The organism is Thermostichus sp. MS-CIW-37 (assembly GCF_054060065.1).
The window spans coordinates 1-57671 of record NZ_JBSSCV010000006.1 but is presented as its reverse complement, the minus strand read 5'-3'; the positions used below and the strand labels follow the sequence as shown (position 1 = coordinate 57671).

At 58.7% G+C, this 57671-nt stretch carries 49 protein-coding genes; 25 read left to right on the top strand and 24 right to left on the bottom strand.

Going from position 1 to position 57671, the window contains the following annotated elements:
* The first annotated feature begins 546 nt into the window (after positions 1-546).
* Positions 547-3330, top strand: a complete 2784-nt coding sequence (gene ileS, locus ACVWYZ_RS04385; protein WP_457466328.1) for an isoleucine--tRNA ligase — start codon at positions 547-549, stop codon at positions 3328-3330.
* 88 nt (positions 3331-3418) lie between these two features.
* Here the strand turns inward: ileS and ACVWYZ_RS04380 are convergent, their stop codons facing one another.
* A complete protein-coding gene (locus ACVWYZ_RS04380; protein ID WP_457466266.1) occupies positions 3419-4789 on the bottom strand; it encodes a dihydroorotase in 1371 nt (456 codons plus the stop codon).
* 2 nt (positions 4790-4791) lie between these two features.
* On the bottom strand, positions 4792-6183 hold the full coding sequence (locus ACVWYZ_RS04375; RefSeq protein ID WP_457466326.1) for a histidine phosphatase family protein: 1392 nt from the start codon (positions 6181-6183) through the stop codon (positions 4792-4794).
* 377 nt (positions 6184-6560) lie between these two features.
* Here ACVWYZ_RS04375 and murQ point away from each other — a divergent pair, with 377 nt between their 5' ends.
* The 5 genes from murQ to ACVWYZ_RS04350 all read left to right on the top strand — a co-directional run bounded on the left by murQ (position 6561) and on the right by ACVWYZ_RS04350 (position 12584).
* Entirely contained in the window at positions 6561-7490 is a 930-nt protein-coding gene (gene murQ / locus ACVWYZ_RS04370) for an N-acetylmuramic acid 6-phosphate etherase (protein WP_457466264.1), read from the top strand.
* Positions 7491-7511: 21 nt separating this feature from the next.
* Positions 7512-8798, top strand: a complete 1287-nt coding sequence (locus tag ACVWYZ_RS04365) for a recombinase family protein (protein ID WP_457466262.1) — start codon at positions 7512-7514, stop codon at positions 8796-8798.
* Between the two features lie 371 nt (positions 8799-9169).
* On the top strand, positions 9170-10006 hold the full coding sequence (gene bchL / locus ACVWYZ_RS04360) for a ferredoxin:protochlorophyllide reductase (ATP-dependent) iron-sulfur ATP-binding protein (RefSeq protein ID WP_041437180.1): 837 nt from the start codon (positions 9170-9172) through the stop codon (positions 10004-10006).
* A 158-nt stretch (positions 10007-10164) separates the two neighbouring features.
* Positions 10165-11142: a protochlorophyllide reductase gene (locus ACVWYZ_RS04355; protein ID WP_457384748.1), complete on the top strand. Its 978-nt coding sequence runs from the start codon at positions 10165-10167 to the stop codon at positions 11140-11142.
* A 41-nt stretch (positions 11143-11183) separates the two neighbouring features.
* On the top strand, positions 11184-12584 hold the full coding sequence (locus ACVWYZ_RS04350; protein ID WP_457466259.1) for a ferredoxin:protochlorophyllide reductase (ATP-dependent) subunit N: 1401 nt from the start codon (positions 11184-11186) through the stop codon (positions 12582-12584).
* Here the strand turns inward: ACVWYZ_RS04350 and ACVWYZ_RS04345 are convergent.
* The 3 genes from ACVWYZ_RS04345 to ACVWYZ_RS04335 all read right to left on the bottom strand — a co-directional run bounded on the left by ACVWYZ_RS04345 (position 12581) and on the right by ACVWYZ_RS04335 (position 14525).
* Entirely contained in the window at positions 12581-12859 is a 279-nt protein-coding gene (locus tag ACVWYZ_RS04345; RefSeq protein WP_457466257.1) for a hypothetical protein, read from the bottom strand. The two genes, ACVWYZ_RS04350 and ACVWYZ_RS04345, sit on opposite strands and share 4 nt — an antisense overlap.
* 1 nt (position 12860) lies before the next feature.
* Positions 12861-14171 carry a glutamate-1-semialdehyde 2,1-aminomutase gene (hemL, locus tag ACVWYZ_RS04340; protein ID WP_457466255.1) on the bottom strand — a complete coding sequence of 437 codons (1311 nt, stop codon included), beginning with the start codon at positions 14169-14171 and terminating at the stop codon, positions 12861-12863.
* A gap of 78 nt (positions 14172-14249) precedes the next feature.
* Positions 14250-14525 (bottom strand): DUF4404 family protein, encoded by a 276-nt coding sequence (locus tag ACVWYZ_RS04335; RefSeq protein WP_011432644.1) that lies wholly within the window; start codon positions 14523-14525, stop codon positions 14250-14252.
* Between the two features lie 251 nt (positions 14526-14776).
* Between ACVWYZ_RS04335 and ACVWYZ_RS04330 the strand changes: the two genes are divergently transcribed.
* From ACVWYZ_RS04330 to ACVWYZ_RS04310, 5 genes are all read left to right on the top strand, one after another.
* Positions 14777-15034 (top strand): hypothetical protein, encoded by a 258-nt coding sequence (locus ACVWYZ_RS04330; RefSeq protein ID WP_457466253.1) that lies wholly within the window; start codon positions 14777-14779, stop codon positions 15032-15034.
* A gap of 30 nt (positions 15035-15064) precedes the next feature.
* The gene (locus ACVWYZ_RS04325) at positions 15065-15811 is read left to right on the top strand and encodes an SIMPL domain-containing protein (RefSeq protein ID WP_457466251.1); all 747 of its coding nucleotides are present in this window, start codon (positions 15065-15067) and stop codon (positions 15809-15811) included.
* A gap of 434 nt (positions 15812-16245) precedes the next feature.
* Positions 16246-17424: a response regulator gene (locus ACVWYZ_RS04320; protein WP_457466249.1), complete on the top strand. Its 1179-nt coding sequence runs from the start codon at positions 16246-16248 to the stop codon at positions 17422-17424.
* Between the two features lie 47 nt (positions 17425-17471).
* Complete coding sequence (locus ACVWYZ_RS04315; RefSeq protein ID WP_457466247.1) at positions 17472-17975, top strand: hypothetical protein; 504 nt, start codon at positions 17472-17474, stop codon at positions 17973-17975.
* 62 nt (positions 17976-18037) lie between these two features.
* A complete protein-coding gene (locus ACVWYZ_RS04310; protein ID WP_457466324.1) occupies positions 18038-18904 on the top strand; it encodes a shikimate dehydrogenase in 867 nt (288 codons plus the stop codon).
* A gap of 63 nt (positions 18905-18967) precedes the next feature.
* On the opposite strand, the gene glnT is transcribed toward ACVWYZ_RS04310, so the two are convergent.
* Positions 18968-20266: a type III glutamate--ammonia ligase gene (gene glnT, locus ACVWYZ_RS04305; RefSeq protein WP_457466245.1), complete on the bottom strand. Its 1299-nt coding sequence runs from the start codon at positions 20264-20266 to the stop codon at positions 18968-18970.
* Between the two features lie 275 nt (positions 20267-20541).
* Between glnT and ribH the strand changes: the two genes are divergently transcribed.
* Positions 20542-21126, top strand: a complete 585-nt coding sequence (ribH, locus tag ACVWYZ_RS04300) for a 6,7-dimethyl-8-ribityllumazine synthase (protein ID WP_414330323.1) — start codon at positions 20542-20544, stop codon at positions 21124-21126.
* On the opposite strand, the gene htpG is transcribed toward ribH, so the two are convergent.
* Complete coding sequence (htpG, locus tag ACVWYZ_RS04295; RefSeq protein ID WP_457466243.1) at positions 21120-22979, bottom strand: molecular chaperone HtpG; 1860 nt, start codon at positions 22977-22979, stop codon at positions 21120-21122. The two genes, ribH and htpG, sit on opposite strands and share 7 nt — an antisense overlap.
* 107 nt (positions 22980-23086) lie before the next feature.
* Positions 23087-24556 carry an LCP family protein gene (locus tag ACVWYZ_RS04290; RefSeq protein WP_457466241.1) on the bottom strand — a complete coding sequence of 490 codons (1470 nt, stop codon included), beginning with the start codon at positions 24554-24556 and terminating at the stop codon, positions 23087-23089.
* A 121-nt stretch (positions 24557-24677) separates the two neighbouring features.
* On the opposite strand from ACVWYZ_RS04290, the gene ACVWYZ_RS04285 reads away from it, so the two are divergent.
* The 4 genes from ACVWYZ_RS04285 to ACVWYZ_RS04270 all read left to right on the top strand — a co-directional run bounded on the left by ACVWYZ_RS04285 (position 24678) and on the right by ACVWYZ_RS04270 (position 29815).
* Entirely contained in the window at positions 24678-25286 is a 609-nt protein-coding gene (locus ACVWYZ_RS04285; RefSeq protein ID WP_457466239.1) for a 4'-phosphopantetheinyl transferase family protein, read from the top strand.
* 105 nt (positions 25287-25391) lie between these two features.
* A complete protein-coding gene (locus ACVWYZ_RS04280; RefSeq protein ID WP_457466237.1) occupies positions 25392-25841 on the top strand; it encodes a plastocyanin/azurin family copper-binding protein in 450 nt (149 codons plus the stop codon).
* A 66-nt stretch (positions 25842-25907) separates the two neighbouring features.
* The gene (locus ACVWYZ_RS04275; protein ID WP_457466235.1) at positions 25908-28394 is read left to right on the top strand and encodes an HD family phosphohydrolase; all 2487 of its coding nucleotides are present in this window, start codon (positions 25908-25910) and stop codon (positions 28392-28394) included.
* Positions 28395-28591: 197 nt separating this feature from the next.
* The gene (locus ACVWYZ_RS04270; RefSeq protein ID WP_457466232.1) at positions 28592-29815 is read left to right on the top strand and encodes a glycosyltransferase; all 1224 of its coding nucleotides are present in this window, start codon (positions 28592-28594) and stop codon (positions 29813-29815) included.
* Positions 29816-29926: 111 nt separating this feature from the next.
* On the opposite strand, the gene ACVWYZ_RS04265 is transcribed toward ACVWYZ_RS04270, so the two are convergent.
* Together ACVWYZ_RS04265 and ACVWYZ_RS04260 are read right to left on the bottom strand one after the other, a co-directional pair.
* Positions 29927-31672: a peptidoglycan D,D-transpeptidase FtsI family protein gene (locus ACVWYZ_RS04265; protein ID WP_414409085.1), complete on the bottom strand. Its 1746-nt coding sequence runs from the start codon at positions 31670-31672 to the stop codon at positions 29927-29929.
* Entirely contained in the window at positions 31621-31767 is a 147-nt protein-coding gene (locus ACVWYZ_RS04260; protein ID WP_457466230.1) for a hypothetical protein, read from the bottom strand. The genes ACVWYZ_RS04265 and ACVWYZ_RS04260 overlap by 52 nt, the downstream gene beginning before the upstream one ends.
* Before the next feature lie 564 nt (positions 31768-32331).
* On the opposite strand from ACVWYZ_RS04260, the gene ACVWYZ_RS04255 reads away from it, so the two are divergent.
* Positions 32332-33918: an ArnT family glycosyltransferase gene (locus ACVWYZ_RS04255; RefSeq protein WP_457466228.1), complete on the top strand. Its 1587-nt coding sequence runs from the start codon at positions 32332-32334 to the stop codon at positions 33916-33918.
* A gap of 316 nt (positions 33919-34234) precedes the next feature.
* Here ACVWYZ_RS04255 and ACVWYZ_RS04250 read toward each other — a convergent pair whose 3' ends face one another.
* From ACVWYZ_RS04250 to ACVWYZ_RS04230, 5 genes are all read right to left on the bottom strand, one after another.
* Positions 34235-35599, bottom strand: a complete 1365-nt coding sequence (locus tag ACVWYZ_RS04250; RefSeq protein ID WP_457466226.1) for a gluconeogenesis factor YvcK family protein — start codon at positions 35597-35599, stop codon at positions 34235-34237.
* On the bottom strand, positions 35592-36575 hold the full coding sequence (rapZ, locus tag ACVWYZ_RS04245) for an RNase adapter RapZ (RefSeq protein WP_457466224.1): 984 nt from the start codon (positions 36573-36575) through the stop codon (positions 35592-35594). Before rapZ ends, ACVWYZ_RS04250 begins: the two co-directional genes overlap by 8 nt.
* 102 nt (positions 36576-36677) lie before the next feature.
* Positions 36678-37382 carry an endonuclease III gene (gene nth, locus ACVWYZ_RS04240; protein ID WP_414421270.1) on the bottom strand — a complete coding sequence of 235 codons (705 nt, stop codon included), beginning with the start codon at positions 37380-37382 and terminating at the stop codon, positions 36678-36680.
* Between the two features lie 6 nt (positions 37383-37388).
* Positions 37389-38486, bottom strand: a complete 1098-nt coding sequence (gene rseP, locus ACVWYZ_RS04235; RefSeq protein ID WP_457466221.1) for an RIP metalloprotease RseP — start codon at positions 38484-38486, stop codon at positions 37389-37391.
* A gap of 145 nt (positions 38487-38631) precedes the next feature.
* The gene (locus tag ACVWYZ_RS04230; RefSeq protein WP_011432622.1) at positions 38632-38874 is read right to left on the bottom strand and encodes a NifU family protein; all 243 of its coding nucleotides are present in this window, start codon (positions 38872-38874) and stop codon (positions 38632-38634) included.
* Positions 38875-39363: 489 nt separating this feature from the next.
* Here ACVWYZ_RS04230 and ACVWYZ_RS04225 point away from each other — a divergent pair, with 489 nt between their 5' ends.
* From ACVWYZ_RS04225 to sppA, 5 genes are all read left to right on the top strand, one after another.
* A complete protein-coding gene (locus ACVWYZ_RS04225) occupies positions 39364-40497 on the top strand; it encodes a PIN domain-containing protein (protein ID WP_457402205.1) in 1134 nt (377 codons plus the stop codon).
* A 44-nt stretch (positions 40498-40541) separates the two neighbouring features.
* Positions 40542-42287 carry a sensor histidine kinase gene (locus ACVWYZ_RS04220; RefSeq protein WP_457466219.1) on the top strand — a complete coding sequence of 582 codons (1746 nt, stop codon included), beginning with the start codon at positions 40542-40544 and terminating at the stop codon, positions 42285-42287.
* A gap of 75 nt (positions 42288-42362) precedes the next feature.
* A complete protein-coding gene (rsmA, locus tag ACVWYZ_RS04215; protein ID WP_457466217.1) occupies positions 42363-43211 on the top strand; it encodes a 16S rRNA (adenine(1518)-N(6)/adenine(1519)-N(6))-dimethyltransferase RsmA in 849 nt (282 codons plus the stop codon).
* 105 nt (positions 43212-43316) lie between these two features.
* Positions 43317-44021 carry a 3-oxoacyl-ACP reductase FabG gene (gene fabG / locus ACVWYZ_RS04210; protein ID WP_414373529.1) on the top strand — a complete coding sequence of 235 codons (705 nt, stop codon included), beginning with the start codon at positions 43317-43319 and terminating at the stop codon, positions 44019-44021.
* A gap of 74 nt (positions 44022-44095) precedes the next feature.
* Entirely contained in the window at positions 44096-44908 is an 813-nt protein-coding gene (sppA, locus tag ACVWYZ_RS04205; RefSeq protein WP_414355892.1) for a signal peptide peptidase SppA, read from the top strand.
* Between the two features lie 121 nt (positions 44909-45029).
* Here the strand turns inward: sppA and ACVWYZ_RS04200 are convergent, their stop codons facing one another.
* A complete protein-coding gene (locus ACVWYZ_RS04200; protein WP_457466215.1) occupies positions 45030-45293 on the bottom strand; it encodes a hypothetical protein in 264 nt (87 codons plus the stop codon).
* A 268-nt stretch (positions 45294-45561) separates the two neighbouring features.
* Complete coding sequence (locus ACVWYZ_RS04195) at positions 45562-46017, bottom strand: hypothetical protein (RefSeq protein ID WP_457444818.1); 456 nt, start codon at positions 46015-46017, stop codon at positions 45562-45564.
* Between the two features lie 321 nt (positions 46018-46338).
* On the opposite strand from ACVWYZ_RS04195, the gene ACVWYZ_RS04190 reads away from it, so the two are divergent.
* From ACVWYZ_RS04190 to ACVWYZ_RS04180, 3 genes are all read left to right on the top strand, one after another.
* A complete protein-coding gene (locus ACVWYZ_RS04190) occupies positions 46339-47475 on the top strand; it encodes a citrate synthase (RefSeq protein ID WP_011433503.1) in 1137 nt (378 codons plus the stop codon).
* Positions 47476-47554: 79 nt separating this feature from the next.
* A complete protein-coding gene (locus tag ACVWYZ_RS04185) occupies positions 47555-48610 on the top strand; it encodes a permease (RefSeq protein ID WP_457466322.1) in 1056 nt (351 codons plus the stop codon).
* A 168-nt stretch (positions 48611-48778) separates the two neighbouring features.
* Positions 48779-49246 carry a DUF29 domain-containing protein gene (locus tag ACVWYZ_RS04180; protein ID WP_099813135.1) on the top strand — a complete coding sequence of 156 codons (468 nt, stop codon included), beginning with the start codon at positions 48779-48781 and terminating at the stop codon, positions 49244-49246.
* Between the two features lie 22 nt (positions 49247-49268).
* Here the strand turns inward: ACVWYZ_RS04180 and ACVWYZ_RS04175 are convergent, their stop codons facing one another.
* The 7 genes from ACVWYZ_RS04175 to purB all read right to left on the bottom strand — a co-directional run bounded on the left by ACVWYZ_RS04175 (position 49269) and on the right by purB (position 57535).
* Positions 49269-50636 carry an FAD-binding oxidoreductase gene (locus ACVWYZ_RS04175; protein WP_414508827.1) on the bottom strand — a complete coding sequence of 456 codons (1368 nt, stop codon included), beginning with the start codon at positions 50634-50636 and terminating at the stop codon, positions 49269-49271.
* Between the two features lie 112 nt (positions 50637-50748).
* Entirely contained in the window at positions 50749-51546 is a 798-nt protein-coding gene (pstB, locus tag ACVWYZ_RS04170) for a phosphate ABC transporter ATP-binding protein PstB (RefSeq protein ID WP_457466212.1), read from the bottom strand.
* Positions 51547-51615: 69 nt separating this feature from the next.
* Complete coding sequence (pstA, locus tag ACVWYZ_RS04165; RefSeq protein ID WP_414515402.1) at positions 51616-52509, bottom strand: phosphate ABC transporter permease PstA; 894 nt, start codon at positions 52507-52509, stop codon at positions 51616-51618.
* A 38-nt stretch (positions 52510-52547) separates the two neighbouring features.
* Positions 52548-53531: a phosphate ABC transporter permease subunit PstC gene (gene pstC, locus ACVWYZ_RS04160; protein ID WP_457466210.1), complete on the bottom strand. Its 984-nt coding sequence runs from the start codon at positions 53529-53531 to the stop codon at positions 52548-52550.
* A 148-nt stretch (positions 53532-53679) separates the two neighbouring features.
* Positions 53680-54741, bottom strand: a complete 1062-nt coding sequence (pstS, locus tag ACVWYZ_RS04155) for a phosphate ABC transporter substrate-binding protein PstS (RefSeq protein ID WP_457466208.1) — start codon at positions 54739-54741, stop codon at positions 53680-53682.
* Positions 54742-55249: 508 nt separating this feature from the next.
* Positions 55250-56230: an aspartate carbamoyltransferase catalytic subunit gene (locus ACVWYZ_RS04150; RefSeq protein ID WP_457466206.1), complete on the bottom strand. Its 981-nt coding sequence runs from the start codon at positions 56228-56230 to the stop codon at positions 55250-55252.
* A gap of 9 nt (positions 56231-56239) precedes the next feature.
* A complete protein-coding gene (gene purB, locus ACVWYZ_RS04145; RefSeq protein ID WP_457466204.1) occupies positions 56240-57535 on the bottom strand; it encodes an adenylosuccinate lyase in 1296 nt (431 codons plus the stop codon).
* Positions 57536-57671: the final 136 nt, after the last annotated feature.

The window sequence follows — 57671 nt, the reverse complement described above, 5'->3', positions numbered from 1 at the left end:
GTCCATTCCAAGCCCCGCTACAGCTATCTGCAAAACTATCCGCTCTCTCCCACCCCCAAGGCAACAACAGGCGGTCAGGGAAAGAGCGGTCTAGCGGGCCTTCAACTGGAACCTGACTGCCGGGAGGAACTCCAAGCGAGCCAGAACGCGAAGACTCTTCAGCAGACTGAAGGATCTAAGTTCAGACCGTTAGAGAACAGCCCCGGCGCACAGCCGGCTGAACCCAACTTGACGACCCTTACAACTACTACTATCTGGCATCCGCAGGAACCTCCCTTACTCAACGACACCCTGAGACTAGCACAAATCTTTTCTTGTTTTCTCGTTTTCTCGATCAGGGAGTTCATGCGGTGGTTTGTTGGAGCCGTTTGAGAGCTCCAGGCGCTCTGGGTGACCGTGGGCTTCGGATCCCCTGTCCCACAAGAGGGGTGAGGGATGGACTGCTGAGGATGAGGCGACAGCGTAGGATAGAGAGACGCCCTTTAGGTTGCTCGAGTTGCCGTGGACTACAAAAGTACCCTCAACCTGCCCCAAACTCAGTTTCCCATGCGGGCAGAGGCCGCCAAGAGAGAACCCGCCATTCAAGCCTTTTGGCAGGAAGAGCAAATCTACCAGCGCCTTGCCGACCACAATCCTGGGGATCCCTTTGTCCTGCACGATGGACCGCCCTACGCCAATGGCGATATCCACATGGGCACCACCCTCAACAAGATCCTCAAGGATATCGTCAACAAGTACCACATCCTGCAGGGGCGCAAGGTGCGCTACGTGCCCGGCTGGGATTGCCACGGCCTGCCCATCGAACTGAAAGTGTTGCAAAGCCTCACTCCGCAGGAGCGGGAAAACCTCACCCCTCTGCAGCTGCGACAAAAAGCCAAGGAGTACGCCCTGCACTACGTTGATGTGCAGCGGGCCAGTTTTCAGCGCCTGGGGGTATGGGGATCCTGGGATCGGCCCTACCTGACGCTGTCGCCGGAGTACGAAGCCGCACAGATTGAGGTGTTTGGACAAATGGCCCTCAAGGGCTACATCTACCGCGGCCTCAAACCCGTCCACTGGAGCCCCAGCTCCCAGACGGCTCTGGCGGAAGCGGAGCTGGAGTACCCTGACAACCACATCTCCCCCAGCATCTACGTGGCCTTTCCGCTACAGAGCCTCAGCCCGGCGGCGCAGCCGGTTTTGGAGCCTTTCATGCCGGGCCTGCGGGCAGCCATCTGGACCACCACCCCTTGGACGATCCCGGCCAACCTGGCCCTCTGCTTTAACCCCAAGCTCACCTATGCAGTGGTGGAGTCTCCCCGCTTCGGCCTGCTGTTGATCGCCGCCGATCTGCGGGAGCGGCTGGAGAAGGTTCTGGAGACGCCTCTGGAGATCAAGGCCACCCTGCCGGGATCCGCCCTGGAATACAGTCAAGGACGGCACCCCCTCTTTGACCGCGCCAGCCTCTGCGTGCTGGGGGACTATGTCACCACCGAGTCCGGCACCGGCATTGTGCACACGGCTCCGGGGCATGGGGAAGATGACTTCAAAACCGGCCAAAAGTATGGTCTGCCCATTCTCAGCCCTGTGGACGATCAGGGGAGATTTACCGCCGAGGCCGGATCCCAGTTCGTCGGGTTGGATGTGCTCTCCAAGAAGCCGGAGACCAGCGGCAATGCTGCTGTCATCCAGGCTCTGCAGGCTGCGGGGGCTTTGCTCAAGGAAGAGCCCTACAACCACAAATATCCCTACGACTGGCGCACGAAAGAGCCAACGATTTTCCGGGCCACCGAGCAGTGGTTTGCGTCTGTAGCTGGCTTCCGGGAGCTGGCCCTGCAGGCCATTAAAACCGTGAAATGGATCCCGGCCATCGGGGAAAACCGCATCACCGCTATGGTGTCGGAGCGTTCGGATTGGTGTATTTCCCGCCAGCGGGCTTGGGGTGTGCCCATCCCCGTCTTTTACGACGAAGAAACCGGCGAGCCCTTGCTCACCGCCGAGACCCTCGACCACATCAAGGCCATCTTCGCCCAAGAGGGATCCGACGCCTGGTGGAAGCGCCCGGTGGAGGAGTTGCTGCCGGAGAAGTACCGCCACAATGGCCGCACCTACCGCAAAGGGATGGACACCATGGACGTGTGGTTTGACTCCGGCTCTTCCTGGGCGGCAGTGGCCAAGGCGCAGGGGTTGGGCTACCCGGTGGATCTGTATTTGGAGGGCTCCGACCAACACCGGGGCTGGTTCCAATCCAGTTTGCTTACCTCCGTGGCCGTCAACGGCCATGCCCCCTACAAGGCGGTGCTCACCCATGGGTTTGTGCTGGACGAGAAAGGCCAGAAAATGAGCAAGTCCCTGGGCAATGTCATCGATCCGCTGGTGTTAATTAACGGCGGCAAAGATCCCCAGACGGATCCCGCCTACGGGGCGGATGTGCTGCGCCTGTGGGTCTCCAGTGTGGACTACTCCGGGGATGTGCCGCTGGGTAAGACCATTCTTGGGCAAATGGCGGATGTATATCGCAAAATCCGCAACACAGCTCGCTTTTTGCTGAGCAACCTCTACGACTTCAATCCAACTCAGGATGCCGTTCCTTTTGAAGCCTTGACGGAGCTAGACCGCTACATTTTGCACCGCCTGCACGAGGTGGGATCCGAGATCGGCGAATCTTTTGCCAGCTATCAGTTCTACCGCTTTTTCCAGGCGATTCAGAACTTCTGTGTGGTGGATCTCTCCAACTTTTACCTGGATATTGCCAAGGATCGCCTCTACATTAGCCATGCCCAAAGTCTACGGCGGCGCCAATGTCAAACGGTGCTCTCCCTGTTGCTGGAGAACTTGGCCAAGGCCATCGCCCCCGTTCTCTCCCACCTGGCCGAAGAGATTTGGAGCCATCTGCCCTATCCCAAGCCCACCCGTTCGGTGTTTGAGGGGGGGTGGATGAAGCTGCCGGAGCACTGGCGGGATCCCCAGTTGGCGGCCATTTGGGAGCAGCTGCGAGAGGTGCGCCAAGAGGTGAACAAGGCTCTGGAGCAAGCCCGTACCGGTCGCGTTAGCGGGACGGAGTCCTTTAAGCCCATCGGCGCTTCCACCGAGGCCAAGGTAATCCTGAAGGTAGCGGATCCCAGCCTATACGCTCTTTTGCAGGAGCGGGCTGCCGAGTTGCGCTACTTGTTCATCACCTCACAGGTGGAACTGGAGAAAACCTCAGGTCAAGGCTTGGAGGTCTCTGTTTTTCCGGCTGACGGCCAAAAGTGCGTGCGCTGCTGGAACTATTCCACCCGTGTGGGGGAATTTGCCGAACATCCAGAGCTGTGTGAGCGTTGTGTAGCCGCTCTGGCCGGGGAGTTTTGAATTCGGGACCCCGTCCTGCTGGCGGGAAGGGATCCCCCTCTTTGAATTGGCTCTTTCTCCGGACAGGTCTTGTCGGCCTTCTTCGGGATCAAGGGGCAGAGCTGCGGGATGGGATACCCTCGACATGGGTGTGCAACACCTTGCCGCACAGGGTTTTCTCCAGCCAGGGAGTCGCTGGCGATCGGGAGTGGAGGGTGGCCGCAGAAACCGTCCAGGGGTGGGTGGGATCAAACAGCACCCAGTCGCTGTGGGGGGTGAGGGTGGGCGGATCTAGGTTTAGGCAGCGGGCCGGGTACAGGCTGAGGGCAGACCACAGTTGCAGCGCCGTCAGGGATCCCGTTTCTACCAAATGGTGCCACAGCAGCGGCAGAGCCAGCTCCAGGCCCATCGCCCCCGGCGGAGCATCGGCAAAGGGCAGGGTTTTCTCTTCGTAGGTGTAGGGGTGGTGATCCGTAGCGATCCCCAAGTTGCCGGAACGGATCCCGGCGATCAGAGCCTCCCGGTTGCCAGCGCTGGGAAGAGGGGGCAGGAGACGAAGGTGGGGATCGTAGCGATGCTCAAGGACGGCCTCTTCGGACAAGATCAGGTGCATCCAAGTGGTGCTGGCGGTAACCGGCAGTCCTTCTGCTTGGGCCTGTTGGATCAGCTCCAGGCTGCGGGCTTGGCTCAGGCGCATGATGTGCACGGGCGGGGGGGAAGGAACGCTCCTGATCATCTCCAGAAGGCGGGCCAGAGCGGCAGTTTCAGCACTGGCAGGGATCCCTTTCAGCCCCAGGCGCAGCGCCCAGATCCCTTCGTAGAGGCTACCTTGCCCGGCCAAGGTGGGATCCCAGGCCCAGAGCAGCAGGGGTTTATTCTCCAGCCGCAAATACTCCAGAGCCCGCCGCACCAAAGCCAAGGAGCGCAGTGGCTGAACCTCTGCAAAGCCAACTGCTCCCGCTTGCGCCAGTTCTCCCCAGGGGGTTGGAGTTTCTCCCTGGCCACCCACGCTCAGGGCAGCCCAGGGCAGCCAGCGGGGATCCCCCAATTGGCGGGGGTAGCGGTTCAAGTGCTCCGGGCGATCCAGCACCGGAAATAGGCCGGTTCCAGGAAGGGGGGTGGGCAGAAGCCCCACCTGGGTAAAGCCTCCCGCCAAAGCCGCTGCAGCCAAAGAGGTCAGGGTTTCCCGACTGTGGGCCAGAAAGTGCTCCGCACCGCTTACGCGACCGTTGCCAACCATCTCGCCGCTGTGGGCATACAGATCCAGCAAACCCGGCCCCACTACCCAGCCTGAGCCATCGATGGTGGGGATGTCGGCAGGGATCCCTGCCGGCTCGGTGGCCCGCAGACGACCCTCCTGCAACCACACATCGGTTACTTCATCCCGCTGACGCCAAGGATCCAACAGGCGCACTCCCTGGAGATGCACATTTTGTCCTGTTAGTCGTCCTGTTAGCTCGCGGAGAGGAGAGGATCCCATCTTCACAAAGCTCCGGCAGTGGTGCAGTCCAGGATCTGGCCGGACAGATGGGTGGTGAGGTTCAACACCTTCAAAACCGGGGCACCCTCCTTGCCTTCTGGATAGTCGATCACCGTAATGGCGCCATTCCCCTGCTTGAAGATCCAAAAGGCTTGGGGGGAAAGGTCGAACAACTGACAGATGATCGCCTTGTTGATGGCATCGTGGGCAACAACAACCGCCGTGCCCTGAGGAAACTGGGCTGCGGTGATGGCCAAAAGCTCCTGCCAAGCGGAGCGAGTGCGCTCCCACACCTGGTGAAGGTTTTCCCCATTGGGCATCTGCACACTGGCGGGATCCCGTTGCCAGCGCTCCAGCTCGCCGGGGTATTCGGCTTCGACTTCGCTTTGCAGCTTGCCCTCCCAGTCGCCGTGGCAGATCTCTTGCAAGTCGGGCATTGGGCGCAAAATGAGGTTGCTGTGGTTGCTGCAGATGGCATCGGCTGTGGCCCAAGGGCGCTTCAGGGGGCTGGAGAAGGCCAGTTGCAGAGGTTGAGTGGCCAAAAATTCTGCCACCTTGGCTGCCTGTTCCTCCCCGGTGGCATTGAGGGGGATATCCCGCTGCCCTTGAAAACGGCGCTCTCGGTTCCATTGGGTTTCCCCATGCCGCACCAGCAAGATGCGCATCCCCTGCTTGCGCTTGGGCAGGGCTTGGCCGAGGTGAGCGGTGATGTTCAGAGATTCCAGTTGTGGCGGCCCCTGCAGGCCCTCGGGAAAATTGAGAACGCTGATGGCGCAGTTATCCTGCCCAAGGCGGTGATAGTGGTGTGGCCCCAGGCCGATGGCGGTGCTGACCAGGGCGCGATTGATGCCGCTGTGGCCCACGATGAGGATATTGAGGGTCTGTCTCTGGGAGGGATCCGCTCCATGGTTCCAGGGGCCCGAAGCCGATTGCAGATGGAAAGCCAGCATTTCCCAAAACCCCTGCGCCTGCTGCCAGAGATCCCGCACCGGAAAGCGGCCCTCTAGCTCCAGGGTGTCGGGATGGTGCCGCCACAGGTGGTAATCCTCGGGGTATTTCTCCTGCACCTCGGCAAAGGTCAGCCCTTCCCAGGCCGTCAGGTCGATCTCCCGCAGTTGATCGGTAACGTGCAGAGGGATCCCTTCTCGGTCTTTCAAAATGACGCGAGCGGTATCGAGGGCGCGAGACAGGGGGCTGCAATAGGCGCAATCCAACGGGATCCCGGCCAGGGCCTCGGCTACACGCTGCGCCTGCACTTCTCCAGTGGGGGTGAGCCGGGAGAGATCGGAGCGGCCTTGGATGCGATTTTCCAGGTTAAAGGTGCTCTCACCATGGCGCACGATCAAGATGCGCAGGGCAGGCTGGTCGCGGTAGCGGGACGGAGTCCTTGCCATCGCTTGCATGGACTTACTCATCGCAGTAGCGGGACGGAGTCCTTAGAACACCTTCTAGAGTACCGCCACTGGGCGGCGCTCGCCTTCGTCAATTCACCGGTTGGGCTGCCGACTGAGGCGTATTTGGGCTGGTCGCCGCTTGTGATGGGGGCATCTTTGGAGAATGGCCGCGCTGCGTTTCCGCTGGCAGAGGTTTTGGTTGAATGGACGTTGGCGAAGGGGGCCGGCTTGGTGCTCCTTGCCCTTGTTGTGGTGCTGTTGGCGCAGTTTTTCCCTCCACTGCTCCCTCAGGAGAGCCCCCTGCCACCGATAGAATCCGAGAAGACAAAGTGTAGGATCCCTGAAGGCGGATCCCTCTCCCCTAAGCAAGCACTGCTATGGATTCTCCACAATTGGCTTGGGATCCCGGATCCCTGACCGAAAGCCCCAACCCGGCTACAGCCGAGATCGACCGTCTCAGCACCTGGGAACTGGTGAAACGGATCAACGCTGAGGATCGGCGGGTGCCGGAAGCGGTGGCTGCTCAGGCGGAGCCGATTGCCCAAGCCATCGATGCCATTGCCCAGCGGATGAGTCGCGGCGGGCGGCTGATCTATATCGGGGCAGGAACCTCAGGTCGCCTGGGGGTACTGGATGCGGCTGAGTGCCCACCCACTTTTGGCACTTCCCCCGCACAGGTGGTGGCTTTGATCGCCGGGGGGGAAAAAGCCCTGACCCAGGCGGTAGAGGGTGCAGAGGACGACGCAGAAGCGGCTGCCCGCGCGCTGGAGGGTCTTCACCTCCAAGCTCAAGATAGTGTTGTGGGAATTGCCGCCAGCGGTCGTACCCCCTATGTGCTGGGTGGGATCCAAGCCGCTAGGAGCATGGGGGCGCTCACGATTGGCCTGGCCTGCAATCACCCTTCCCCGCTAACCGAGCAGGTGGACATTGCCATTGCCCCTTTGGTGGGGCCGGAGGTGATCCTCGGATCCACCCGCATGAAAGCCGGCACAGCCCAAAAGCTGGTGTTGAACACGATCTCCACTGGAGTGATGATCCGCTTGGGCAAGACCTATGGCAACCTAATGGTGGATCTCCAGGCCAGCAATGCCAAGCTCAAGCAACGGGCGGAGCGAATAGTGGCTTTGGCCTGCGATCTGGATCCCGCCGCGGCTGCCCAATTGCTGCAGGCTTGTGATGGAGAGGTGAAAACCGCGATCCTTGTGGCCTTGATGGGGTGCTCTGCTCAAGAGGCCCGTCAGCACTTGCAACAGGCCCAGGGCAACATTCGCCAGGTGCTTGATTCCGTTCTGGCGCAGCGGCGGTGACAATAGTTGAATGGCTTGTCCATGAGCGTTTGCGGCTACCTCTACACGCCTTCCCATGCTCCTTTGCCGGAACAGGAGTTGGCCTGGCTCAAGTTGCGAGGGGCCGATCCCATCCTGCACGATTGGGGATCCCGAACTCATTTGGAGGAGCTGTTCCGACGCATCACAGCCGGCTGGGTGCAGGAAGTGCTGCTCTTGCGCCTGGCGGATCTGGGGGATCGGGCGGATGAAATCCACGAGCGGCTGCTGCAACTCCAACACTCCGGGATCCGCCTCAGCTTGGTCACCGAATCCGGTCTGCAAACCCCCACCGAGGCTGCCGATTGGATCCCGCTGCTGGCCGAGATCCCCCATCAGTTGCAAAGCCGCCGCCTCTGCTGCAGCCAAGCCCAAAACCGCCTGGCGGGCAAACCCCCCCCTGGCCCTGCCCCCTTTGGCTACCGCCGCGAAGGGGAACGCTACGTGCTGGATCGCCGGCAGGCCAGCATCGTTCAGGATTTTTTCCAGCACTTTCTCCTCTACGGATCCCTGCGGCAGGCGGTGCGCTTCTTGGAGGAAAAACACCACAAGCGGATTTCTGTGGCTACCGGACGCAACTGGCTGCTCAACCCGGTATACCGCGGGGATCTGGCCTATGCCGACGGCACCACCCTGCGGGACACTCACCCGGCCCTTCTCAGCCGCACGGAAGCCGCCCAGATCGATCGCTGGCTCAAACGCAACCAAGGGATCCCGCGTCGCAGCGCCAGCGCCCCCCGCGCTTTGGCCGGCCTGGTTCATTGCTGTTCTTGCGGCAGCCTTCTGCGCATTGTGCAAACCACCCCTCGCAAGGCGAAAAAGAACGGATCCCTCTACCTCTATCTGCGCTGCCAAACCTGTCGCTACAGCCTCCCCTACACCGAAGTCCTGCAAGAGGTGATCCGGCAGGTGTGCGAACAACTGCCCCAACGCGCCCAGCAACTGGATCGACAAGCCCTCACTCAAGCCCGCCAAGAGCTGCAAGCCCAAATCCAGGCCAATACCGAGCGGCTGCGGCAATTGGAAGAGCTACAGCAATCTGGACTGATGGACGAAGCCTCTCTGGCCCAGCGTCGCTACCAGTTGCGAGCAGAGACGGCCCGCTTGGCCCAAAAGCTGGAGCAACTCCCCCCCGCCAACCTCACCCAGACCATCCAAACCCTCTCCATCCCGCCCTTCTGGCAAGACCTCAGCGAGACCGAACGGCGTGCCTACCTGCGGGAATTCCTGCGCAGGATCGAGGTGGATTCTGCAGGAGCGGTGCGAGTTACGTTTGCCTTCGATCCCTGAGAGCGAAGGGTTCCCCCCACCTTCCCCCCAGAATTGAGACCATTCTTGATTCTTTCTCAGCCCAGACCTGCCTCAGCGCCAAGCCAAGAGGACGGGATCAGCGCCATGGCATAGCTGAATCCTTCCCGATTTGGGTGAATTGTCATCTGGAATTGTTTTCTTTTGATCACTGATGAAAGTATATCTAAAACTAAAATCGGGAAAAACATCAAAAATCGACTTGAGAAGCCCTGGGAACTTTCTTAGGAGCATTTGCAAGATCTGGGAACTTCTAGCTTTTTGAGGGATCCACCTTTATCCTTCGCAACAGTTCTCAGGGGGCGGGTTGGCTGCCGATAATGTCCCTTGTCTGCCCCATGGAGGAACGCGCTGTGAAATTGGCGGTTTACGGAAAAGGTGGGATCGGCAAATCCACCACCAGTTGCAACATCTCGGTGGCCTTGGCCAGGCGGGGCAAAAAGGTCTTGCAGATTGGCTGTGATCCCAAGCACGACAGCACCTTCACCCTGACCGGCTTTCTCATCCCCACCATCATCGACACCCTGGAAGCCAAGGGCTATCACCACGAAGACATCTACCCAGAAGATGTGATCTACCGCGGCTACGGCGGCGTGGACTGCGTGGAAGCGGGTGGGCCCCCGGCAGGGGCCGGCTGTGGCGGCTATGTGGTGGGGGAAACCGTCAAACTCCTGAAGGAGCTGAACGCCTTCGATGAGTACGATGTCATCCTCTTCGATGTGCTGGGGGATGTGGTGTGCGGCGGTTTTGCGGCTCCCCTCAACTACGCCGACTACTGCCTGATCGTAACCGACAACGGCTTTGATGCCCTGTTTGCCGCCAATCGGATTGCTGCCTCGGTGCGAGAAAAGGCCAAAACCCGCAAGCTGCGGTTGGCCGGGCTGATCGGCAATCGCACCAGTAAGCGGGATCTGATTGACAAATACGTCTCGGCAGTTCCCATGCCCGTTATCGAGGTGCTTCCCCTCATTGAAGATATTCGCGTCTCGCGGGTCAAGGGCAAAACCCTCTTCGAGATGGCGGAAACCGATCCCAGCCTGGAGCCTGTCTGCCAGTACTACCTGAACATCGCCGATGAGCTGCTGGCCCGTCCGGAAGGGATCGTGCCCCAACCTGCCGAGGATCGGGAGCTGTTTGCTTTGCTCTCCGACTTTTACAACACTCCAGCCCGCCAACTGGCCTTGGTGTAAGGGATCCCCTGCCAGCGGGGGCAGTGTGTCCAAAAATGAAGCCACTGTTTCGGAAGACTGTCGCAAACCTTATCAATTTGTTGTCCGATCCGCTTTCCCCCCCAAGATGGATCCTGTAGGGATCCCGCTTTGGGAAGGAAATGGCACAGGAGTTGGATATGCAAGGACAAGAGCAACCCACCGTCGTGATTACCGGAGCTTCCTCGGGTGTTGGCCTATACTCAGCTTTGGCCTTGGCCAAGCGCGGCTGGCACGTGGTGATGGCCTGTCGGGATCTGGACAAAGCCTACCGGGTGGCCCAACAAGTGGGGATCCCCCAGGGCAGCTATACCCTGATGCAGATCGATCTGGCCAGCTTGGCCAGCGTGCGGCGGTTTGTCGAGCAGTTCCGCAACTGGGGCCGTTCCTTGGATGCCTTGGTCTGCAATGCCGCCATCTACATGCCCCTGCTCAAGCAGCCCCTGCGCAGCCCGGAAGGATATGAGCTGACCATGGCCACCAACCATCTGGGGCATTTCTTGCTCTGCCACTTGATGTTGGAGGATCTGAAACGCTCTACCTATCCGGATCGGCGGCTGGTGATCTTGGGCACGGTTACCCACAATCCCAAGGAGCTGGGGGGTAAGATCCCACCCCAACCCCACCTGGGGGATCTGCGGGGGTTTGCCCAGGGCTTTAAGGATCCCATCAGCATGGCCGATGGCGGCAAATTCGATCCGGTGAAAGCCTACAAAGACAGCAAAGTCTGCAATATCCTCACCATGCGCGAGCTGCACCGCCGCTTCCATGAGAGCACTGGCATCACGTTCCTCTCTCTCTATCCGGGGTGTGTAGCCACCACGGCTCTGTTCCGCCATCACTATCCCCTGTTTCAAAAACTTTTCCCCTGGTTTCAAAAAAACATCACGGGCGGATTTGTTTCTCAGGAATTGGCCGGAGAGCGGGTGGCCCAAGTGGTGGCCGATCCCGAGTTTCGTCGGTCGGGATTCTACTGGAGCTGGGGCAACCGGCAACGCAAGAATGCCAAGCCCTTTAACCAAGAAGTCTCTGACGAGGCGGCGGACGATGCCAAGGCCAAACTGCTTTGGGATCTCAGCGAAAAATTGGTGGGTGTGCCCCAGTTGGCGGCCCTTTAGCCCGAAATGTTCCCCTCTTTATATGTTGTTAGGAGACGAGCATGAATGCTGCTTTGGATAGTGCCAATGCCCTTAACTTTCAGTGCGAAACCGGCAACTACCATACCTTTTGCCCGATTAGTTGTGTAGCTTGGCTTTATCAAAAAATTGAAGACAGCTTCTTTTTGGTCATCGGCACCAAAACCTGTGGCTACTTTCTGCAAAACGCCATGGGGGTGATGATCTTTGCCGAGCCCCGCTATGCCATGGCGGAGCTGGAAGAGGGGGATATTAGCGCCAAGCTCAACGACTATGAGGAGCTGAAGCGGCTGTGCCTGCAAATTCAACGAGATCGCAATCCCAGCGTGATTGTTTGGATCGGCACCTGCACCACCGAGATCATCAAAATGGATCTGGAGGGCCTAGCCCAGAAGCTGGAAGGGGAGATCGGGATCCCGATTGTGGTGGCACGGGCCAATGGCCTCGACTACGCCTTTACCCAAGGGGAAGATACGGTTTTGGCCTCGATGGCTCAGCGCTGCCCAGAGCAGGTGCGGGCAGAGGAGCAGGAAACCCGCGGGGGTCTCCAGGCTCTTTTCTACGGGCTCCGCTCCGGAAAAAAGAAAGAGGAGGAAGGCTTCCACAAGCATCCTCCCTTGGTGATCTTCGGCTCGGTGCCCGATCCGGTGGTGACCCAACTCACCCTGGAGCTGAAAAAACACGGGATCCGCGTCTCCGGCTGGTTGCCGGCCAAACGCTATGGAGAGCTGCCGGCCATCGAGCCGGGCACCTACGTGGTGGGGGTGAATCCTTTCCTCAGCCGCACGGCCACCACGCTGGTACGCCGCAAAAAGGCTAAGCTCATCACCGCTCCTTTTCCCATCGGGCCGGATGGCACCCGCGCCTGGATAGAAGCCATTGCCCGCGAGCTGGGGATCCCAACTCAAGGCTTGGCAGAGCGGGAAGCGGAAGTGTGGAGCCATCCCCAAGTTCGGGATTATCTGGAGCTGGTGCGGGGCAAAAGCGTTTTCTTCATGGGCGATAACCTGCTGGAGATCTCGCTGGCCCGTTTCTTGGTGCGCTGCGGCATGATGGTGCAGGAAATCGGGATCCCTTACATGGACAAACGCTACCAAGCGGCTGAGCTGGCCCTCTTGGAGCGCACCTGCGAAGAGATGGGAGTGCCCAAGCCCACCATCGTAGAAAAGCCGGATAACTACAACCAAATCCAGCGCATCAAGGCCCTGCAGCCGGATCTGGTGATCACAGGTATGGCCCACGCCAACCCCCTAGAGGCGCGCGGGATAGCCACCAAGTGGTCGGTGGAGTTTACCTTCGCCCAGATCCACGGCTTCGGCAACGCCCAAGCTCTGCTGGAGCTGGTGACCCGACCGCTGCGGCGCAATGCAGCCCTCAAAGGCTTGGGTTGGGAGCGGCTGGTGCGAGAAGAAGCCCCTATCTAACCTTCCGGCTCCTCATTGTCGAACAGTAGGCCGTCCAGGTGATCTGGCAGTTGCTGCCGGTCGATCCAGACCATGCCCGCCAGAATAGCCTCGGCCTCGTTTTGAAAGTAGCCGTAGGCTTTGGTGCCAATCTCCGACTCGCAAGAGCCATCTTGCTGGAGCAGCCGGCAGCGAAAGATAAACCCCTTCTCTGTAGCTTGGGTGGTGATGCTCCAGTTGCGATGGATATGCTCGGCCATAGCAGGGATCCCGGCTCGCGAGGGGGTAATTGTCAACTCAGAGGGTGCTCAACACCTCTCGCGCTGCGGCCAAGGTTTTCTCCACATCGGCCTCTGTGTGGGCCAGGGAGGTGAAGCCGGCCTCAAATTGCGAGGGCGCCAGATAGACTCCCCGCTCCAACATGCCGCGATGGAAGCGGGCAAATTTCTGCAGATCGGAAGTCTTGGCCTCTTCGTAGTTGCGCACTGGGCCGGCAGTAAAAAAGAAGCCAAACATGCCGGGCAGATAGCCCCCGCACATCTCATGCCCCGTTTCCCGCGCGATCTGCAATAGCCCCGTCGCCAACTTCTCGGTAATCCGCTCCAGATACTCGTAGGTGCCCGGGCGGCGCAAAATGTCCAGTGTCTGGATCCCTGCTGTCATGGCCAGGGGGTTGCCGGAAAGGGTGCCCGCCTGATACATCGGCCCCGCTGGAGCCACCATTTCCATAATTTCTCGCCGACCGCCGTAGGCCCCCACCGGCAGGCCGCCGCCGATGACCTTGCCCAGGGTCGTTAAATCGGGGATGACCCCAAACTTGGCCTGTACACCGCCATAGCTGATGCGAAAGCCGGTCATCACCTCGTCAAATACCAGCAGGGCCCCGTACTTTTGGGTGAGATCTCGCAAGCCTTCCAAGAAGCCCGGCTGGGGGGGAATAAAGCCGGCATTGCCCACCACCGGCTCTAGGATGACTCCGGCAATGGAGTCGGGGTGCTGTTCAAACAGGGCCTTGACTGCTTCTAGGTCGTTGTAGGGGGCAGTGAGAGTGGCGCTGGTAGCTGCCTTGGGCACCCCTGGGGAGTCCGGCAAGCCCAGCGTGGTCACCCCCGAACCGGCCTTCACCAAGAACATGTCCGCATGGCCGTGGTAGCAGCCCTCGAACTTGATCACCTTTTCCCGACCCGTGTAGGCCCGCATCAGGCGCAGCGCCGCCATGCAAGCTTCAGTGCCGGAATTGACAAAGCGCACCATCTCCACACTGGGCACCGCCTCAATGACCCGCTCCGCCAGTTCATTTTCCAGAACGCATGGGGCGCCGAAGCTGGTGCCTTTCTCCAAAGCTCGGCGCAGAGCCTCAATGACCTCGGGGTGAGCGTGGCCAACAATCGCCGGCCCCCAACTGCCGATGTAGTCGATGTATTGGTTGCCGTCCACATCCCAGGCGTAGGCCCCTGAGACACGGTCGAACACGACGGGATCCCCGCCCACCGACTTGAAGGCCCGTACCGGAGAACTAACCCCCCCCGGCATGAGGCTTTGTGCCCGGGCAAAAATCTGTTTGGAGCGGGCGGTGTTAAACGAAGTGGAGTGGAGAGTGCTGGTCATAGAGCAGGAGCTTTCAACGCATTACCAAGGCTAGCAAGCAAGGGAGCTTTCTGGTGAGCCCTTTTATGGACCCTGAACCTACAAACCCATCCCTGCCAGTGTGTCGATCACCTGCTCCAGGATCAGGGTAAGGTTGGGATGCGAGGTCTCGAACAGGCCCAGCGCCTCTCCGATGCGATCTCTATGCCCTTGGCTCTGTTTGCTCTCGGTTCGGGATCCCAGCTCGGCCAGCACCGCTTCCACTTCCTGGCGAATGGTGGCAATGTGCTGCCGCTGCTTTTCGTCCAGGCCAGGGGTTTTTTGCAGCTCAACATCCAGATCGCGCAGCAGTTGTCGCAGTTTCGATTCGGCCATTCTTAAAGAGACCTTAACAAATTGAGAACAAATTAAGTTTTGACCACCCTGCCTCGATCATACGGCCTGATGGGTTGAAGCAGGGATCTCTTTGTCCAAGGTCTGAGGGCGGGTGAGGCGACGAAGGTGAACTTTGACCGCCGGGGATCCCAGCATTGGAGCAACTCCCATAGGATGGGCAGTAGAGTCTATCCCCATGTCTGAGCTGGCATTGGCCCTAGTAGGGGCGGCGGTTGCTGTTGCCCTTTATCATGGGAATTTTTGTCTGGGAACAAAGACGCAGCCAAGAGCTGCTGCAGCGGTGGGCGGCAAAGCATGGCTACTCCATTTTGAGCCAGGAGGCACAGTACTGGCGGCTGGGGCCTTTTTCCGGGAGCACTTCCAAGTATCAACGGGTATTCCGTGTGCGGATACGGGATCCGTGGGGGCAAGAACGCACCGGCTGGGTGAGGTTAGGGAACTGGTGGCTGGGGCTTTTGTCGGATCAGGCTGAGGAGCGGTGGGAGTAGGCTGGGATTGAACCACAGAAGGGGAAAGCGATGAACGGGATCAGGGGTTGGAAAGGGCTGAAGGGGGTAGCGTGGCTGGGCCTGGTACTGGCGGTGGCACTGTTGGGTTGGAACATAATCGCCGGAGGTGGAGCGATGGCCAGTCCCGCTGAGGGATCCCGAATGTTGACGGTTACAGGACAGGGATCGGTCTCCGTAGAGAACTCCATTGCCCTCATTCGCTTGGGGGTGGTGATCCAGGGGGAGACGGCGCAATCGGTACAACAACAGGTGGCAGAACGCTCAGAGCGGCTGGTCAATCGCCTCAAGGAGCTGCAAGTAAGCGCTCTACAAACCACCGGCATTTCCCTCTACCCGCAATACGACTATCGGGATGGCCAGCCTCGCCTAACGGGTGTGCAGGGGCAAAACAGTCTGCAATTCGAGGTGCCCGTGGCCAGAGCCGGGCAAGTGCTGGATGAAGCCGTGGCCGCCGGAGCCACCCAGGTGGAATCGGTCAGTTTCCGGGCCGACGATGCCACCCTGTTGGAAGCGCGCAGCCGCGCCCTAACCCAAGCCGTGAAAGATGCCCAACGTCAAGCCCAGGATGTGCTGGGGGCCTTGAACCTGAGCATCCGTTCCGTCGAGCGCATCCAGATTCAGAGCGATGGCTACATGATCCCGCCGCCGATCCCCTTTGCCCGCGCCGACTATGCCCGTCTAGAAACAGCATCCACACCGGTGGAGGGGGGACAGCAAACCGTGCGCGCCCAAGTCACCCTCGAGATCCGTTACTGAGCCTCTGCTTTGCTGCCTCGAATAATTCACAAATGTTCACCACATAGATTTCAGCTCTCCCGCCAAAGGGCTTCTGGTCAGAGCAAGCCTTGGGCAGCAACAGACAGCGGCTCTGGACGAGCGAAGTCTCAGTGATTCAAGAGTGATTCAATCCATCTAACCAACTCGGCAAAGTGGAAGCGGCTGCTGTTCGCTACCGCATCAGAATAACGATGGAGATACCACATTCACTAGAATAGCGATGGAAAGTTGCGGGTAGTTTGCTTTCCCGGATTTTCTCGCCATCCTGCCTCAGTTTGTCTATGGATCCCAGACCGGAGAGCGCTAGTGCAGCTCCTGCGCCTGAGAAGGCGAAACTCGTCTCTGGCAGAAGACAAGACGGCAGTCTGCAAGCCCGTGTACTGATTGTGGATGATAGCTACATGGTGGCAGAGATGCTGTCCAACTTTTTGGGCAAGCAGGGCTGCAGTATTTCTTATGCTTTGGATGGCCTCTCCGCGCTGGAGCAAATTCGCCGCCAACCCCCAGATCTGATCATTGCCGATTGGGTCATGCCCTCCCTGAACGGCCTAGACCTGTGCCGTCAACTGCGGCAACTGCCGGAATATGCTTGGGTGTACTACATCATTATGACTGCCCGCGAGGGCAACGATAGCATGGAGCGGGCTTTGGAGGCAGGCGCCGATGAGTTTCTTTCCAAACCCTTTCAGGCTGCAGAGCTGCTGACGCGGGTGCGGGCAGGGCTGCGCATTGTAGAAAGTCGCCGCCAGCAATATCTGCTCAAAACTGGGCAAAAATCTCCTCCCTCTCCCCCCAAGTCGATTGGTTTGGAGGTGGGTAACCGTCAGGATTTGGTGGCTCGTTTGCCGCTGCGGGTGGCCCAGGCCCGTGCTCAATCGGAACCCCTCAGCTTGTTTGTGCTGCGCTTGGCCAACCTCGGTTCTCTGGCACAAGGGCTGGATGCTGACGGTCGGGCTGATCTGCTCAAACTGTTTAGGGAGCGTTTGGCCAATAACCTGCGCGATGGAGACGACCTGTTTTGCTACGACGAGGGGCAGTTTATCATTCTGCTGCCGGGGAGCACCTTGGCTGCTGCGCAAATGGCTGCCGAACGCTGCTGCCAGCGAATGATTCAGGATCCCTTTGTGGTGAATGGACGGGCGCTGCCGGTACAGCTCCAGTTTGGAGCGGCCAGCCTCATGGACAGCGATGATCCCAAGGGGGTGGCTCTGTTGCGTCGGGCTGCCCAGGCTATGCGAGATAGCAGGAATGTGCACAGCTCGGTGGTGACTGCTCCCCATCCCATCCCAGTTTCCGACCGCGTCAGCGGAACGGAGTCCTCAGAGCTGCTGAAACGCCTGCAGCGTCTGGAAAAAGAAAACGCCGAACTGCGCCGAGAGCTGGAAACTCGCCTCAAGCAGATTGAGGATCTCCGCCAACACCATCAAGAGCTCAGCCAAAAAATGCAGGCTTCTGCACCGGAACTGTCCACAGCGGGATCCCTGGCCCATAGACCCTTCCGCTTGCGGCGGCGAAAACTCCGGCAGCTTTGTCTGAAGCGTCAACTGAGCCGTAGAAGACCGCGCCTGGCCTTGGGGCGGCTGAGCAGGTAGTGATGGGCTGAGCGAACGGGAGAGACGGAAGGGAGGTGCAAAAGGCTATGATGGGCATTCTTCAGGGTCAAGTGGCCGGATCTGGGATCTGGAGACCAGCAGGAAGATGGTTCCTAAACAACATTGAGCTCATCTTGACGGCGGTAGGAATAGGGGTGATTCTGCTAAGTGGTTTTGTGGCCAGCCGCAGCGCTTTTTCGCTAGAAACGGCAACGGCGGTCAGCGCCACTTTGGTAGGGGTCGTCCACGGGATCCTCTTTTGGCTGTTGCGACGGCGGCAGAGACAGGTGAGGCGGGAGGCAATCGGGCAAATTCGGGAAATGATAGAAGATTTGGGCAAAAACCGCCTGCAAACCATCAAGATGAGCTTGTACATGGTGCAGGCGCGTCAACCGGAACAGGAAGAGCGAACCCGACAAAGCTTTGACCGCGTTTATCAGATCCTGGCGGAGATGAGCACCTTGATCGACCACATTTCGGAAGAATCGTTGGCCGACTGGCGCCATCGCTACCGGCAGACTCTGCAGCGGGTTGAGTCGGAGTCTCAGTAGTTTTTAAATCGTCTTTAAATCTTGAGTGGCTTAAGGGATCCCTTGAGGAGTTGGCTGAGCCGGTGGACGGTCGGATTTCGGGAAGCACCCAATTGCTCGGTCTAATCGGGGATCCGGTGGCCCACAGCTTATCCCCGGCCATGCACAATGCTGCTTTGGCAGCTATGGGGGAAAACTATTGCTATGTGCCGTTTCCGGTGGCTCCAAAACACTTGGCGGCGGCGGTGGCAGGGCTGGCGGCCATTGGGGTGCGGGGGTTTAATGTGACGATTCCTCACAAACAGGCCATTCTCCCTTTGCTCGATCAGATTGAATCGCGGGCAGCAGCGGTGGGGGCGGTGAATACGGTTTACCCCTTGCCAGAGGGCGGGTGGGCGGGCACCAATACCGATATCGATGGCTTTGTGCAGCCTTTGCTGGGTCTGGAAAAAGGGATCCCTACTCTCATTCTGGGATCCGGGGGGGCAGCGCGGGCGGCCATCCAAGGCTGTTTGGAGTTGGGGCTGGGGCCGGTGCGGGTGGCGGGGCGATCCCCCAACCCATTGCTGGCCTTGCAACAGACCTGGCCTCAGGTGGAGACGGTGAACTGGGCGGAGTTGAATTGCTACCTGTCTCAGACGCGGCTTTTGGTCAACACCACCCCCGTGGGCATGCACAAGCCGGGATCCCCTGGCGGTCAGGAGCTCTCTCCCCTGAGCCGGGAGCAACTGTGCCTGCTGTCTCCAGGTGCCATCGTCTACGACCTGATCTATGTGCCGGATCCCACTCCTCTGCTGCGCATGGCCGCCGAGTTGGGCTATACCCCCATCAGTGGGCTGGAGATGCTGGTTCACCAGGGGGCCAAGGCTCTATCGCTTTGGCTGGGAGGCAAGCCTGTGCCAGTAGAGGTGATGCGGCAGGCAGCTCAACACCAGTTGGCCCAGGTTTAGGGTCACTCCAGGCCAGTTGGAAGCCCTCTCTCAAGGTGTAATGAGATAACAACAACTACCGGGCTAGCAATCCAAGGTTGTTTCCCGCTCCCAGGGCGTGATCTGACGGTTGTATTCCTGCCACTGTTGGCGTTTGAGCTTGAGGTAGGCATTCACAAAGGGATCCCCAAGCCTGCTGCGGAACAGGGTGTTTTGGTCTAAATGGTTGAGGGCTTCGACCAAAGAGCCGGGCAACGTTTGGGCATTGGGGAGGGGATCCGTATAGGTGTTGTTGTCGCAGCGGGGGCCAGGATCCCGTTGGTGTTGGATCCCGTCCAGGCCGGCGGCAATGAGACCGGCAGCCAAAAGGTAGGGATTGGCAGCAGCATCGGCCAAACGCAGTTCAAACCGCCCGGCATCCGGGATCCGAATGGCGTGGGTGCGATTATTGCCGCTGTAGCTGATCGTATTGGGAGACCAGGTGGCCCCAGAGAGCGTGACGGGGGCATTGAGGCGGCGATAAGAATTGACCGTCGGGTTGGTGAGGGCACACAAAGCAGGTGCATGGTGTAGCACCCCGCCGATGAAGTGATAGGCCAGTTGAGAAAGCCCCAATTCCCCTTGGGGATCGGCAAACAGGTTTTGTTCGCCTTGCCAAAGAGAAATATGGGTGTGGCAGCCGTTGCCCGTCAGATGAGCAAAGGGTTTGGGCATGAAGGTAGCTCGATAGCCATGCTTTTCGGCAATGCTTTTCACCATGTATTTGAAAAAGGCGTGGCGATCAGCCGTAACTAGGGCATCGTCAAACCGCCAGTTCATTTCAAATTGGCCGTTGGCATCTTCGTGATCGTTTTGATAGGGATCCCAGCCCAGCTTCTGCATGCCATCGCAGATGTCTCGGATCACCGAGAAACGCCGCATCAAACTTTGCTGGTCATAGCAGGGCTTGGCCTGCCGATCCCGCTCATCGGAAATGGCCCACTCTTCTGGCGACAGAAGCATGAACTCGCATTCGATCCCCGTCTTGACTTGAAAGCCCATAGCTTCTGCTTGGGATAATACCTGCTTCAACACCCAGCGGGGGGTTTGTGGCAAGGGATCCCCGTTGACCTGGACTAGATCGGCAGGCATCCAGGCCACTTCCGGCTGCCAGGGCAGTTGAAACAAGCGCTCGCGCTCCGGCTGGGCAAACACATCGGGGTCTGCAGGCGTCAAGTCCAACCAGGCAGCAAACCCGGCAAATCCAGCCTGACCCTCTGCCATGAAGTCGATAGCTGAGGCAGGCACCAGCTTGGCCCGTTGGATCCCAAACAGGTCGGTAAAAGAGAGCAGAAAGTAGCCGATCCCTTGGGCGCGGGCAATTTCAGAAAGCGGCTGTGTCATGCACCCAAGCTAGGTCTTGGCCTCAGGTAGAGATGTGTCTTTCCGCACAAAAATGAATCTTTATCAGAAGAGATGGCTAGGGAGACAAGCACCGCTTTTGAGTACCGAGGAGTGAGAAGGGAGGAGTGAGAAGTGAGGAGGAGGAGTCTCTTCTCTTCGCTCTTTCCTCTCTCCTCTCTTCTCAATAGGCATGAAGGCCGCTCCCTCAGTGAATTAGGATGGGAGAGCGTGGTTTTCCGCTTGTTCTTCTCTTGGGTAGGTCTGGAGCAGCGCAGATGGCAGTTTACGAGGGCAATTTTGTTCAGACGGAAGATCTGCGTCTGGCCATTGTCATCGGTCGGTTTAACGACCTGATCACCGGCAAATTGTTAGAAGGGTGCCAGGACGCGCTGAAGCGGCATGGTGTGGATGTCGGCCCGGAGAGCAAGCAGGTGGACTACTACTGGGTGCCGGGCAGTTTTGAGGTGCCTTTGCTGGCCCACCAACTGGCCCAATCTCGCCGTTATGACGCCATCATCTGCCTGGGGGCAGTGATTCGCGGGCAAACTCCCCACTTCGACTATGTGGCGGCGGAGGTCTCCAAAGGCATTGCGGCGGCAGGATTTCGTACCGGCGTGCCGGTCATTTTCGGGATCATCACCGCCGATACCCTGCAGCAGGCTCTGGAGCGGGCCGGGGTCAAGAGCAACAAAGGTTGGGAATACGCCATGAGTGCCCTGGAGATGGCTACTCTGATGCGCCAAGTTGCCCCCGTGCTCCAAGGCAGCTACGGCCACAGCGGCAACGGGGCCGGATCCCGTCCGTCTCTGCCCGGTGGAGCGGAAGCCCTGCAGTCTACCCTGGACAGCGCTGCCTATTGAGGGCGGGTGAGCCGAGTCAGCACTTCGTTGGAGCGCTGCACAAAGGCCCGCGCGGCTGCTGGATCAAAGCTTTTCTGGGTAATCAAAGCCAAATCGTAGATGTGATTGCAGATGAGGTGAACCAAGTCGGGATCCCGCCCCCGATCGGCAAGAGATTGCAGGTTTTGGATGAGGGGATGGGCAGTGTTCAGAACCAGGGTGTGCTCTTCCAGAAACTCCAGCGGCTTTTGCTGGATGACGGCGTTGAGCTCCTGCAGGCGCCGCAGCGTCTCCGGCAGCAAGATCATGGCCGGAACCGACTCTGATTTAAGAGCTTCTGCTGTGATCTGCAACTTGTCTTTGCCCAGGGCCTGCCGAAAGAGATCGACCAACTTTTGGCTGCGGGTTTTTTGCGTGACCGGGTCAACAATTTCGGCGGCTTTGTCTTTATCCACCAGCGTTTCATCCAGCTCAGAATCTACCCGCTTAAATTGGATCCCTTCTTCTTTGTATTCCCGCTCCAAAAAGCTGCTGAAGTGGCTGTCGATCCAGCTATCCAACATGATCACTTCCAGTCCTTGAGAGCGGTGGAGATCGATGTAGGCGCTCTGGGCAGCCTCATCGGTGGCGTAGTAAACTCGCTTGTTTTGCCTATCGCGGGTGCGCTCTAGGTATGCTTTCAGGGTCACATATTCGGGTTTATCGGCAGGGGATCCGGCCACTCGGAAAATGAGAATATCCTTAATCTGGGCAAAGAACTTGTCGTTGTTCATCGCCCCAAACTTCATAAAGAGGCTGATGTCGGGCCAGACCTTGACGTATTTTTCGTAATCTTCCCTGTACAGTTCATTGAGACGATCCGCCACCTTTTTGGCAACGTGATCCCCAATGCGTCTTACGGTGCGGTCATTTTGCAAGAAGCTGCGAGAGACGTTGAGGGGAATATCCGGACTGTCGATGGCCCCCCGCAGAGGTAGGAGGAACTTGGGGATAACTTCCTCACAGTTATCTTGGACAAAGACTTGATTGCAGAACAGCTTGACTTGACCCTTGGTGGGATCAATATCCGGGCGCAACTTGGGAAAATAGAGGATCCCTTGCACGATGAAGGGATAGTCGGTGTTGATGTGCACCCAGAAATGGGGATCCTCTTGAAAGGGATAGAGGTAGCGATAAAACTCTAGGTAATCCTCATCTTTAAGTTCGGAAGGTGAGGTTCTCCACAGGGGCTTTTGCTTGTTGATCACTTCCCCGTTTAACTTGATGGGAACGGGGATGAAATCGCAGTATTTACGAACCAATTCCCGAATGCGGCTTGGCTCCAGGTATTCTTCGTTTTCGGGGGTGATGTAAAGGGTAACGGTGGTGCCGATGCTGGAGCGCTCAGAATCGGAGAGGGTAAAAGTAGTGGTGCCGTCACAAGCCCACTTCACCGGCGTGCTGCCGGGCCGATAGGAGAGGGTGTCGATCTCCACCCGCTGCGACACCATAAAAGAGGAGTAGAATCCTAGACCAAAGTGGCCAATGATTGCTTGCTCTGCGTCTTTGCCCTTGTACTTTTGAATGAACTCTTCAGCGCTGGAAAAAGCCACCTGGTTGATGTATTTTTTCACTTCCTCGGCAGTCATGCCAATGCCGTTATCGGCCACCGCTAAGGTCTTGGCCTCCTTGTTGAGGGCAATCGTAATCTCCGGCTCTGGGAGATCTGCCACTTCGCCGGCAAGGCTGGCCATCTTCAGCTTGGTGATGGCATCAGCAGCATTGGAGATCAGCTCCCGCAAGAAGATCTCTCGATCCGAGTAGAGAGACTGCTTGATGATGGGAAAGATGTTCTCGGTGTGGATGGTGATGGATCCCTGTTCCAGCACGGTCATAGGTGGCTCAGCACTCAAACAAGCTCAGTGCTAATCTACAGAGACCGAAAAGTCCCCGACAAGCAGGCTCTTTTTCGGAAATCCGCACTCGCAACCGAACCGGCTCTCTAGAGCTGAGCTGCTCCGGGCGGAGCTTGGGTTTGGCCGTTGGCGTCAGCGGCGCGGAGTGCTTCATCCAAAGCCAACTGTTGAGCCCAATCCTGGCCGATCCGAATGGTGACATCGGAGTTGAGAACGCCAGTAGATTCTACCCGCACTTCTCCCAGGCCAATGGCGGCGCGGATCTGTTTAGCCCCCTCCCGATCCCCGCTCTGGGCGAGGATCTCCGTTTGCTGCAGCACCTGAGTGCTGTCTTCCACGGCAAAAGCATGGGCGTATCCTTGTCTCACCAATTCTTGCACCATACGGCGGGCCATCCCCGGCTCTCCGGTCGCGTTTTGCACGGCTATGCGCAGGCGGTGTGGAGGAATGCGGGCTACCTCTGCCTCCAGGCCAAAGTGGGAGACGGCCACCCGTCGGATCCCGGCTGGATCCGGCAGCCAGTAGCTGGTGGAGAATTCTCCCGGCTGACTGAAGCGGCCCGGCAGCAGCACCAGGTCGATGCGATCGCCCCCAGAGGTGAGGACAAACTTGGCCAAGCTCAGAACCTCTTCCCAGGTGAGGTTGGTATCGAGGTTGGTGCGGATAACCTGCAAAATCTTTGGGATCCGCGGCCAGACAGCAGGGGAGAGCAGTTCCCGGCTCAGGGCCCGCAGCAATTCCTGTTGCCGTTGCACCCGACCGATATCCCCCAATCCCAGGTGATCGCGGCGAAAGCGGGCAAAGTGGTGGGCTTGTTTTCCATTGAGGCGTTGCCAGCCGGGCTCCAGGTGGATGAACAACTGCTGGGTGTGATCTGCGTATTGCATCGGTTCCGGCACGTAGATTTCCACGCCGCCCACCGCGTCGATCAGCTCTTCCAGAGCATCGGTATTGAGGCGAATGTAGCGGTCAATCGGGATCCCACCCATCAAGTGGCTGACCACCTGAGCCGTCAGCGCCGGGCCCCCTGCCAAGTTGGCAGCATTGATCTTGGCCACACCAAAGCCAGGCAAGCGCACACGAGTGTCGCGGGGGATGGACAAAACGGTAATCCGCCGCGCCTGGGGATCAAAGCGGGCCAAGAGAATGGTGTCGCTGCGGGTGTGGAAGCGATCTCGCTCTGTGGGCAAGGGCAGGGTGGGATCCGGGTTGTCCGTGCCGAGAATGAGGATATGCAACGAGCGATCCAGAGCCGCAGCCCGTAAGGCATCGGGACGGAAGGCTTCTTGTTCTGCAGGAGTGAGGGAAGTTGGGATCACCTGACGGGGCAACATCACGGCCAGGAGGGCACCGGCAGAACCCGCCAACACAGCCGTGAACCCCAACAACAGCCAGAGGATCCCCTGACGAATAGCCTGCTGACGAGCTGCGCGGACACGGTCAGGACGGGGGGGATAGTGGAAGGAGGGCATCAGGTCAGACCAGGTCTCGCGAGCGCGTACAGGAAAGGGTGTACTGTCTGGGTGGTGTTGCCAACCCCACCAATTCAAGGCCATGTTATCCCATCCTTATTCCTTAGAGTTGTCTAGACCCAACTTCACAGTGGGATCCCTGCAGCCGTTGTTGGGGAAGTCGGAGGCGCACCTTTGGCTGCAGACAGTCCCCCCGTTGGAGAAGTTGCTCCCCCAGCTCGACTTTCTTTCTCCTGAGGAACGTCGGCGGGCAGAGCGTTTACAACTGCCGGCGGATCGGTGCCGCTTTCTGGCCGGTCGTCTTGGGTTGCGGAGCTTGCTCAGCCGCTACAGCGGCATTCCACCCCAGGGGATCCCCCTCGACCACAGTTCTACCGGCAAACCCTACTGGCGGGATCCACCCCTACCGCTGCAGTTCAACCTCAGCCACTCCCACGAGCGCGTCCTGATCGGCCTGAGGTTGCAATACCGCATTGGAGTGGATCTGGAATGGGTTCGACCTGTGCCCCGCTGGCAGCGCATCGCCCAGCGCTACTTTTCGGCTGCCGAGCAAGTCCGTTTGGCCAACTGTCCAGCTCCAGAGCGAGATGCCCTCTTCTTCCAAATGTGGACACAAAAAGAGGCACTCCTGAAGGGAACGGGCAGAGGTCTGGCCGGCTCTGCAGCTTTGGGCGAGGACTCCCGCTGGGTGACCCTACCCCTTCGGGTTGCCGGTGGCTACGCCGCTGCGGTAGCCCTTGAAATGAGGGGCGAAATACCCGAAGACGGAGGGGAAGCCCTAACTGTGCGGCTCTACACGGATGTAGAGGGCTAGACAGCCGCAGCGGCAAAATCTCTCCACCCACCGCTCGAGCTGCTATCTTGAGTTTCCAAGCTACTCCCCTCAGCGGGAGAGAGTTTTTGATTCCATGGTGTTGCCATGTTAAGCAGGTTCTGTCGTTTCCTGGTGTTGGGAATTTGGCTATCGGTTCTCATGATTGGGATCCCTGGCCTGGCGCAGGCGCGGGATCTCTCCAGACAAACGCCGCAGGAGAAGGTGGTTGAGTTGGGCACTGCCGACAATCAGTTGGTGTTTGCGCCCAAGGAACTGTCTTTTCACAACGGCAGCCTCTACCGTCTTCGCCTGAGCAACCCCAGCCAATTGAAACATTATTTCAGCGCCAAAGATTTTGCCGATGCCGTTTGGACCCGTAAGTTGGAAGTGGCCGGTGTGGAAATCAAGGGCCAGATCCGAGAATTGGAACTGAAGCCAGGCGCTTCGGTGGAGTGGCAATTTATTCCCCTGAAATCTGGAGTCTACGCTTTGGTTTGCACCATTCCCGGCCATGCAGAAGCAGGTATGGTGGGGCAGATTACCATCGGCGATTGAGATCCTCTTCCTGGGCTACCCGGCCAAAAGGGGATAGAAAAGAGAAAGACGCTGCCAGGCCAATCCATGAAAAACCCGCTCACGACCAAAGCCCTTCGCGCCACCGACGCGAACGCGGAACACTGGACTCGGCGACGCCAGGCAGCTTCCCCTCGAAAGAGCAGGCCCCCCCTTTCGGAGCGGATTGCCGGCTATGCCCTCGCGCTTCTCTCCCTCACTGCCGTCCACGGGATCCGCTACTACAACGAACCACAACTGACCGTCGGCAGCCGTTCTCCGCAGACGTTTCTTGCCCCTGCTGCGGCGGAGATTGAAGATGTGGAGGCTACCCAGGCCCGACAAGCTGAGGCGCGACGGCGGGTGGTTCAGGCCCTCAAAATCAACAGCACCGCCAACGACAGCATGCGGCAAAACCTGGAGGGTCTCCTGGCTGAGGTGGAAGCCATCCGACAAGAGGCAGGGCCTCTGCCCTATGTTTCTGTCCAGTTGCTGTCTCTGCCAACGCAGATCTACCTGCGCCAGCTTTCCCCGGAGGAGTGGGAACCCTTCCAGGCTCGCGTCCGAAAAGAGGCCATCCGCGGAGCCACCCCATCTCCTTCAGAAGAGCCCTCTTCTGGGCGACCGGAGCAGCTGGAGCAGCGGGCCAAGCAGGAGCTTGTTGAGGTTTGGCAGCGGGCTTGGTTGGATGGATCGGCCACCCAGATGGCGGGGACGGATCCCTATACTCAGCTAATTGCCCAGGTGGAAGCGGCGCAACGGCGCTATCAAGCGGCTTTGCCGGCTCTGGAGCAGCTCACCCCCCCTGTCCCGGCCACCGTTCTCAATTTGGCAGATGCGGATTGGCAGCATTTGCAAACCTTGAGTCGGCGGGTCTTGGAGCGTCTGCAGAAGATAGGGATCGTGGATGGCCTGCCCCGCGAAGTTCGCGCCGAAGGGATCCAAGCCCAACTGGACGATTTGATGTTTCCGGGCAATGCTGCCCAACGACAGGAGTTGCAAGGGCTGGTCTATCAGTGGCTGCAGCAGGTGCTCATTCCCAATGTGGAGGTGGATCCCCAGCGCACCGAGCAGCGCATTCGCGCCGAGCTGGAAAAAGTAGAGCCGGTTCTGATCTCGGTTGCCGAGAACCAGGTGATCGTGCGAGCAGATCAGGTCATCACTCCCGAAATTTTTCTCATCTTGGATCACTTTGGGCTTACCCAGCGCGGGATCAACATCTGGGGCTTGGTGGGAGTGGCCGGAGTGATGGGCATGGGCCTGGCTGTCTTTGTGCCTCTGCAACAACGCTTGAGGCCGGGATTGCGCCGCCGGGATCGAGTGTTGATCCTCATGGTTTCCCTGACCGCTCCCCTGTTGGCGGCCTTGTTCAAGCTGGAGTTCAGCTCCTTGCCGGCGGTGGGGCTGTTGCTGGGCAGTTTTTACGGGGCAGGGCTGGGCCTGGTGGTGGTGGTGGGCCAGGCGTTGTTTTTGCCCTTGGTCTCCTCTGCCAACCTGCTCACCGTCGTGCCCTTGTTGTCCGGCAGTGTGGTGGCCTCTGCCTTGGCCGGGCGTTCCCGCTCCCGAGAAGAGCTGGCCTTGCTGGGGGGAGGAGCGGCAGCGGTGCAGATGCTGGCCTACGGGGCGGTTAGCTTGGCCGCCACCGGCGGCATCGACCTGTTGGCTATGGCTTTGGCGGGGGGAACCAGCCTGGGGTGGAGCATTGTTGCCCTGGGAGCCAGCCCCTACCTGGAGCGCCTGTTTGACTTGGCCACCCCCATTCGTCTGATCGAGTTGAGCAATCCCAATCGCACCCTGTTGCGGCGACTGGCTGCAGAGGCCCCCGGCACCTTTCAGCACACTCTGTTTGTGGCCACTTTGGCAGAACGGGCTGCCCAAAAGCTGAACCTCAACGTGGAGCTGGTGCGCACCGGCACCCTCTACCATGACATCGGCAAGATGTTGCAGGCCCGCTACTTCATCGAGAACCAGATGGGCAGCCTCAACCCCCACGCCCAACTGGACGATCCCTATCGCAGCGCTCAGATTATCAAGGCCCACGTCAGCGATGGCTTGCGCCTGGCCAAGCAATATAATCTGCCTACCGCCGTCCAGGCGTTTATCCCTGAGCACCAGGGGACGATCCTGATTGCCTATTTCTACCATCAAGCCCAGATGAAAGCCGGGGGTCAGCCCGTACCCGAAGAGCCGTTCCGCTACGATGGCCCGATCCCCCAGAGCAAGGAGACGGGGGTGGTGATGATGGCCGATGCCTGTGAAGCCGCCCTGCGCAGCATGACTCTGAGCGATGGCTTCGGCCCCGATGTGGTCGAGCGGGCAAAAGCTGTTGTCCGCAAAATTGCCCAGGCCCGTTGGCAAGATGGCCAGTTGGTTGATAGTGGGCTGACGCTGGAGGATTTGGAGGTGGTGGCAGACGCTTTCGTGGAGGTCTGGCGGGAATCCAACCACGAGCGCATCCCCTACCCCAGTTTCACCCCTGCCCCCTCGCTGCCTGAGACTGCCTCTGCTCAGGCCCAGATCCCGGTGGCGATGAGCCACTCCACGGGATCCCCTTAGCCAGGTGACCTCTCCCGTTCGCGTCAGTGAGACGGAGTCCTCAGAAGCTAAGTAGGTAGAGAAAGGTCTAGCCCTGCGGCTCATCGATCAGTACGATAGGGGATCGTTCTGTGGACCCAGTATGAACCAAGGCAGTCCTAGGATTTGCAGCCCTAGGCGGAGGATTTTTGTTTTATTGTTTTTGGATGGCCTGCTGAATGCTTCATGGAGCTCCTACTTCCTCTGCCGATCCCAAAGCTTCTGCAGCTCCTTTTCAGATTCCACCTCTGTCTCAGTCCAGCCCTGTCCAACTGTCGCTGGTCATTCCCACCTACAACGAAGCCTCCAGTATCTGCAGCCTGATCCGGCAGTTGTGTGCCCACCTAGACACGATTCTACCGGGGGCCTATGAGCTGATTGTGGTGGATGACAACAGCCCGGATCACACCGCCAAGTTGGCCCAGGAGCTGCAGGAGGAGTTTCCCCAACTCAGCGTTATCTGCCGGCAGCGGGAACGGGGCCTGGCTACAGCAGTGGTGCGAGGATGGCAGGCTGCCCGCGGAGAGGTGCTGGGGGTTATGGATGGGGATTTGCAGCATCCGCCGGAGATCATCCTCAAATTGTGGCTGCTCATCCAGAAGGGGGCAGATCTGGCGGTGGGCAGCCGCTATGCGGAGTCGGGGGGGGTGAGCCACTGGAGCTTGGGCCGACGCATCGTCTCCCGTGGGGCCCAATGGATCGGGTTGGCTCTGCTGCCAGGGATCTTCAGCCGTGTTTCCGATCCGTTGAGCGGACTGTTCCTGGTCAGACGCCAGTCTATTGCCGGGATCCCGCTCAACCCCAAGGGTTACAAGCTGCTGATCGAGGTGCTGGCGCGGGGCCGGGTGAAAACCATTGCTGAAGTCGGCTACATCTTTCAGGAGCGCCAGAACGGCGAGAGCAAAATCCAACTGCAAACTTGTCTCCAATATCTCCACCACCTGATGGTGCTGCGCTTTTCGCTAGGGCAGGTGGGATCCTTTTTGCGCTTCAGCACGGTTGGCCTATCCGGCACCTTGGTGGACATGGCTTTGCTCTATGTTTTGCACGATCCCGCCAACTTGGGATGGGATCTCATAACGAGTAAGCTGGTTGCTTCGGAGGTGGCCATTCTCAATAACTTCCTTTGGAACGACCTGTGGACTTTTCGCCATGTGACCCGCTTGCAGCCGGGGCCCTGGAATCGCCTGCAGCGGTTGGCGAAGTTTAACGTTATCTGCTTAATTGGCTTGGTTCTCAACGCTTCACTGGTGATCTTGCTGAGCGAGCGCTTGGGCGTTCATTATCTACTGGCCAACTTAATTGCCATCGGTGTTGTCGTATTCTGGAACTTCTACCTCAACTCCAAACTGAGCTGGAGGAGTGCGGAGGTTAAACCCGACTCTATGGGTGGCAAGTCTTGAGTAGGGCTTTTTCCAGGAAGAGCCAATAGGAAAGTACGGGCATTTCGCTCATTTCTTTACGGTCTGGGCCCTCTTTGGCATCCGCCTTCGCCCCTTGTTCCTGTAGCTGCGCTAAGTAGAGTTGGGGCGGATCCCTTCCAGGGCGATGATCTCCTGGATGACCGAGCGAACAACGGGAGCAGCCGTCGTCGAGCCGAAAGCATCTTCCCCCTGCGGCTCGTCGATCACCGCCAAGATCACGTAATTCGGGCGAATGGCCGGGAAGTAGCCCACAAAACTGGTGATGCGCTTGCCGGGCAAATAGCCCCCCCGCGGCCCAACTTTCTGGGCAGTGCCGGTTTTGCCGCCGATCTCATACCCCTCGATCTTGGCCGATTGCCCGGTGCCAAAGTCCACCACATCCCGCATTTGGATACGCACCGCCAGGGTGGCTTGCTCGGACAACACCCGCACCGGCTGGGGCTGCGGGGATCCCCAAACCAGAGTATCCGTATCCTTTTCCACCAAGCCTCGCACCACATGGGGCTGTACTTTCAGTCCGCCATTGGCAATGATGCAGTGCATGGCAGCCAACTGTAGAGGAGTGAGGGCCAGCCCCTGGCCGAAAGCGACAGTGGCCCGCTCCACCGGCACCGTAACAAACTGTCGCAGCGGTTTCAAACGGCTGGCCGGCTCAAAGGGCAAATCCACGCCACTGCGCTCGTTGAACCCCAGCCGCACCAAGGCATTGTAGTACTGGCGGGGATCCAGCTTGCGCATTAGATGTACCATGCCCACATTGCTGGATTGCCGCAGGATATCCGTGACGCTCATCCAGCCATGGGCCCCTCGCTGGTGGTAGTCGTAATTTTGAATGGGCCACTGACCGATGAGAATCCGACCCTCGTCATAGACCCGCTCATCTGCCCTGAAGGCTCCAGCATCCAACCCAATGGCAATGTTGATGGGCTTGAAGGTGGATCCCGGCTCATACAAATCCGTTACGGCCCAGTTGCGAAAAAGACCGGGGTCATACTCAAAGTAGCGGTTGGGGTCATAGGTGGGCTCGCTCACCAGAGCCAAAATCTCCCCCGTGTGGGGCTGCAAGATGATCACCGTACCCCGCAGCGCTCGAAACCGTTGCAGTTGGGCTTTCAGGGCAGCGCGGGCAGCTCTTTGCAGACGCATGTCTAGGGTAAGTTGCAGCACCGTCTCGCGGGATTGCAGCAGCCCTTCCGGTACCTCTGCAGCCAACAGTCGTCCGTAGCCATCGCGAGGAATAGTAACAGGCTGAACAGTACGCTCCAGCAGCTCTTGCCGGGAATATTCCACTCCCGCTTGGCCCTGATGATCCAGATCCACATAGCCCACCACCTCGGCGGCCATCTCTTTTTGGGGGTAAATGCGTTGCCGCTCGCTCACCAGCTCCAGGCCATCCAGATGCAGAGCCTGAATTTGATCCGCCACCTCCTGGGATACCCAGCGCTCCACCCGCACCGCATGATTAACCGACAGCCGCTGCGTCAGTTGCTCCACCGGACGCCGCAACAGGGGAGCAAGGGCAGTGGCCATTTCCTCCGGGGTGCGTTTGCCGAAGAGACGGGGATGGGCCCAGAGGGTGTAGACAGGGCGATCTACGGCCAGCAATTCTGCCTGTTGCTTGGCAATGGAGTGACGATCCAGAATCGAGCGACGAGGAATGAAGGGTCTTAGCTGGGCTCTCTGCTGGGCCTCGGCTCGCTGCTGCAACAGGGGTGCCTGTTGATGTTGCAAATAAACCAGGCGTGCCCCTGTCAGAAACAGGGCAATGGTCAGAGCCAAGCCGGTCATGCCGGCGCGAAAGTCAAGCTGGCGGGCCGTCGGGATCCGATCCCCCAAGAGCCATCCCAGCGTTGTTCCCCACTGCCTGGAGCTTCGCGGTGAAGGGGGCCAAGAGCCTCTGCGTCGGCGCCGTTGGGCAAGTTGCCGGCCATTTTGCCTTGTCTCCAGAGATTTCGGCACAGGCCGCCCTACCCTAGCCCTAGGTCTGCCTTCCATTGCAATCCTCACATAAGCACCACCGCTAGTTTGGCGCTCATCCCACTGTTATGCCACCCCACAGCTTCTGGGAAAGACCTTGGGATCCCGAAAAGCAGCCCAAGAAATTTTAGAGGTGTTGGAGATAATTTAAGTGTTGGAGATAACTTAATTAATGCCTCAGAACATGAATTAGGTGCGGGCAAATCCTCAGACTTTTCGCACTTGGATCCGCAGTTTTAAATCACATTCAAAAGAAACTGGGAGGACATGAAAAACCCAACTCACTTGCGTACATTCAACATCTCAAACCTTTAACTTGCTTGATTTAAAACCTCTTCCTGGCGCTTTGTGATGACAGTGAATCAGAGGCGCGGGCAGAGGCCGAGAAGCTGGGTCAATTTTTGGGGTGTCCGGTCATTTTTTTGCGGGAAACAAAGTCATAGTGCTAGAGGGACGTAGCCCCGAGAGGTATTCAAGGTAAGTTAGATCTGTCCATCTGCCCATAGGGATCCCCTCCATTGCCTAGAGCGGTTTGGCTAATCCTGGGGTTGGGCTTGTTCATGCGGGGCCTGGTGGCTGCCCTTTTGCCGCCGGGCTTTGACGAAGCCTACTACTACCTCTACACCCGCCATCTGGATTGGAGCTATTTTGACCATCCGCCGCTGGTGGCCTGGACAACGGGCTTGGGGCCTGCCTTGACCGGCCAGGTGTCGGCTTTTTCTATTCGACTGGGATCCCTGCTGCTGTATTGTGGCTCTTCCCTATTCCTCTACTACACCGGAGCGCGCCTTTTCTCTGTTCGGGCGGGACTGATCAGCTTGGCGGCCATCAGCATCGCACCCATCCTTTGGATTGGGTTTGGGGTGCTGACCTTGCCGGATAGCCCGCTGATCTTTTTTACGGCAGCAACCCTATGGGTGGCCAGCCAGGAGTTTTTCCCGGTGCCTTTGGGGCAGGGGAAATTGGGAGTCTATGGGGCGGCTCGCTATCGGCCAGGGCCTAGGCTAGCGCTCATAGGTCTCTTGGTGGGGCTGGCCTGCTTGGGGAAGTACCACGGCTTGGCTTTGGGGTTCGGCCTGGTACTCTTTTGTCTGCTCAGCCCAGTTCATCGCTGTGCCTTGAGGTCGGGCTGGACGGTGCTGGCGGTGCTGGGTTTTGTGCTGGCCTTCAGCCCGGTGCTGATCTGGAACGCCCAGCAGGATTGGGTCTCCTTTCGCTTTCAGGCGGGGCGGGCGGTGCCGGAGGCAGGGTATCAACTGCAAGCGCTGGGGCTGACGATCCTTTCTGAAATCTTTTACCTGTTCCCCAGCTTGGGGATCCCTTTGGGGTGGGCGAGTTTGGCAGGGACGGGTCGGGTGGCCCTGCAGATTCTCCGCGGGATGCGGCTGACGGATGAAGAGCTCAAGCACCTTTTGATCCTGGCCTGTGGATTACCGCTGGTGTTGGCCTTTACCTTGATGGGAGGCTACCGGCCCATCTTGCCCACCTGGCCCATGCCGGGGTTTTGGGTGCTGACGCTGCTGCTGGGATCCTTCTGGGAACGGTGGCCGGGAGCGAAGCGAACCTTAGTGGGGACGGCGGTGATGGTGAGTTTGGTGGTGGGGGTGGGGCTGGCCCATGTGCGCTACGGCCTGCTGCAAGAGCCGGGAGGGATGGGGCTGTGGCCCGTGGAGCAGGATCCCTCTACTCAGCTCATTGAAATTGAGCAGTTGCGGCAGCGGTTTCGGACAGATCCCCACCTGGCTCAAGCCCTTGAGGAGGCAGAGTTCGTTTTTACCAATGTCTATTTTTTGGGCGGTCAGATCGCCATGGCCCTGGCTCCGCTGACGGACAAGCCTCTGACCTGCCTGGATGCAGATTTGCGGGGCTTTGCCTTTTGGTCGCAGCCGCAGGACTGGCTGGGGCAGGATGGGCTGCTCATCACTTCCAAGTTGTTCCAGCCGAGGGCAGGGATCCCAGCCACCTATGGCGACTACTTTGCCCAAATCGAGCCTGTGGCCGAGGTTCCCCTGGTGCGGGCAGGGGCGGTGGCGCAAACCTTTCAGGTGTACCTGGCTCGACAGATGCGCAAGCCCTATCCCCGCCCTTATTCCCGCCTGCAATAACAGCAGAGCATGCCTCTAACCCCCAAAACCCTGAACTTTGCTGAATTTACTGAGCTTTAGGCGGTTTGGCAAAAGTCATTGAGAGGGATATAGTAGACCAAGTTTCCCCCTGATCCTTGAGTCCACCGCAACGGTTGCCGGGAAGTGAAGGGGGAAAGCGCTCGGGGGGTATTCCTCAGGGCTTTGCGGGATACCGCCTTCCTGCTTGGACTCCGTCCCGCTGACGCGAACAGAGATAGGCAGGATGCGATCGCTTCTTTCCTGAACCATGTTCAGGAGAGTTCAGCGTGAATGTATCAGGACATCCTGGGCAAAGCTAGAGGGGGCGATGTCTGTCGAACCAGCGCATCAGCATTGCAGCCAAGCGTTCAGGGTTGTGGCGCACTAAGCCGGTCTCTGGATCCTCTTGCATGACGTTAGCCAAAACGGCACGGCAGCCCAGGTAAGCCAGTTTGTCGGGATCCAGCACCACAAACTCAGAACCGCTGCGGCGGTAATGCTCCAAAGCGCGCGGGGAGGGTGGCTCCCGCTGCACCAGCACGCCGTCAAATAGGCGCACTCCTGCCACCCGATCCAAAGCCATGACGTGATCCCCAACAGTATAGCCGTCGGTTTCCCCCGGCTCGGTCATGATGTTGCAGACGTAGATGTGGGGGGCCATATTTTTGGCCAGAGCTTCCACAATTTCCGGTACCAACAGGTTAGGGATGATGCTGGTGTAGAGGCTACCCGGCCCCAGCACCACAAACTCTGCCGCCTCAATAGCCTCGATGACTTCCGGTAGGGCGGGAGGGTTGGGGGGGTCACAGCCAATTCGGCAAATGCGTCCTCCGGCTTTGGCAATGTTGGACTCTCCCACCACGCGGCGGCCATCGCTCAGCTCCGCCCAAAGGGTGACATCCGCCAGGGTGGCCGGCAGCACCCGCCCCTGAATGGCCAAGACTTGTGAGGTGGCAGTGATGGCCCGAATCAAGTCGCCGCCGGTTACCGCGGTGAGGGCAGTGATGAACAAATTGCCGAAGCTGTGGCCGCTTAGCCCTTCCCCCGACTGGAAGCGATATTGAAACAGCTCGGTGAGCAGCTTTTCTTCGTTGGCCAGAGCAGTGAGGCAGTTGCGGATATCGCCGGGGGGCAAAACGCCGATCTCCCGCCGCAGACGCCCTGAGGATCCCCCGTCATCGGCCACCGTGACAATGGCCGTGATGTTGGAGCTGTAGCGCTTCAGACCCCGCAGCAGATTGGAGAGGCCGGTACCGCCCCCCAGCACCACAATGCGGGGACCACGGCTGAGACGCCGCCGCGACAACAGCTTATCCACCAGCGCTTCATCTCCCTCGGGGATCAGCACATCCTCGATGGAGCGCATGGCGCTGCGAAACCCCAGCACCACCATCACCAGCCCGATCCCAGTCACCAGGGGGCCACTGATGTTGTTCGGGATCCAAGTGGTAATCAAGCGCAGGGTGATGTCGATCAGCCGCTTCAGGCGAAAGATGGGGGTCAACTCCGTCCAGATGGCGATGCCCAGCACCATCAGCAGCACGCCCCCAACCGCCAGGCTCAGCCAGCGTTTGACAGCCAAACCGGGAAAGAGCCATTTCCAGCCACTTCCCGGCCAAGCAGCCTTGCGGCGGCGAATGCCCCAAACAGGGGACTTGTTGCTGGGCAGGGGCTTAGCCATGGGAAGGTGCAGGAACGCCGGCCAAAGGGATCCTAACCTGTTGCTGGGCAACGCCGGCTTCGCCGGGCACCGGGCCAAAGCGGGCTTCCAGCTCCCGCTGAGAGTCGAGCAGATGGCGATGCTGAACCTGAACATTCAGGTCGGGAAGAACGTGGTTGCCGGCAGGGACAGTCCAAGGCTGCAAATCCTGGGCCAGGCGCTCCACCAGGGCCACCGAGCGGTGCTGACCGCCGGTACAGCCGATAGCCAAAGTCAGGTGGGGGCGACGCTCTGCGCGGTAGTGGGGCCAAAACGCTTTGACCAAGGACAAGATGTGCTGATAGGTGGATTGTGTGATGGGATCCGCAAACAAGAACTCCTGCAGCAGGGGATCCTGCCCAGTGAGGCGACGCAGATGGGGCTGAAAGAAGGGGTTGGGCAAAAAACGCACATCGAACAGCAAGTTGGCATCGGGGGGAACGCCGTATTTGAAACCGAAGCTGACCAGCCTTAGGTTGAGGGGCTGGGGGATCCCTTGCACCAAAGCTTGCAATTGCTGCCGCAGTTGCTGGGCATTGAGGTCGGAGGTATCCAACCAGTGGGTGCAGCGTTCCCGCACCGGGGCCAGAGCCAGCCGCTCTTGCTCAATGGCCTCCAACAAACCGGCAGCTTCCCCGTAGGGATGGGGACGGCGGTGGGCGCTGAGACGGTTGAGCAACACTGGGGAGCGGGCCTCCAAGAATAGGAAAGGGATCCCTTGCGATTGCACCCAAGCAGCCAGGGTGGGAACTTGATCCCGGTACTCCTGGGCGTGGAGATTCAAGCTGATGGCCAAAGCAGCGTGATGGGTCCGCATCGCCTCAACCAAGGGGATCACCTGGGCAGGCGGGATCCCTTCTAGGCTGGTGTACCCCAGTTGTTCCAACTGCTGGATGGCCAAAGTTTTCCCGGATCCCGTCAGGCCGGCAATGACCAGAACGGGGGGCGCGACTGACATGGGTTTATCCTGCATGGAGCTTATTCTAGGGCGAGAGGCGGCCAAAACAAGCGCCGGAAGAATGGGGGGCTCAGCCACGCGGGGCGCCTAGAAACCATCATCTCAGGCCGGCGAGGCTTTTGTAGCTTTTTTATCCGTTTTCTCGGCCGGTGCAGCCGATCCCAGAAGAGGAGCGCTGGGGCAGAGATCCGCCAAAAAACATTGCTGGCACAGAGGCCTGCGGGCAGTGCAGATGGCCCGCCCGTGGTCGATCAGACGGATAGACCAGTTCTCCCAATCCGCCTGCGGCAACAACTGCATCAGATCCTTTTCGATGCGCACGGGATCCTCGTGCTCAGTGAGGCCGAGGCGGCGGCTGAGGCGCTTAACATGGGTATCGACGGTAACCCCGGCATGGATGCCAAAAGCATGGGCCAACACCACATTGGCCGTCTTGCGGGCTACGCCGGGTAGGGTGAGCAGCTCCGGCATGGTGCGGGGCACTTGGCCACCGAAATCGCTCAAGATCTTGCGGCAGGCTTCCTGAATGTGCTTGGCCTTGTTGCGATAGAAGCCGGTGGAATGGATGAGAGCCTCGATCTCCTCTCGCGGCGCTGTCGCCAGGGCCTGGGCATCCGGGAAGCGACGAAACAGCTCCGGCGTTACCTGATTCACCCGCTCATCCGTACACTGAGCGGAGAGGATGGTTGCCACCAAGAGCTGCAGCGGCGTCCGGTAGTGGAGGGCACAGGTGGAGTTGGGGTAGTGGCGCTTCAGCCGGAGCAGGATCTCCAAAGCTCGCTGGCGCAAGGCCCGTTTGCTGGCCATCTTCCCCTAGCCCGACCCGGTGACAATGGCGAGGGTGTCTTTGAAGAGCAGCACCACCCCCAATCCCAGCAACAACACCAAGCCCGTCTGCATCACCCGCTCCTCCAGATGCTTGGGCAGCCGTTTGCCGCGAATCGCCTCCAGGATCAAAAAGGCAATGTGTCCCCCGTCCAAGGCGGGCAGGGGCAACAGGTTGAGAAAGGCCAGGTTAATGCTAATCAAAGCGGTGAAATTAAACAGGCTGGCGGCGTCATCGCGGGCCAGATCCGCCCCAATCTTGACGATCCCCACCGGGCCGGAGACCTGGGTGGCCGTACTTTGGAAATTCTGAACCAACTGCTGCAGGCCGTTCAGATTGAGCATCACCACCCGCTGGTAGGCATTTCCCGCCTCCGTGAGGATCTCAGCCACACTCTGAGGGGGACGCAAGGTCACCTCCTGGTGGGGGGCCAAGGTCACTCCAATGGCCACCGTCTCTCCCCGCGCCGCCGGGATCACCGTCAACTGCAGGGGATCCCCTTCCCCACGCTGCACCTCCAGGGGAATGGGCCGGTTCTCGCTGCTGCGGATCAGCACCTGAAAATCGTTCAGAGCTGCCAAGGCCGCCGTCTCGTCGGCAATCCCCCTGTAATCGCGATCGGCTGCCTGCAACACCACATCCCCTGCCTTCAGGCCGGCCCGCTCCGCCGGGCTATCGGGCATCACCTGAGGGATGAGAATGCCGGGATGGATGCGCGTTACCGAGGGGATCCCCACCGAGGCGAACATCAACACCAGCACCAGATAGGCGAAGAGCAGGTTGGCCATCACCCCCGCACTCATCACCACCAGGCGATCCAGCACGGGGCGGTTTTTCAGCAGATCCGGGTCGTCGGGCGGGTAGGGGGAATGTTCATCCTCGTCAGGAAAGCCCACGTAGCCCCCCAGCGGCAGGGCGCGAATGGCGTACTCTGTCTCCTTGCCCTGGTATCGCCACAACACCGGCCCAAACCCCAGCGAGAAGCGGTTGACGTGGATCCCTTGGAGTTTGGCTGCCGCAAAGTGCCCTGCCTCATGCACCAGGATCAGCAGGGCGAGAATGGCGATGGAGAGGAGAACAGACATGCGCTAGCTCTGAAGAAGGCACAGAAGAAAGAAGTGGGGAGCAGAGAGCCACCCGAGGCTATTTATCGAGGCTATTTATCAAGGCACATAATCCAACACATGATAAAGAACCCTAAAGGAATCTCACAAAAACCTACAGGGCCCCTCAGAATACCTGCTCCACTTCTAAAATGTCGGGGATGCTTTCCCGCAACTTGCGCTCAATGCCCATCTTCAAAGTCATGGTTGAGCTGGGGCAGGCTCCACAGGCCCCTTGCAGGCGCAGCTTGACCACCGGGCCATCGATTTCCACCAATTCCACATTGCCCCCATCGGCCATCAAGTAAGGACGCAGCTCGTTCAGGACTTTCTCGACGTTCTCGGTATTGAGTTCCAGTGCTTGTGCCATGGTTGCTTTTAGCCTCGTTGAGATTTGGATTGTAGCGGTTTCTGATACATTCACGCTGAACTCTCCTGAACATGGTTCAGGAAAGAAGCGATCGCATCCTGCCTATCTCTGAGCAGGAAGGCGGTATCCCGCAAAGCCCTGAGGAATACCCCCCGAGCGCTTTCCCCCTTCACTTCCCGGCAACCGTTGCGGTGGACTCAAGGATCAGGGGGAAACTTGGTCTACTATATCCCTCTCAATGACTTTTGCCAAACCGCCTAAAGCTCAGTAAATTCAGCAAAGTTCAGGGTTTTGGGGGTTAGAGGCATGCTCCACAGATCCCTCAAGCTGGCAAGGGATCGCTATGATTTCAGCATAGTCTGAATCCTTCTGGGGGAGGGCTGGCTTGGTTGTCCGGATCCCTCCAACACCAGACGACTAGAATGAGTAGGAAGCAGATTTGCCTATTCCCAGCAGCATCACCCACTCAGCAGGGCCGTCTTTTTTCTTATGCTAGACGCTTTACTGGTCATGATCTTCATGTTGGCGGGAGCTGGTCTCGGGTTTTACGGCCTGGATTTGCTCCCTCCTGCCGCCATTCAGGGGGCCAATGTGGAAGGAGCCCGTGTCGTCACCAGCGGCTTTGGCGTGCTGGCAGGACTGGCTTTGGGATCCCTGGTGCGCTGGAGCTACCGTCGCTTCGAGGCCAATGTGCGCTCCCTGCCGCCGGACGTGTTGATCAGCCGCTCGGTGGGGTTGGTGATCGGCTTGGTGATCGCCAATCTGGCCATGGCTCCTGTGTACTTGCTGCCCTTGCCTCCCCAACTCAACAGGTTCCTCGAGCCGCTGGCTTCGGTCTTTTTCAGCTTGGCCTTTGCCTATCTGGGGGTCAGCCTGGCCGATACCCACGGCCCCTCGCTGCTGCGGCTGTTTAACCCCAACTATGCTTTGCAGGCAGCCCTCTGGGCGGAGGGCAATGTGGTGGCTGCCACGGCCAAGGTTTTGGACACCAGCTCCATCATCGATGGCCGAGTGGCTCAGTTGATCGAGACAGGTTTTTTGGAAGGAACCCTGGTGGTTCCTCGCTTTGTGCTGACGGAATTGCAGACCATCGCCGACAAAGCCGATGCCCAAAAACGAGAGCGGGGCCGCAAAGGCTTGGATACCCTGCAGTCTTTGCGAGAGGCCTACCCCGATCGTTTCGTTATTCACGAAGCCAACTATCCAGATCTGACCACTGTCGATGAAAAGCTGGTGCGCCTCACCCAAACCGTGGGGGGAACGCTGCTTACCACCGATTACAACCTGAAGAAGGTGGCGGCTCTGCAGGGGGTCAAGGTGCTGAATGTGAATGAGTTGGCCGAGGCGCTGCGGCCCATCTATGTTGCCGGCGATAGCTTTGATATCAAGATCACCCGCGAAGGAAAAGAGCCAGGTCAAGGGGTGGGCTACTTGGAAGACGGCACCATGGTGGTGGTGGAAGAAGGGCAGCGCTCTGTGGGCAAAACCCGCTCTGTGGTTGTGACCAGCGCCATTCAAACCTCAGCAGGCCGCATGATCTTCGCCCGCCTCAACAAGGACTCTGCCCCACTAACCCGCCCGGCCTCTGATCCGGCCAGCCCGGCTTCCTCTGGAAAAACCTGAGTTTTGGCCTACGTTCCCCTAGCGCAATGGTGGCTTCATCCCAAATGGGCGCCCTCCGACCCACTCCGATGTTCTACACGCAGGATCGCCAGAGGCGCTTCTGGAGTTTTTACTGGGAAGATGCCGAGAAATATGGCATCCACCCTCAGCACATCGTGAGCGGACAGCAAATCTGGGAGGTGGCCAACGCTGGAGAGTACGAAGCCAAGCTCAACCAGGTCTTTGCAAGCGGGGATCCCCTCTCCTACGAATGTCAGGTGCTCTCGCCCCGCTACAAGTTGCATCTGCATCTTTCTCTCAACCCTGTACGGGACATGGAAGGGGAGGTGGTGGCGGTTGCGGCAGTGGGCAAGTTGCTGGGGGCCACGCCTTTTGCGCTGGCCGGAGGAGCCAGCAGCCCCAACAGCCAGCCCCATCCTGTCCTGGCCGACCCGGTACAGGGGATCACGACGCAGTTGGTGCGCAACATCCGGCATTCCCTGGATATCCGGCAACTGTGCCAGCAGACCGTGGAGCAGTTGGGGCAACTGTTTGAGGTAGATCGCTGCCTGATGGCCCTCTACGAGGTGGGGCAAGACTCCCTCACGGTCAATGCCGAGTACCGCCGCCATCCTGGGGATCCCTCCCTGCTCCACCAGACCCTGAAGCTGGCAGATTACCCCCATTTGTTGCAGGCCCTCAGACAGGAAGAACCGGTGGAGGCGGGGCGACATCTGGCCATTGCCATGTCTTACCAGGGCTACGCCAACAGCCTGCTCTGGCTGGAAATGCTGGATCCGAACAGGGTTCCTGTTTGGCAGCCAAGCCACATTCAGGTACTCCAGAGCATTGCCACCTACCTGGGCGCAGCCATTGCCCACGCCATTTTGCTGGATCAAAGTCGCCAACTGGCAACCCGCTTGCAGTTAGCCAACCAAACTCTGCGTCAGAAAAATAAGGAGCTGGAGCAGGCCCGTGCCCAAGCAGAATCGGCCAACCAGCTCAAAAGCCAATTCTTGGCCAACACCTCCCACGAGCTGCGCACCCCTCTCAACGGGATCATCGGCTTTATCAAGCTGGTGCTGGACGGGATGGCCGAAAACCGCGAAGAGGAGCTGGACTTTTTGCAAGAGGCCTATCGCTCTGCCCTGCACCTGCTGGCCCTAATCAACGATGTGCTGGATATTGCCAAGATCGAGGCGGGCAAAATGCAGTTGGAGTTCCAGCCCTGCGACCTGCGAGCCTTGTTTAAGGATGTGGAGGCCAAGACTAGCCTGCAGGCCAGCCAGAAGGGCTTACAACTGAGCTTTCACTTGCCCAACACTGCAGATCAGATTTTGCTCTTGGGAGATTATCAGCGTCTGTTGCAGGTGATGCTCAATTTGGTGGGGAATGCCATCAAGTTTACCCCCAAGGGCTCGGTAACCGTGCGAGCGGATATCCTGCCCGGCAACCCGGGTTTGGCCCGCATCCGCGTCATCGACACAGGGATCGGGGTATCGCTGGAAAAGCAGCAGAAGCTGTTTCAGGCTTTCACGCAGGTGGATGGTTCCACCACCCGCCAATATGGAGGAACCGGCTTGGGCCTGGCCATCAGCCAACGCCTGGTGGAGGCGATGGGAGGGGAGATCAATTTCTACAGCTTGGGCGAAGGGCTGGGATCCACCGTCACCTTTACGGTGCCCCTCTACCGCAAGCCGCTCCTGAGCGGGGATCCGAACCCAGAGGCGCTCCCTGCTCAACCCGCCCGAGATAGACCTGAGGATGCGGATCCCACCTTGATTTCTGTTCCCAACTCAGTCCAGCGATGACCCACCCGGCCATTTCTCCTTCAACCGCTCTGGGTATCTCTCGGTTGCGGCGCAGCACTGCGCGAACATTCCCCCATGCCCTATCCTCGTAAACGGTTTGGTCAGCATTGGCTCAAGGATCCCGCTGTTCACGAGGCGATTGTGCGGGCTGCCCAGTTGAATGATCTAGAGGGAGACGCGGATCCCACTTGGGTGCTGGAGATCGGCCCCGGCACCGGCCAACTGACGCGGCGATTGCTGGCCCAGGGTGTCCAGGTGGTGGCGGTGGAGATCGACCGGGATCTGTGCCGACTGCTGCAAAAACGGTTCGCCGGCCAACCCCGTTTTCACCTGCTGGAGGGAGATTTTCTCCGCCTGCCGCTGCCTCCTCAACCCCGCCTGCTGGTGGCCAATATCCCCTACAACCTGACCGGCCCCATTTTGGAAAAGGTGCTCGGATCCCCGGCCCAGCCGGTTCGGCAGTTCGAGCGCATTGTCCTTCTGGTGCAAAAAGAGCTGGCCGAGCGCTTGCAGGCCGGCCCCGGCAGCAAAGCCTATGGTGCTCTGAGCCTGCGGACGCAGTATTTGGCCGATTGCGAGCTGATCTGCAGGGTGCCCCCAACCGCTTTCAAGCCAGCCCCCAAGGTGGAATCTGCCGTGATTCGCCTCACCCCCCGCCCCGCCCCCACCCCCGCCCGGGATCCCCGCTGGTTTCACCAACTCCTCCGGCAGGGGTTCTCCACCCGTCGCAAGAAGCTCGTCAATGCCCTGGGAAGCTTGGTGGAGCGAGAGGTGGTCGCAGCAGCTTTGGCTCAGCTCCGCCTCAACCCCGATGCCCGCGCCGAAGAGCTGGATCTGCCCCACTGGCTGGCCTTGAGCGATCTGTTGCTGGAGAAAGCGCCCAAAAGGGCTGTTGTTCCTCAAGAGGAGCAGGAACCAGGGTAGGGTAAGAGAGGGAAGCTCAGTTGGATGGATCTCAAAATCCTCTGAGTTTTTTTGCACTCCCCTCCCAATTTGTTTTGGATCCCCTTCGCCAATGCAGGTGCATCCATGCAAAGCAACCAAGGCAAGCAAATCCTCTTGACCGGCGGCACAGGCGGGCTGGGTTTGGGGGTGGTTCCCGTGGTGCTGGCCAGCGGCGCAGAGCTGACCTTGACCTATCGCCAAGAGAAAGATCTTGCCATTTTGCGGGAGCGCCTGCCGGCCAATGCTCTGGATCGGGTTCGCTTTGTGCAAGTGGATTTAACAGATGAGGCGGCGGTTGCCCGCGTCATTGCCGACCTACCCCGCGTGGATGGGCTGATCCACCTGGTGGGGGGCTTTGCCATGGGCCCCACCCACGAGTACAGCTTGGCGGACTGGTATCGCGACTTCGACCTCAACCTCACCACCACATTCCTGACCTGCAAGCACAGCCTGCGCAGAATGTGGCAACAGGGCTATGGGAGGATTGTAACGGTGGGATCCCGAGGAGCGGTGGAGCCGGGCCCGCAATTGGCCGCCTACTGCGCTTCCAAAGCGGGGGTGGTGGCCCTGACCCGCACCATTGCCGCCGAAACCCAAGGCACCGACATCACGGCCAACGTCATCCTGCCCAGCATCATCGACACGCCGGCCAACCGAGCTGCCATGGGATCCGAGCGAGCCAAGCTGTGGGTCAAGCCAGAGTCCATCGGGCAGGTGATCGCCTTTTTGGTCTCAGAAGCAGCGCGGGATCTGCGAGGGGCAGTGATCCCGGTGTATGGCAACGTCTAGGCAACTGGTTGACCAAGCCATGAGCCGCCATTCATGATACAGAATATGCACTTATCCCTATCCAGTTCTTTTCCATGCTGAAGCGATTATTCTTGGGTGGTTTGCGCCGGCAAATCGGTCGCATTGAGGTGGCAGGGGCCATTGATGGCAAAACTCGCGAGCGGGTTCTCAAGGCCCTGAAAGAGGTGGAAGAAAACCAGATCCCTGCTGTGGTGCTGCGCATCGACAGTCCAGGCGGGACGGTGGCCGACTCCCAAGAAATCTACAATGCCCTCTTGCGTTTGCGGGAGAAAAAGGGCACCCGTATTGTCGCCAGCTTTGGCAACATTGCCGCCTCTGGGGGGGTTTATATTGCCATGGGAGCCGAAAAAATTGTCGCCAACCCAGGAACGATCACCGGTAGCATTGGCGTGATCATTCGAGGCAATAATATCGAACGCCTCCTGGATAAGGTGGGGATTTCATTTAAGGTGATTAAGTCTGGCCCCTACAAAGATATTCTCTCGTTTGATCGCGAGCTAACCCCGGAAGAGCGAAACATCCTGCAAGAATTGATCGACATTACCTACGGCCAGTTTGTGCAGACGGTTGCCGCTGCCCGCAAGTTAAGTTTGAATGTGGTCAAAACTTTTGCCGATGGTCGCATTTTCAGCGGAGAGCAGGCCCTCCACTTGGGTGTGGTGGATCGCTTGGGCACAGAAGAAGATGCCCGCCTTTGGGCGGCAGAGCTGGCGGGTTTGCCGACGGATGCGAAGTTCTACGACCTGCTCCCGCGGCGCAGAGGTTGGTCTCGGTTTTTGCCGGCAGCAGAAGCCTTGGCCCGTCTGCAGTTTGAAGTGAGCACCTCGGGCTTGCCCCTGTGGCTTTACCAAAAAAACTGGGTCTAAAGCCCCGCCCTAGGGCCTACGGCCCGCTGACGCGACTAGGGCGGCTTTGTGCTGTGCTACCCGCAGCGGCAGGGTAGTCAACCGCTTTAAAAACCCAACAGTCTCACGACTGGATACAGCCTCAATAGGCTTTGTAGTTGTTCTTTGCAACGGTACCTTTGGGCAAAAGGGAACCGCCCTGGATGCCAGCACGCGCGTAGCGCTTGGGGAAACGCCTGGGGAGACGAGCACCGCTGCCGTAGAGGGGCAACCCGATACGGTAAGTGCTGTCGCAGAACCAGGAACCAGAATCTCCTGCCTTTGGGCAGGGGAGTATGTCAACCGTACAGCCCAGCGAGTCAGAGCCGTTGATGGGTGTGGGGGTGCTGTTTGATGTTGTCGGCATCCTTCACCTGATACATTTACGCTGAACACTGCTGAACATCACTGTTCAACTATGCAGCGATAGCATTCTGTTTGTTTCCAAACAGAATGGCGGTATCCCGCAAAGCTTTGAGTAGAATACCCAAAGCGCAGTTTCCGTGTCGTCTTACTACCAATTTTCTGCTTTGCTTTGGCTACCATGTTGGCAGACTCGAAAGTAAACAGAAAGATCAACTGGTAGTAATCCGTACTGAACATATTATACATTGTTTTCAGTATAGTTGAGCTTATTATTGACTAGAGTCATGCTCCACAACCGCGTTGAGGATCCGTCGGGGCTCAACGCTGTGATTGAGCTTAAACACCCCCCGCTCTGGAGTGCAGGTTTGGTGCAGGGGGATATGGCGAAACTGGGGCTTGCTGCGATAGGTGCGGGCCGCTGCCTGCACCCGTTCCACGAAGTCTTCTCCCAACAACACCCCTGGCGGGAAAACATCGGCAGGCAAAGTTGGGATCCCGTTGTTCACGATCTCGGCATAGGTTGTGGCGTAGAGGAGAACATAGGAAGTGCTGCGGCGTTCTTGGGCCAGGCAGTCCAAATCGGCAGCAGGCACCGGCTCGGCCACCAAAACCTCTACCAGGCGACCTTCCTGATCCTGCTGGAAGCAAGTGGCCACTCCCAGCACCACGTACTCCAGTCCTTGCACTGGGCTGGAGCCAAGGTGAGTTTGAGCAGTATCCGACATCGGTGCCGATCTCCAAGCGGGGGAGCAAATTTTTGAGGCTCCGGCAAGCGCCAAGATCCCTCAAGCCGGGCGCAGTTCTCACCATAGCAACAATTTTTGCGTCGGGCAGCGGGAGCTGTTGCAAGATAGAAGGCGGATCCCAGCCTAGCTCTCTGTGAAGGATGACAGGGGCAGCATTTGGCTACAGGGATCCAAAATTTGCTTTACTGTAGCGAAGCGGGGTCAGTGCTGCCCAAGAGGAACAAGGGGTTGGGTTCCAGGCACCTTTGGCAACCCTTGATTCATCATTATCTAGGAAATACTTGCTCTAAGGATCCGACCATGGCGGATGGCGAATACAGACCAGGCTTGGAAGGCGTTCCGGCCACACGCTCCAACATTAGTTTTGTCGATGGCCAGGCGGGGATCCTGGAATATCGGGGCATCCCCATCGAGGAATTAACCGCCCACAGTACCTTTCTGGAGACAGCCTACTTGCTGATCTTTGGCAAGCTGCCGACCCAGTCGGAGCTGGACAACTTTGATCAGGCGATCCGCAGTCATCGACGGGTGAAATACCGCATCCGCGACATGATCAAGTCGTTTCCGGAGTCGGGCCACCCGATGGATGCTCTGCAAACCTGTGTGGCGGGCTTGGGGCTGTTTTACCCGCTGCGGGAGATGGATCCCGACTATGTGTTCGGCACCGTCACCCGGTTGCTCTCCAAGCTGCCGACCATGGTGGCGATGTTCCACCAGATGCGACAGGGCAACGATCCCATTCCCCCGGACGACAACCTGGATCATGCTGCCAATTTCCTATACATGCTCTCGGGCAAGAAGCCGGATCCCTGGTTGGCCCGCATTTTTGACATCTGCCTGATCCTGCACGCCGAGCACACGGTCAATGCCTCTACGTTTGCCCTTCTGGTGAGCGCTTCCACGCTGGCTAACCCTTACAGCAGCCTGGCCACGGCGGTGGGTACCCTTTCGGGGCTGTTGCACGGGGGGGCCAACCAACAGGTGATGATGCTGCTGCGGCAAATCGGCTCGGTGGAAAATGTACGCTCGTTTATCGAGGAGAAACTGGCCAAAAAACAGCGCATCATGGGCATGGGGCACCGAGTCTACAAGGTGAAGGATCCGCGGGCCACCATCCTGCAGCGGCTGGCTGAGGAGCTGTTTGAGCGCTACGGCCACGACAAGTACTACGACATCGCCCTGGAAGTGGAGCGGGTGTGTGAGGAGTTGCTAGGGCCGAAGGGGATCTACCCGAATGTGGACTTCTACTCAGGGTTGGTCTACGCCAAGCTGGGGATCCCGGAAGATTTGTTTACGCCGGTATTTGCCATTGCCCGGGCGGCGGGTTGGCTGGCCCATTGGCGGGAGCAGTTGTCCGATAATCGGCTTTTCCGACCCACCCAGGTGTACACAGGCGAACGCCAGCAACGCTACATCCCTATAGAAGAGCGGGGTTGAGAGCCGTTTGACAGGGCGCTGGGCCGAGATCCAAACTCAGTAAGGCCCAAGTCGTGCGTGAGGTGGTGTGTTGAGCCTCTTGGACTCTCCCCTTTGGCGAGACGGGTTCACCCTGTTTCTGAGCCTTGTGGTGCAGGCCATGCCATTTCTGCTGCTGGGGGTGTTTCTATCGGGGCTGATGGCGGTGTTTGTAGAGGGATCCCAGTTGGCCCGCTTCCTGCCCAAAGGCAAAATCGGCAGCGCGGTGGCTGGCGGTGCTTTGGGGTTCTTTTTTCCGGTGTGCGAGTGCGGCAACCTGCCGGTGGCCCGGCAACTGGTGATCAAGGGGATCCCACCCCACGTGGCAGTGGCTTTTTTATTGGCGGCGCCGGTGTTTAACCCGGTGGTGATCTTTTCCACTTGGATTGCCTTTCGCTCCATGCCGGAGCTGGTGATCTACCGAGTTCTCTTTTCCTTCGGCATTGCGGTGGTCGTCGGCTTGATCTTCAGCCTGCAAAAGGATTTCCAGCCTCTGTTGCAGCCGTCAGTCTGGCGGGAGCTGCAGCGCAATTGCTCCCAAGAAGCTGATCCGAAGAACATCTCCCGCTCGCCGTTGTTGCAGGGGGGCACCTTCTGGATTGGATCCCAGAGCCCTGCTCAAGGGGCCTCTGGCGGATCCCTGGCCACTTTACAAACGGCTGAAGATGTGTATCGCTCTGCTCTGGCCGCTGCGCCTTCTCCCTCCAGGGGACAAAAAGGAGTTCTCCTGCTGCAGACCTGGGCCAGGGAGATCCGCGAATTGGGATCCGTGCTCATCTTGGGCTCGGCGATGGCCGCCCTGATTCAAACGGTGATCCCGCGTTCGTTTGTGCTGGATTATGGCCAAGATGCATTGCTCTCAATCCTGATCATGATGGCCCTGGCCGGGATCATCTCCATCTGCTCGACGGTGGATGCCTTTTTCGCCCTCTCCTTTGCCGCCACCTTCACGCCGGGATCCCTGTTGGCCTTTATGGTGTTTGGGCCGATGGTGGACCTGAAGGCCATTGGCTTGATGCTGACTTTGTTCAGGCCCCGCGCCATTTTCTACTTGGTGCTCCTGACTTTTCAGTTCACTTTAGTAGGGGCTTTGGCCATCAATTACTACTGTAGTTAAAATCTTGGATAGGTAGTCCCCGCAGCGAACGATAGCTTAACTGCAGGGTCAGCGGCGATTAGGCTGAGATATTCAGAGTGCCAGGATCTCTGAGATTGAGAAGTTGGGCAGGAGGGCATTGTCCCGGCTGGAGCTGAAACGACTACATACAGGCGGCAGGATAGAACCGTGAGCAACCTATACTTTGCAGATTTTAACTTGTGGATTGCCCAAACAACCCAGCTCTTGCGGGAGGGACGTTGGCAAGAAATTGATCTAATCCATTTAATTGAAGAGGTTGAGGATTTGGGTAAGAGCGAACGGCGAGGGATGACCAGCCAATTAACTCGCCTTCTCCTGCATTTGCTCAAGTGGCAATATCAACCTCAGCGCCGCTCAGATAGCTGGTTGGATTCCATCACAGATGCGCGAACCCAAATTGAATTGGCCCTCGAAGATAGCCCCAGCTTAAGAGGATATCTGGCCGAGCAACTGGAAAAGAGCTATCAACGGGCACGCCGCCATGCAGCTCAGCAAACCGGTATGGATATCTCGGCCTTTCCGGAGACTTGTCCCTATGCTTTGGAGCTGGCCTTGGCAGAAGATTGGCTGCCAAGCCCCTCTCCTTTTGGAAGAGGAAACTCAGAGATTGCCTAAGGATAGAGACCTCTCGGCACTGTCAAGCAGAAGCCCGCCCTTGCCAACTGCGCATCTTGCCGGGGTTAAGCAACCCGTAGGGATCCACTTCTTCCTTGAATCGGATCTGGCGCGGATCCATCACCTTGCGACCCCCCTCTTCGATGATGTAGGTGTGAGGGTTGGCGATGAAGACTCCCTGCGCCTCGTGATAGCGCATGATCTCGTTGAGGCGTTCTTCAGTGGTAAAGCGCACAATTTGCAGGCCGACCGGGGCAACCTGGCCGCGTATGCGAATCCATTCCAGGTGCATCAGCACTTCGTCGCCAAAGTGCTCGTACAGGTGCTGCACCAACTTCAGCTCCCGGTCGGGCGGGAAAATCGATTGTAGATAGGTCAAATTGGGATCCACGCTGCGGCAGTGCAGGGTGGTGTGGTTCCAGGAAAATTCCCCCAGCGAGATCCCCTTGGCCGCCTCCTGCGCCGTTTTGTTGTAGACCACCTGGCCGCCATGTTCCCGAATTAGCTCCAGCAACGGCTCCAGGCTGGGCTCGGCCACCATCACCAGGGCCACGGCGGATCCCTGGGGCAAGTAGTCCTGCAGGGGGACGAAGTAACGAGGGATCGGCCAGGCGTGCAGGCTGATGAGTTTCTTGAGGATCCCATCTGCCTCGGCCAGGGCCTGCCCAAAGTGGGCGCAGGGCATAAACCCCACCTCAGGGGGAAAGGCCACCACCAGCTCTGCCCATGGGTAGGCTGGCGCCAGCGGGATCTCTACTTCTGTGATGATCCCGTTGAGGCCCCAGGCATGGCTGACTTTAAACACGTCGTCTCCCCGCAGCTCCAGGGCCCGCGGCTCCTCTTCGACTGTGATCACCCGCAGCCCCAAGATGTTGCCCCGATCCAGCAATTGGCCGTAGGTCACAGAGCCAATGCCGCCGCTGCCCCCGGCAATGAACCCCCCAATAGTGGCCGTACGGTAGGTGGAAGGGGCCATACGGATCTCCCAGCCCAGCTCGCGGGTCTGTTTGTCGATGGCCATCAGCTTGGCCCCCGCCTGTACCCGCGCCAAGCCCGGCTTTGCCCAAAGCACCTGGTTGAGCTTGCCCATGTCCAGGATCACACCCCCGGCCAGCGGGATACATTGGCCGTAATTACCGGTACCGGCACCGCGCACCGTAACCGGGATCCGCAGCCTGGCACAGGCCGCTGCCACTCGCATCACCTCGGCCTCATCGGCGGGGCGCACCACCAAATCTCCCCGCTTGTCGCTCAGTTGTCGGCTCAGCACGGGGCTGTAGTGGTAAAAATCCAACGACAACTTGGCCACCTGAGCCGGATCAGTGATGATCTCAATACCCTCTAAGTCAGAACGCAAAGCCTGCAGCTTGTCAGGAGCGGCAACGATCATAGGTATCCGTATTTGGGTGCAACGGTTCTTCAGACTCCATCATCGGCAGAAATTGCCTGCAAAAGGGTTTGCCGAGAACAGTATGGGAAGGATCCCTGTCCGGCCAGGTCAATTAGCCGAAGCGGCCCTCCACATAATCTCTTGTGGCTTGCTTGGTGGGGCTGTTGAAGATGACTTCAGTTCTGTCAAATTCAATCAGCTCGCCCACACGGTTGGATCCCGACACCTCCACACTGAAGAAAGCCGTCATATCCGAGACGCGGCTGGCCTGCTGCATGTTGTGGGTGACGATGATGATGGTATATTCCTCCTCCAGCTCCTTCATCAGCTCCTCAATGCGGCGGGTGGAAATGGGATCCAACGCCGAACAGGGCTCATCCATCAAAATCACATCCGGCTGTACCGCCAGAGCGCGGGCAATACACAGGCGCTGCTGCTGCCCTCCCGACAGCGACTGACCATTTTCTTTCAACTTGTCTTTGACTTCATCCCAGAGGGCAGCCCGCCTCAGCGAGGTTTCCACCACCTCGTCCAAGTCTACCTTCATCCCCAGCACCCGCGGGCCGTAGGCCACGTTGTCGTAAATGCTTTTGGGGAAGGGATTGGGTCTTTGGAAGACCATGCCGATACGCCGCCGCACCGCCACCGGATCGACTTCTTTGGCGTAGAGATCCTTGCCGTGGTAGGTGAGCTTGCCCTCTACACGAGCACCGGGGATCAAATCGTTGGTGCGGTTAAAACAGCGCAGAATCGTGCTTTTGCCACAGCCGGAAGGGCCGATAAACGCAGTAATCTGTCGGGCTGGGATGTCCAGAGTAACATTTTTTACCGCCAGATTGGAGCCATAGTAGACATTCAGGTTCTCGGTCCTGAAAACGTAAGAGGTCTGGTTAAGAGATTGAGTTTGCATGGCAGCACTCACAAAAAGAGCTAGAGTTCGACGAAGAGTTCGATTCAAGACTTGTTGAGAATCCTCAGGCTATTTCCTGGTCTTGTACACCAAAAAGCGAGCGGTCAAGCTGGCCGCCAAAACAATGGCTAACAAAACCAAAGCGCCCGCCCAAGCCAGCTCCTGCTGCACCCTGTAGGGAATGATGGAGAAAAAGTAGACCATCACCGGCAAGGTAGCCACCGGGCCAAAGAGATTAGTAGACCAGAAATTGTTGTTGAAGGCGGTAAAGAGCAGAGGTGCAGCCTCGCCTGCCGCTCGGGCCAAAGCCAGGATTAGCCCGGTTACGATGGCCGGTGCCGCTGCCGGCAAAACAACGCGCATTGTGGTCTGAAAGCGATTTGAGCCCAGGCCAAGGGAAGCCAAGCGCATGTCGGGCGAAACCAGCAGCAACGCCTCCTCGGTGGAGCGGATGACAATCGGCAGCATCAGCACGCCAAAAGCCACCCCTCCCGAGAAAGCCGAAAAGCCGGATCCCCTCACCACCACAGCATAGGCAAACAGGCCGCAGAGAATGGCCGGTACCCCCGTGAGCACATTGCAGGAAAACTTAACCAGATAAGCCAAGCGGGTGCCGCGACCAAATTCGGACAAGTACACTGCCGCCAAGATGCCGAAGGGAAAGCTCAAAGCCGCCCCCGTAGCCAGCACCATTAAACTGCCGACAATTGCGTGACCAAAGCCCCCTTCCGCCAGGCCAGGGGCAGGGTAGCGGGTCTGGGTGAGGACATCCCAATTTATCCGCTGGATGCCTTCCTTGCCCACATCCCACAGCACCCAAGATAGGGAAGCTATGATCACCGCCACAAAGAGGCCACTCAGCAGGGTTAGGACAATGCCTGTGTAATTGCGGACAGGGGCAATGGCGGCACGAGTAATGTCGATGTCAACCTTCTCAGGGGCAAGCTGTGCTGAGTCGGACATGATAACAGTGCTCCTTCATCTTCTTTCTGCTTCTGAAGTTACTGCTCCAAGTTTTGAAACTTGCGGATGATGATCTCGGCAACGATGTTGACCAATAACGTCAGCACCATCAGCACCACGCCGGCATACATGAGAGCCGAAACCTGCAAGCGTCCTGCCTCCCCAAACTGAGAAGCAATCAAGGCGGTAATGGTGGATCCCGGCTGCATTAGGGAGATATTGATGCGGTTGGCGTTGCCAGAAAGCATGGCCGCCACCATGGTCTCTCCCAGGGCCCGCCCCAGCGCCAGCATGATCGAGCTGACAATGCCCGACAGGCCGGCAGGGATCATCACCGTTAAGAGGGTCTCCCAGCGGGTTGCCCCCAAAGCCAAAGCGCCCTCTTTTAGGCTGCGTGGTAGAGATTCAAAGGTACTGCGGGTAATGGAGATGATGATGGGAGAGATCATGATCCCCAGCACCATAGCCACAATCAACAAGCTGGGCCCCCGCGGAGCCGGGCCACCCAAGAAAGGGATCCAACCCAGCGTCTGGTTAATGGCTCGAAAGATGGGCCGCACTGCTGGAATCAGCACAAAGATCCCCCACAGCCCCAGCACCACACTGGGAATGGCCACGATCAGCTCAATGGCAAAACCAATCGGCGCCGTTACCCACTTGGGAGCAAAGCCTTCCGTCAGGAAGATGGCTGTGCCAATGCCCAGAGGAATGGCAAAAATCAAAGCCACCAGAGAGGTTACCAAACTGCCATAAATCTGTGGTAGCACCCCGTAGATGTTTTCCACCGGGTTCCAGCGGGCAGTAACCAGGAAGCCCAAGCCAAACTGCTGAATCGCCGGCAGAGCCGCTTCGGTGGTTTGAAGAATCACCCAGATGAGGATAATGCCGGCAAACCCTGCCAAGGCCAGCGTCAGGCGGACAAAGCCCACATCAACAGCCCGAGACAGGCTCGCCTTTTTCTCAATGTCAACATCGATATCCGGGTTTGGTGGTGAACCATAACCCGTAGCCGCTGAAGTCATAGCCTCTCTCCCATGATCATCTTCGGTTCAAAATCTTTCCTAAAAATCCCACCGTGCAAGGTAAGCCCACCAGCCGACCGAGAAAGCCTCATCTGCCTCCTCAGCCGGCCACCAGCTCCACTCTAGTGGAGTTCAGGCTGCGACCCAGTCATCGCACCGCATTGGGGTTAACGGTGATGGCATCCAGCTCTGCAAAGATCCGCTGGATAGCCGCCTCAGGCATAGGGATGTAGTCCAGCTCCTTGGTGATGGCTTGACCCTCTGGCCCCTGGGTCCACTTCAGAGCCTCCACCAGCTTGGTCAATTTCTCCTGGTCGGGATACTCGCGGTACAGCATCACCCAGAACAAGCCCACGATTGGGTAGTCATTTGGCCCTTCAGGGTCGGGCACCAACAGCGCAAAGTCATCAGGAATGGGAGCATCCAGCGCCGAGGTAGCTGCCTTAGTCGAGAACTCAACAATGTTGCCCGCTTTGTTTTCCAAGCGAGCAGTAGCCATCTTTTCCAGCTTGGCATAGGACTGGTTCACGTAGCCAATTGCCCCTGGCTCCTGCTTGATGGTGGCGGCTACGCCCTCATTCCCTTGGGCTCCAATGCCAACAGGCCACTCGACAGAAGTACCAGCACCGGCTGTCCAATTAGGGCAGACAGTTCTGATGTGGTTGGTGAACACAAAGGTAGTCCCAGAACCATCAGAGCGGTGTACCCAGGTGATGTCCAGGGGTGGCAGCTTGTTTGCTATACCTGGGTTCTCGGCCTTGATGCGAATGTCGTCCCAGCGAGTGATCTCGCCGGTCACGATGCCGCAGTAGGTTTTCCGCTTCAGGATGAGCTCTCCGTCTTTAATGCCGGGCAGGTTATAGGCAAACTCGATGGCCCCTCCCGCCAGAGGCAACTGTAGGGGCTCATAGCGGTATTTAGCTCGGAAGCTTTCCAGGCGAGCACCGGAGAAAGGCGCCTCGGAAGCGCCGAAGTCCACAGTGCCATTGATCACCTGCTCTAGGCCAGCACCACTACCGACAGACTGATAGCTGACTTGCACAGTGGGGTCTACGGTGCGGTTGTAGGCGTCAAACCAACGTTGCAGCAAAGGAGCCGCAAAGGTCGCGCCCGCCCCGGAGATTTGCACGGTTTGGGCTTGAGCCGAGGTCGCTGTTAGAAATCCTACTGTTAGAGCGGTGAGGGAGAAAGCAGAAAGCAGGGTTCGCATAGGTGATATCTGTGGCGAATCAACATTTTCAACCCTATAACCTCAAAGTTAACAGAAGGATATCTAAAGGTTAACCTTAGGTTAAGTCAAGAGAAAAATCGATATTTTTGAGTGTGCTGGCTCGTTTCCAAACCTTGATTTTCCATCTGGTGGTTTTGGCCAGTTTGGATTTCAGCAAAATCAGGATCCTGGAGCCCAGGATCCGCGAAAAGGCTTATACTGCTGAACTTCTATCTCATTTGACAACCAATCAAACGGACACAACTTGAATAAGAGCTAAGCTTAGACGGCTGCAAAAAAACTCGATCCAGATCCAAGATATGTAAAATTTGAGACAAAGATGTTGCTCACCTCTCGGCAAGCTTGGACATGATTTCAGCAAGGCGGGAAAAGCCCCGCCCAGAGATTCTTTCGGCTTTTGGCAGAGAGAATTGGTTAGAAGATAGACTCCAACCTTCTAGACGTGGGGCAGCTCTACATGTTCCCCGAGCAGAGAAAGATCTGGGCTCTAGGCTGGGATCCGCCCGCCCCCCATGAGGTACAGCAGGGCCATACGCACCGCCACGCCGTGGGTGACCTGCTGCTCAATCAGGTTCAAGCCGGGATCCTCCATCACCTCGGAGCTGAGTTCCACACCGCGATTGACCGGGCCGGGGTGCAGAAGCTTGACATCCGGGTGGCACAGGCGCAGTCGTTGCCGCGTGAGGCCGAAGAAATGGTGGTATTCCTGCAGGCTGGGGAGAAGGAACTCGCTCATGCGCTCCTGCTGCAGGCGTAGGGTGATAACAAAACGCGCCCCTTCGAGGGCAGGCTCCAGCTGCCAATGGACAGGGAGCGTATGGCCGGGCACAAACTGGGCAAAATCTTTGGGCAATAGGGTGGGAGGGCCGGCTAAGTGAACCTCAGCTCCGGCGGCCACCAGGGCGTAGATATCGGAGCGGGCCACTCGCGAGTGGAGAATATCGCCGACAATGGCGATTTTGATCCCTTGCAGCAACTCCAGACGGGGACGCCGGGGATCCAGGTGGCTGCAGAGGGTAAACAAGTCCAGCAGGCCTTGAGTGGGATGTTCGTGCAGGCCATCCCCAGCATTGAGAACGCCCACAGGGGATCCACGGCGGTCGATCTCGGCAGCTAATTGTTGGGGCACTCCTGCCTGGGCATGGCGAACGATTAAGAGATCGGATCCCATGGCCAGAAAGGTGCGGGCCGTATCCAAAAGCGTCTCCCCTTTGCTCAAGGAAGAGGTGCCTGGGGAAAAGTTGAGCACATCTGCCGAAAGGCGCTTGGCCGCCAGCTCAAAACTGGTACGGGTGCGGGTGGAAGGCTCGAAGAACAGCGTCACCACCACCTTCCCCTGCAAGGTGGGCACCTTGGGCAACCGCCGCGTCAACACCTCCTGGAAACTGGCGCTGGTCTGCAAAACCATCTGGTATTCTTCGGGAGTAAAATCCGCCAAGCCCAAGACGTGCTGCCGCTGCCAAGCCATAGGGGATCCTCAAATGCCCAGGCGGGCAAAGATCTCGTCCAAATGGGTTAGGTGGCGCTGGGGATCAAAGCAGTCCTGCAGTTCTGCCTCGCTGAGGTGGGCCATCACTCGGGGATCCGCCAGCAGATTGGCGCGAAAGTCCCCCTGCGGCTGGTTCCAGGCGCGATGAGCATTTTCCTGCACCAGGCGGTAGGCTTCCTCGCGGCTAAGGCCCTTCTCCACCAAAGCCAGCAGCACCTGCTGGCTGAAGATGACGCCGCCATAGATGTTGAGGTTGCGCTCCATGTTGCGAGCGTGAACCTGCAGCTGGCCCACCAGGTCGGCCATGTTCACCAGCAGGTAGTGGCAGAGAATGGAGGCATCGGGCAGGATAACCCGCTCCACCGAGCTGTGGGAGATGTCCCGCTCATGCCAAAGGGGAATGTTTTCTAGGGCCGAGACGGCATACCCGCGCAGGAGACGGGCCAGCCCCGTCAGTTGTTCCGCCTTGATGGGGTTGCGCTTGTGGGGCATGGCAGAGGATCCCTTTTGGCCGGGGGCAAAGTACTCCTCAGCCTCCAGTACCTCTGTTCGCTGCAGGTGGCGGATTTCAGTAGCAAAGCGCTCTAGGGAAGAGCCAATCAAAGCCAAGGTTTGCACGTATTCAGCGTGGCGATCCCGGGAAATGACCTGGGTCGAGGCAGTATCCGGTTTCAGCCCCAAGCGAGCGCAGGCCAACCGCTCCACCTGGGGCGGCACATTGGCGTAAGTGCCCACGGCGCCAGAGATCTTGCCCACCGCCACCACTTCCCGCAGGCGAGCTAGGCGCTCTTGGTGGCGCAGGCACTCGGCCAGCCACCCTGCCAGCTTAAAGCCAAAGGTAATCGGCTCGGCGTGAACACCGTGGGTGCGGCCGATCATGAGGGTGTAGCGGTGCTGCCGAGCTTGGTCGCGGATAGCAGCGATGAGGTCGGCCAGGCGGGCTTGCAAGATCTCCACCGAGGCCACAAGCTGCAGGGCCAGGGCCGTATCCAACACATCCGAGCTGGTCAGGCCCAGGTGGATGTAGCGCCCTGCCTCGCCCACGTGCTCGTTGAGGTTGGTTAAGAAGGCAATAACATCGTGCTTCACTTCCGCCTCAATTTCCAAAACCCGCGCCGGGTCAAAGGCGGCTTTGGCTCTGATCTCCTGCAGGGCTTCTTGCGGGATCCGCCCCAGCTCCGCTTGCGCTTCACAGACAGCCAGCTCCACCTGCAGCCAGGTCTGGAGCTTGTGGGCAGTGGACCAAATCTGGCCCATTTCGGGCAGAGTGTAGCGCTCGATCAAGGTGCCTTTTCCGTCGGTACAGTAGGATGAGCTAGGCTATTTTAGCTAAACCGCCGAGAAGCCCCGCCCTTTGTCCGTAGGACGTATGGACTACGTCCCGCTGAAGCGAACGCGCTAGCGGCGCGGAGCGCTTGGG

What these genes read in the sequence shown, in the direction of transcription:
- ACVWYZ_RS04315 (WP_457466247.1), top strand. Translation starts at nt 17,472, where the DNA reads ATGATGGGCATTCTTCAGGGTCAAGTGGCCGGATCTGGGATCTGGAGA.
- ACVWYZ_RS04330 (WP_457466253.1), top strand. Translation starts at nt 14,777, where the DNA reads ATGGGAATTTTTGTCTGGGAACAAAGACGCAGCCAAGAGCTGCTGCAG.
- htpG (WP_457466243.1), bottom strand. Translation starts at nt 22,979, where the DNA reads ATGACCGTGCTGGAACAGGGATCCATCACCATCCACACCGAGAACATC.
- ACVWYZ_RS04290 (WP_457466241.1), bottom strand. Translation starts at nt 24,556, where the DNA reads ATGGCCTTGAATTGGTGGGGTTGGCAACACCACCCAGACAGTACACCC.
- ACVWYZ_RS04365 (WP_457466262.1), top strand. Translation starts at nt 7,512, where the DNA reads ATGAGCGTTTGCGGCTACCTCTACACGCCTTCCCATGCTCCTTTGCCG.
- ACVWYZ_RS04335 (WP_011432644.1), bottom strand. Translation starts at nt 14,525, where the DNA reads ATGGCCGAATCGAAACTGCGACAACTGCTGCGCGATCTGGATGTTGAG.
- ACVWYZ_RS04190 (WP_011433503.1), top strand. Translation starts at nt 46,339, where the DNA reads ATGGCGGATGGCGAATACAGACCAGGCTTGGAAGGCGTTCCGGCCACA.
- ACVWYZ_RS04355 (WP_457384748.1), top strand. Translation starts at nt 10,165, where the DNA reads ATGCAAGGACAAGAGCAACCCACCGTCGTGATTACCGGAGCTTCCTCG.
- ACVWYZ_RS04175 (WP_414508827.1), bottom strand. Translation starts at nt 50,636, where the DNA reads ATGATCGTTGCCGCTCCTGACAAGCTGCAGGCTTTGCGTTCTGACTTA.
- ACVWYZ_RS04220 (WP_457466219.1), top strand. Translation starts at nt 40,542, where the DNA reads ATGGGCGCCCTCCGACCCACTCCGATGTTCTACACGCAGGATCGCCAG.
- ACVWYZ_RS04150 (WP_457466206.1), bottom strand. Translation starts at nt 56,230, where the DNA reads ATGGCTTGGCAGCGGCAGCACGTCTTGGGCTTGGCGGATTTTACTCCC.
- pstC (WP_457466210.1), bottom strand. Translation starts at nt 53,531, where the DNA reads ATGACTTCAGCGGCTACGGGTTATGGTTCACCACCAAACCCGGATATC.
- rsmA (WP_457466217.1), top strand. Translation starts at nt 42,363, where the DNA reads ATGCCCTATCCTCGTAAACGGTTTGGTCAGCATTGGCTCAAGGATCCC.
- pstB (WP_457466212.1), bottom strand. Translation starts at nt 51,546, where the DNA reads ATGCAAACTCAATCTCTTAACCAGACCTCTTACGTTTTCAGGACCGAG.
- ribH (WP_414330323.1), top strand. Translation starts at nt 20,542, where the DNA reads ATGGCAGTTTACGAGGGCAATTTTGTTCAGACGGAAGATCTGCGTCTG.
- nth (WP_414421270.1), bottom strand. Translation starts at nt 37,382, where the DNA reads ATGGCCAGCAAACGGGCCTTGCGCCAGCGAGCTTTGGAGATCCTGCTC.
- fabG (WP_414373529.1), top strand. Translation starts at nt 43,317, where the DNA reads ATGCAAAGCAACCAAGGCAAGCAAATCCTCTTGACCGGCGGCACAGGC.
- ACVWYZ_RS04275 (WP_457466235.1), top strand. Translation starts at nt 25,908, where the DNA reads ATGAAAAACCCGCTCACGACCAAAGCCCTTCGCGCCACCGACGCGAAC.
- murQ (WP_457466264.1), top strand. Translation starts at nt 6,561, where the DNA reads ATGGATTCTCCACAATTGGCTTGGGATCCCGGATCCCTGACCGAAAGC.
- ACVWYZ_RS04200 (WP_457466215.1), bottom strand. Translation starts at nt 45,293, where the DNA reads ATGCCGACAACATCAAACAGCACCCCCACACCCATCAACGGCTCTGAC.
- glnT (WP_457466245.1), bottom strand. Translation starts at nt 20,266, where the DNA reads ATGACACAGCCGCTTTCTGAAATTGCCCGCGCCCAAGGGATCGGCTAC.
- pstA (WP_414515402.1), bottom strand. Translation starts at nt 52,509, where the DNA reads ATGTCCGACTCAGCACAGCTTGCCCCTGAGAAGGTTGACATCGACATT.
- rapZ (WP_457466224.1), bottom strand. Translation starts at nt 36,575, where the DNA reads ATGTCAGTCGCGCCCCCCGTTCTGGTCATTGCCGGCCTGACGGGATCC.
- rseP (WP_457466221.1), bottom strand. Translation starts at nt 38,486, where the DNA reads ATGTCTGTTCTCCTCTCCATCGCCATTCTCGCCCTGCTGATCCTGGTG.
- ACVWYZ_RS04375 (WP_457466326.1), bottom strand. Translation starts at nt 6,183, where the DNA reads ATGGCAAGGACTCCGTCCCGCTACCGCGACCAGCCTGCCCTGCGCATC.
- ACVWYZ_RS04195 (WP_457444818.1), bottom strand. Translation starts at nt 46,017, where the DNA reads ATGTCGGATACTGCTCAAACTCACCTTGGCTCCAGCCCAGTGCAAGGA.
- ileS (WP_457466328.1), top strand. Translation starts at nt 547, where the DNA reads ATGCGGGCAGAGGCCGCCAAGAGAGAACCCGCCATTCAAGCCTTTTGG.
- pstS (WP_457466208.1), bottom strand. Translation starts at nt 54,741, where the DNA reads ATGCGAACCCTGCTTTCTGCTTTCTCCCTCACCGCTCTAACAGTAGGA.
- ACVWYZ_RS04280 (WP_457466237.1), top strand. Translation starts at nt 25,392, where the DNA reads ATGTTAAGCAGGTTCTGTCGTTTCCTGGTGTTGGGAATTTGGCTATCG.
- ACVWYZ_RS04325 (WP_457466251.1), top strand. Translation starts at nt 15,065, where the DNA reads ATGAACGGGATCAGGGGTTGGAAAGGGCTGAAGGGGGTAGCGTGGCTG.
- ACVWYZ_RS04270 (WP_457466232.1), top strand. Translation starts at nt 28,592, where the DNA reads ATGCTTCATGGAGCTCCTACTTCCTCTGCCGATCCCAAAGCTTCTGCA.
- hemL (WP_457466255.1), bottom strand. Translation starts at nt 14,171, where the DNA reads ATGACCAGCACTCTCCACTCCACTTCGTTTAACACCGCCCGCTCCAAA.
- ACVWYZ_RS04320 (WP_457466249.1), top strand. Translation starts at nt 16,246, where the DNA reads ATGCTGTCCAACTTTTTGGGCAAGCAGGGCTGCAGTATTTCTTATGCT.
- ACVWYZ_RS04250 (WP_457466226.1), bottom strand. Translation starts at nt 35,599, where the DNA reads ATGGCTAAGCCCCTGCCCAGCAACAAGTCCCCTGTTTGGGGCATTCGC.
- ACVWYZ_RS04350 (WP_457466259.1), top strand. Translation starts at nt 11,184, where the DNA reads ATGAATGCTGCTTTGGATAGTGCCAATGCCCTTAACTTTCAGTGCGAA.
- ACVWYZ_RS04380 (WP_457466266.1), bottom strand. Translation starts at nt 4,789, where the DNA reads ATGGGATCCTCTCCTCTCCGCGAGCTAACAGGACGACTAACAGGACAA.
- sppA (WP_414355892.1), top strand. Translation starts at nt 44,096, where the DNA reads ATGCTGAAGCGATTATTCTTGGGTGGTTTGCGCCGGCAAATCGGTCGC.
- ACVWYZ_RS04260 (WP_457466230.1), bottom strand. Translation starts at nt 31,767, where the DNA reads ATGGCCGGCAACTTGCCCAACGGCGCCGACGCAGAGGCTCTTGGCCCC.
- ACVWYZ_RS04225 (WP_457402205.1), top strand. Translation starts at nt 39,364, where the DNA reads ATGCTAGACGCTTTACTGGTCATGATCTTCATGTTGGCGGGAGCTGGT.
- ACVWYZ_RS04230 (WP_011432622.1), bottom strand. Translation starts at nt 38,874, where the DNA reads ATGGCACAAGCACTGGAACTCAATACCGAGAACGTCGAGAAAGTCCTG.